The following is a 41,098-nucleotide window of genomic DNA, read 5'->3' as shown; positions in this document are numbered from 1 at the left end:
AGCGGGATTTGCCTTCCCGGCCGTTGCGGGCCGTTCCGACGAGTGAGACTTTAGCGGATTCCCGGCTCCCGAGCTAATCGGGGGGCCGCGTCCTTTCGAACGTGGATTCCTCATTCCGTAAATACGCATACCAATGACACGACGGCAGACAGGTCGACTGTCGTCGATTGTTGGTTGGTCTTGCGGAATGGCTGTCCGGGGACCGACCGGAGTCGGCGCTCACGTCGGACAACTCGGAGAACACTACGGATCGCGTCGAGGAGTGTCAACTCGGACCCCTGAGACCCCCTGGAGGCGTACGCTGGCCTGCATGACGACGCGTACGTGCACCCAGCTGTGGTGGGCCGCCTGACGGCGGCCGTTCCTACGTATGCACACAACGGCCGCCGCCTCGGCGGCCGTTCCTGTATCTCCCTCCGGAGGGTCGGCCGGCCGAGGACGGCGGTCTCGACCAGGAGGTGGAGAGATGACGCGGGTGTTCAGCGGGATCAAGCCGACGGGGCATCTGACGCTGGGGAACTACCTGGGGGCCATGCGGCGCTGGGTGCAGGTCGATCAGCACCGGGCCGACGCGCTGTTCTGCATCGTCGATCTGCACGCCCTCACCGTGGAGCACGATCCGGCGCGGGTGTGGCGGCTGAGCAGGCAGGCGGCGACCCTGTTGCTCGCGGCGGGGCTGGATCCGACGCTGTGCACGGTGTTCGTGCAGAGTCATGTGGACGAGCACGCGCGGCTGTCGTATCTGCTGGAGTGCGTGGCCACCGACGGTGAGATGCGGCGGATGATCCAGTACAAGGAGAAGGCGGCGCGGGAGCGGGAGCGCGGGGGGAGTGTGCGGCTGTCGCTCCTTACCTATCCGGTGCTGATGGCCGCGGACATCCTGGCGTACGGGACGGACGAGGTGCCGGTCGGGGACGACCAGACGCAGCACGTGGAGCTGACGCGGGATCTCGCGGTGCGGTTCAACCAGCGGTACGGGACCACGTTCGTGGTGCCTCGGGCGACTCATCCGGCGGTGGCGGCCCGGGTGATGAACCTTCAGGATCCGACGTCGAAGATGGGCAAGAGCGAGGACGTCGGGCCGGGGATCGTCTATCTGCTGGACGAGCCGGACGTGGTGCGCAAGAAGATCATGCGGGCTGTCACCGACAGCGGGCGGGACGTCGTGTACGACAGGGAGGGGCGGCCCGGCCTGGCGAATCTGCTGGAGATCCTCGCGGCGTGCACAGGTGGGAACCCCGAGGACCTGAGCGGTGTATACGAGTCGTACGGCTCCTTGAAGAAGGACACCGCGGACGCCGTGGTGGAGGTTCTACGGCCGGTGCAGGAGCGGCACCGGGAGCTGTGCGCGGATGCCGGTTATGTGGAGGGGGTGCTGCGGAATGGTGCGGAGCGGGCTCGGGCGATGGCGCGGCCGACCGTGGATGCGGCGTATCGGGCGATCGGGCTGCTGCCGGCGAGCGCTGATATCGGCGTGAGTGTGTAGTCCCGGAGGACCGGGTGTGGGCCGCCCCTGCGCCGGGCGGGGGCGGCCGGGTGTCAGTTGTTGTTGCCGGAGGCGAGTTCGCGGCTGCGGTCGCGGGCGGCTTCGAGGGCGGCGATGAGGGCGGCGCGTACGCCGTGGTTCTCCAGTTCGCGGATGGCGTTGATGGTGGTGCCGGCCGGCGAGGTGACGTTCTCGCGGAGCTTGACGGGGTGCTCGCCGCTGTCGCGGAGCATCGTGGCGGCGCCGATCGCGGACTGGACGATGAGGTCGTGGGCCTTGTCCCGGGGCAGGCCGAGCAGGATGCCGGCGTCGGTCATGGCTTCGACCAGGTAGAAGAAGTACGCCGGGCCCGAGCCGGAGAGGGCGGTGCAGGCGTCCTGCTGGGACTCGGGGACGCGGAGGGTCTTTCCGACACCGCCGAAGATTTCCTCGGTGTGGGCGAGGTGGTCCTCGGTGGCGTGGCTGCCGGCGGAGATGACGGACATGGCCTCGTCGACGAGGGCGGGGGTGTTCGTCATGACGCGCACGACGGGGGTGCCCGAGGTGAGGCGTTCCTCGACGAAGGAGGTGGGGATGCCCGCGGCGCCGCTGATGACCAGGCGGTCGGCGGGGACGTGCGGGGCGAGCTCGTCGAGGAGGGTGCCCATGTCCTGCGGCTTGACCGTGAGGATCAGGGTGTCGGCGGACTTGGCGGCTTCCGGGTTGCTGACCGGGGTGACTCCGTACCGCTGGCGGAGTTCCTCCGCCCGTTCCGGGCGGCGGGCGGTGACCAGGAGGTCGTTCGGGCCCCAGCCTGCTCGGATCATTCCGCTGAGCAGGGCTTCGCCGATCTTGCCGGTGCCGAGGACTGCGACTTTCTGAGTCATGGCTGGGGTGCCCTCCGGGTGTTCGTCGTCCGGTGTTCATCCTCCCATCGGGGGCTTGAGTGTGGGTGGGGTGTCCGGTGGGCGGGACGTGGTCAGGAGGTGCGGCGGCGGAGGGTGGCGGCGCCGAGGGCGAGGACGAGGAGGGCGCACCCGGCGACGACGAGGGCGTCGCGGACGAAGGTGGCCGTCATGTCGGTGTGCCTCAGGACTTCGTTCATGCCGTCGACGGCGTAGGACATGGGCAGGACGTTGGAGATGGCCTCCAGGACGGGGTGCATGTTGTCGCGCGGGGTGAACAGGCCGCAGAGGAGGAGCTGGGGGAAGATCACGGCCGGCATGAACTGGACGGCCTGGAATTCGGAGGCGGCGAAGGCGGAGACGAAGAGGCCGAGTGCGGTGCCGAGGAGTGCGTCGAGGAGGGCGACCAGGAGGAGGAGCCAGGGGCTGCCGACGACATCCAGGCCGAGGCCCCACAGGGCGAGGGCGGTGGCGAGCGCGGACTGGACGATCGCGATGGTGCCGAAGGCGAGGGCGTAGCCGGCGATCATGTCGCCCTTGCCGAGGGGCATGGCGAGGAGGCGTTCGAGGGTGCCGGAGGTGCGTTCGCGCAGGGTGGCGATGGAGGTGACCAGGAACATCGTGATCAGCGGGAAGATCCCGAGGAGTGAGGCCCCGATGTTGTCGAAGGTGCGCGGGTCGCCGTCGAAGACGTAGCGCAGCAGGAAGAGCATCACGCAGGGGACGAGGATCATCAGCGCGATGCTGCGCGGGTCGTGGCGGAGCTGGCGCAGGACCCTGGCGGCGGTGGCGAGGGTGCGGGAGAGGTTCAGGGCGCTGCTCGGCGCGGGGGTGAGCGCCGTGGGTGGGGCGGGGTGGGTGGTGGAGCTCATCGGGCGGTCTCTTTCTCGCGGGCGGCGGCTGCGACCGCCTCGTCGACCAGGTGCAGGAAGGCGGCTTCGACGGTGTCGGAGCCGGTGCGGGTGCGCAGGGCGTCGGGGGTGTCGTCGGCGAGGACCTGGCCCTCGCGCATGAGGAGGAGGCGGTGGCAGCGCTCGGCCTCGTCCATGACGTGGGAGGAGATGAGGAGGGTGGCGCCGCGGCGGGCGGCGATGTCGTGGAAGAGCTGCCACAGGTCGCGGCGCAGGACGGGGTCGAGGCCGACGGTGGGTTCGTCGAGGACGAGGAGTTCGGGGGTGCCGAGGAGGGCGACGGCGAGGGAGACGCGGCTGCGCTGGCCGCCGGAGAGGTTGCCGGCGAGGGCGTCGGTGTGGCCGGTGAGGTCGACGTCCTCGATGGCGCGGGTGACGTCGGCGTGGCGTTGGTCGGCGGCGTGGCGGCCGGGGGCGAGGATCGCGGCGAAGTAGTCGAGGTTCTGGCGGACGGTCAGGTCGTCGTAGACGGAGGGGGCCTGGGTGACGTAGCCGATGCGGGTGCGCAGTTCGGGGTGGCCTGCGGGGCGGCCGAGTACGTCGAGGGTGCCGGTGACCTTGGCCTGGGTGCCGACGATGGAGCGCATGAGGGTGGATTTGCCGCAGCCGGAGGGGCCGAGGAGGCCGGTGATCTGGCCGCGGGGGACGGTGAAGTCGATGCCGCGCAGGACGGTGCGGGGGCCGCGGACGACGGTGAGGCCTTCGGCGCGGATGGCGGGGGTGGTGTCGGTGGATCCGGGGGCCTGACCGGTTCCTTCGGGCGATTTGTTCATGTCTGGCGGTGTTTCGGGGGTGGATGACCGGCGTTTGATATTCATCATGTGCGGATTAACTCTCCGAACGAGGTGCGCCGTCAAGTGGTTGCGCCCGACCGGCGCAGGCGCGTGACGGGGTCATTGGAGGCTTGCGGTCCGCTTTGTGCGCCTCCGTCGCCTTCAGGTGATGGGCGCGCGCCGCTGCGCGAGGGGTGCCCGCTCCTGACAATGGGTTTCAGTGCGAGGTCATATGCCTGCACACACGTTCGCCGTGCCCTCCCCCGGTACGGCACCCACGCATCTCCCGTTGGCAACCGGAGGTGCCGCTGTGATGGTCCGTGGCGTGGGCAAGGCCGATCTGTTCGCTTCTCTTGTCGTGTTCCTGGTGGCCCTGCCGCTGTGCGTGGGTGTGGCCATGGCCTCCGGGGTGCCGGCCGAGCTGGGGCTGGTGACCGGGATCGTCGGCGGGCTGGTGGCCGGGCTGCTGCCGGGCAGCAGCCTCCAGGTCAGCGGGCCCGCGGCCGGGCTGACCGTGCTGGTGTACGAGGCGGTCCGGGCCCATGGGATCGAGGTGCTCGGGGTGCTGGTGCTCGGGGCCGGGCTGGTGCAGCTCGCGCTCGGGGCGCTGCGGTTCGGGCGGTGGTTCCGGGCGGTGTCCGTGGCGGTGGTGCAGGGGATGCTCGCCGGGATCGGGCTGGTGCTGGTGGCCGGTCAGGTCTACGCCCTCGGCGACGCCGAGGCGCCCGGCGGCGGTCTCGGCAAGCTCGCCGGGCTGGTGGAGCTGCCGGGGCGGGCGGATCCGGTGGCGTTGTCGGTGGGGGCCGCCACCATCGCCGTGGTGCTGCTGTGGCCGCGGTGGCGGCGGGGCGCCCGGCTGGTGCCCGCGCCGCTGGTGGCGGTGGCCGTGGCGGCGCTGGTGACCGGGGTGTTCGGCCTGGAGGTGCGGCGGGTCGAAGTGCGTGGGCTGTGGGATGCGGTGCGGGTGCCCGAGGCGGCGGATCTCGGGCGGCTTACGGAAGTGGGGGTGATCGGCAGCGTCGTGGCGTTCGCGCTGATCGCCTCGGCGGAGTCGCTGTTCAGCGCGGCGGCGGTGGACCGGCTGCACCAGGGGCCACGTACGGACTACGACCGCGAGCTGATGGCGCAGGGCGCCGGGAACGCGGTGTGCGGGCTGCTGGGGGCGCTGCCGATGACGGCGGTGATCGTGCGCAGCGCGGCGAATGTCCAGGCGGGGGCGCGCACCAAGGCCTCGCGGGTGCTGCACGGGGTGTGGCTGCTGCTGTTCACGGCGGTGGTGCCGGGCGTGCTCGGGTGGATCCCGGTGGCCGCGCTGGCCGGGCTGCTGGTGTGCGCGGGGCTCAAGCTCGTCCCGGTGCGGGAGGTGCGCGCGCTGTGGCGGGGGCACCGCGGGGAGCTGGTGGTGCTGGTGGTGACGGCCGGGGCGATCGTGCTGGGGAATCTCTTCGAGGGGGTGCTGCTGGGGCTGGCGCTCGCCGTGGCGAAGACGGCGTGGGACGTGAGCCATGTGCACGTGGAGACCGAGGACCTGGGGGACGCCGGGATCGTCGTACGGGTGGTGGGGCATGCGACGTTCCTGCGGCTGCCGAAGCTGCTGGACGCGTTGGAGGCACTGCCCCGGGACCGTGCGGTGCGGCTGGAGCTGGGCGGGCTGCGGCATTTGGACCACGCCTGTGCCGCGGCCCTGGAGGGGTGGGCCGCGGCGCGCGGCGAGGACGGGACCGACGAGGGTTACGGCCTGGTGGCGACCAGGAGGTCGACGTCGTAGGTCTCCTCGACGGTGCCGTCGGGGAAGGTGTGCAGCAGTCGGGCCCGTTCCTCGGTGAGGAAGGCGCTCGCCCGGTCGGCGTGGACCAGGAAGACCGAGTGGCTGCCCAGGTTGGCCAGGTGGGTGTCGACGGGGACGCTGCGGCTCCAGCGGACCAGGCGGCGGGTGAAGTCGACGCGGCCCTCGGGGTCGGCGACGCGGCTGCTGGTGCCGCTCTTCTCCTTGTCGGGCTCCAGGCCGAAGCAGTGCTGGATGCGTTCGGCCTGGGCGGCGATCCAGGGGATGTCCAGGGCGTACATGTTCCACCACAGGGCGAGCGCGCCGCCCGGCCGCAGCACGCGCAGTGCCTCGGGCAGTGCCCGCGCGGGGTCGGTCCAGTGCCAGGCCTGGGCGCAGGTGATCAGGTCGGCGCTGGCGTCGGCGAGGGGCAGGGCGTTGCCGTCGCCCCGTACCAGGGGGATGCCGGGGTGGGCGCGGCGCAGTTCGGCGGCCATGCCCGCGCCGGGTTCCACGGCGACGACATCGGCGCCGCGGTCCCGGAGCAGGGCGGTGGCGATGCCCGTACCGGCGCCTATGTCCACGACCCGGGCGCCGGCGAGGGGGCGGCCGCTGAGTTCCTCGACGGCGTCGAGGAGGGCGGGCGGGTAGGAGGGGCGGTTGGCGGCGTACTGGGCCGCGGCGGCGTTGAAGGAGTGGGCTCGGCCCGCGTGGGAGGAGGGTGCCGTCATGCGGACATGGTGGGCCGGGGACGGGGTCTCGGGCGACGGAGTTTCGGTAGGAGTGCCGCTCAGGAGCGGCGGCGCTTCTTCGCGGGGTTGCCGGAGCGGCGCTTGCTGCGCTTCTCGAACTGCTCGCGGGCCGTCTCGTACTCCTCGCGGTGCAGCTTCTCGCCCGGGGCCTCGACGAGGGCGCGCAGGAAGTAGGCGAGCAGGGAGCCGATGAAGCCGATCATCAGCAGGCCGCGCAGGGATGCCTGGCGGGCCGGGTCGTGGCGCTTGCTGAAGCCGCCCCAGGTGTTGCTGAAGGCCAGGGCGGAGCAGATCGCGAACATCACGACCATCAGGACCGTGACGAAACCGCCGACGGCGGCGATCTGGAGGCCTTCGTAGGCGAAGCGGAGCACCAGGCAGGAGACCGCGGCGGCGGCGAGCGCGCCGGCCGCCACGCCGATGCGGCGGGCGGTGTAGCCGTCGGTGTGGTCGACCCAGGTCGTGCCGAAGAAGCGCAGGGGCTCGGGGCGGGGGCCTGCGGTCGGTTCCGGGGTGCCGTTCTCGTCGCTCACGCGTCGATTATGGCCCGGTCCGGCCGCAGGCCCCGCTGTGGGTTCAGCCGCAGCGGGAGGCGACGTAGCCGTCGCTGCCCGTGTAGATGTAGGCGTCCGAGACGAACTCGCCGTTGCTGATGTTGTCCCAGATCCTGCTGGTGCCGTACGGGCCGGTCACGTTGGTGCCGGTGGTCTGGCAGTAGATCGGCACGCGGGAGCCGGCCGGCAGGACGCGGACGATGTTGTAGCCGGTGCCGGGGCCGCTGCGGACGTTCAGCTGGACCCCCGGGGCGACCGGGTACGTCTTGACGGACGCGGCAAGCGTCTCGGCCTGCGCGCTCTCGACTTCCTCGGTGCCTTCGACGCGGTCAACACTCATGGAAAAACCTCCCCCGTTGGACCCCCATGGCTGCCATGGGACCCCCATGATTCCCTCGGATCTCGCCACGAAACACGCGTACGTAATTCGCACACAGAGGCTAGCAAGTCGCCTCTGTCCCGTACGAGTCATCGACTAGGCTCCGTCCGTCGCGCGCGCGTACGAACAGCACGGGGGTGGTCCCATGGCGCCACAGCGGAACGCCGGAGCGGGCGCGGAAGCGGAACTTCCGGAGTACGTCGGGCACTACCGGCTGGAGTCCTGCCTGGGCTCCGGCGGCATGGGCGTGGTGCACCTGGCGCGCAGCACCTCCGGGATGAAGCTCGCGGTGAAGGTCATTCATGCCGAGTTCGCCAAGGACCGCGAGTTCAGGGGGCGTTTCCGGCAGGAGGTCGCGGCGGCGCGGAAGGTGAGCGGGGCCTTCACGGCCTCCGTCGTGGACGCCGACCCGGAGGCCGAACGGCCGTGGATGGCCACCCTGTTCATCCCCGGGCCGACGCTGTCCGAGCATGTGAAGCGGAATGGGCCGCTGACACCGGAGCAGTTGCGCCGGCTGATGGCCGGGCTGGCGGAGGCGCTGCGCGACATCCACCGGGTGGGGGTCGTGCACCGGGATCTGAAGCCGAGCAATGTGCTGCTCGCGGAGGACGGTCCGAAGGTCATCGACTTCGGCATTTCTCGGCCAAAGGACAGCGAACTGCGGACCGAGACCGGGAAGTTGATCGGGACGCCGCCGTTCATGGCGCCGGAGCAGTTCCGGCGGCCCCGGGAGGTGGGGCCCGCCGCGGACATCTTCGCGCTCGGGTCGGTGATGGTGCACGCGGCGACGGGGCGGGGGCCGTTCGACTCCGACAGCCCGTATGTCGTGGCCTACCAGGTCGTCCATGACGAGCCGGACCTGACGGGCGTACCGGAGGGTCTCGCGCCGCTGATCGGGCGCTGCCTGGCCAAGGAGCCGCAGGACCGGCCGACGCCGGACGAGCTGATGCGCGAACTGCGGTCGGAGGCGGCCAAGTACGACACGCAGGCGTTCATTCCGGCACAGCGGGCGGGTGACGACGACGGGCCCCTGCCGCCCGTGGTGCCGTCCGCCGAGGAGCAGGCTCCCCGGAGACTCGGGCGGTTCCGGCGGCGGTGGGCGGTCCTGGTGGCGGCCGGGGTGGTGCTCGCGGTGGGCGGGGCGCTGGCCGTGGTGCGGATGGCGGGGGCGGAGGCGGAGCCCGCGGGGAAGGCGGTACGGGACCCCTCGAAGGCGGCGTTCCGGTCCTGGGAGACGCCGTCGGTGACGGGGGGCAAGTCCGTGCCGCAGTGCTCCTACGGGGCGGCGGAACTGCTGTGCGCCCAGCCCGGGTCGGTGTTCGCGCTCAGGCCCTCCGACGGGAAGGTGCTGTGGCGGCACTCCGTCGCGAGGACTGACTTCCGTGATGAGCCGCCGGCCCTGGCGGGCGGGCTCGTGCAGCCGCTGACGGACCGCGACCCGCGGCTGGAGGGCCTCGACCCGGCTACGGGCAAGGTGCGGTGGGAGCGGAAGACACCCGGTCACAGCAGCATGCGCGCGGCGGGCGGGATGCTGCTGTTCACCGCTGAGGACGGCACGGTCACCGCCGTGAACGCCGGGACCGGCAGAACGGAGTGGCGGCAGCGGATCCCCGGCCTGTCCCAGCCGTACTTCTCCTCCTTCGCCGGGGACCCGCTGGCGTACGCGGTGCGTCCGGCGGACGACGGCACGGGCACGCTCGTCACCGCCGTGGACCCGTCCTCGGGCGAGGTGCGGTGGGAGGCGCGGCTGAAGGGGACGCTGAAACCGTTCGCCGTGCGGCGGGGCGTGGTCCACTTCCAGGCCGTCGAGACCGCCAGCGGGCGTACGACCGCGCTCGTCCGCTACGACCCGGACTCGGGCAAGTCGCTCCGGGTGCGGCTGCCGGTGCCCCGCCAGGACCCCCTGGCCGCGGTGCGCGGTGACCGTGTCTACCTGCTCGCCCCGGGCGGCTCGCTCGATGCCGTGGACCTGGAGCGGCGGACCCGGCTGTGGTCCCTGGAGACCTCCGTCAGCCGTGGCTCGGTCCCGGTCACGGACGGGCGCCATGTGTTCGTCAGCGCGGCCGACGGGCGGCTGCTCGCGGTGGACGCCGAGGACGGCGTCCTCGTGGGCCAGACCCGGGCCCGGCTGCCCGCGAAGGCGGACTGGGTGGCCACGGAACTCCCGGCCCCGGTCCTCGCGGAGGGCCACCTGTACGCGGGGGCGCCGGACGGTTCGGTGTTCGCGGTGGACGCCCGGGACCCGGCGGCTTGGTGACGACCGTACGGCGGGCATGACGAAGGGGCCGCCCCGACCGGAGGCGGCCCCTCGACACGTTCCGTGTCAGCCGAGCTTGCTGACGTCCCGCACCGCGCCCTTGTCGGCGCTGGTCGCCATGGCGGCGTAGGCCCTCAGCGCCGCCGAGACCTTGCGGTCGCGGTTCTTCGGGGCGTACACGCCGCCCAACGCCTGCTCGCGGCGGGCGAGTTCGGCGTCGTCGACCAGGAGCTCGATCGTGCGGTTCGGGATGTCGATGCGGATGCGGTCGCCGTCCTCGACGAGGGCGATGGTGCCGCCCGCCGCCGCCTCCGGGGAGGCGTGGCCGATGGACAGGCCCGAAGTGCCGCCGGAGAAGCGGCCGTCGGTGACCAGCGCGCACGCCTTGCCCAGGCCGCGGCCCTTCAGGTACGAGGTCGGGTAGAGCATCTCCTGCATACCGGGGCCGCCCTTGGGGCCCTCGTAGCGGATGACGACGACGTCGCCCTCCTTGACCTGCTGGGTGAGGATCTTCTGGACGGCCTCCTCCTGGGACTCGCAGACCACCGCGGGGCCCTCGAAGGTCCAGATGGACTCGTCGACGCCGGCCGTCTTCACCACGCAGCCGTCGACGGCCAGGTTGCCCTTGAGGACCGCGAGGCCGCCGTCCTTGGAGTAGGCGTGCTCGACGGAGCGGATGCAGCCGCCCTCCGCGTCGTCGTCCAGCGTCTCCCAGCGCTCGGACTGGGAGAACGCCTCGGCCGAGCGGACGCAGCCCGGCGCCGCGTGCCACAGGTCGACGGCCTCCGGGGAGGGCGAGCCGCCGCGCACGTCCCAGGTCTTCAGCCAGTCCGCCAGGGACGGGCTGTGCACGGAGTGGACGTCCTCGCGCAGCAGGCCCGCGCGGTGCAGCTCGCCCAGCAGGGCCGGGATGCCACCGGCGCGGTGCACGTCCTCCATGTAGTACGTGCGGTTCTTCGCGACGTTCGGTGCCACCTTCGCCAGGCACGGCACCCGGCGGGAGACCTCGTCGATCTCGGCGAGGCCGAAGGGGACGCCCGCCTCCTGGGCGGCGGCCAGCAGGTGCAGGATCGTGTTGGTGGAGCCGCCCATCGCGATGTCCAGCGCCATCGCGTTCTCGAACGCGGAGAAGGAGGCGATGGAGCGCGGCAGGACCGTCTCGTCGTCCTGCTCGTAGTAGCGGCGGGTGATGTCCATGACCGTGCGGGCGGCGTCCTCGTACAGGCGGCGGCGCGCGGTGTGGGTGGCGAGGGTGGAGCCGTTGCCCGGCAGGGACAGGCCGATGGCCTCGGTCAGGCAGTTCATCGAGTTGGCGGTGAACATGCCGGAACAGGACCCGCAGGTCGGACAGGCGTTCTCCTCGATACGGAGGATGTCCTCGTCGGAGATCTTGTCGTTCACGGCGTCGGAGATCGCGTCGACCAGGTCGAGCGTGCGGACGCTGCCGTCGACCAGCGTGGCACGGCCGGACTCCATCGGGCCGCCGGAGACGAACACGGTGGGGATGTTCAGCCGCAGCGCGGCGTTCAGCATGCCCGGCGTGATCTTGTCGCAGTTGGAGATGCAGATCAGGGCGTCGGCGCAGTGCGCCTCGACCATGTACTCCACGCTGTCCGCGATGAGGTCGCGGGAGGGCAGCGAGTAGAGCATGCCGCCGTGACCCATCGCGATGCCGTCGTCGACCGCGATGGTGTTGAACTCGCGCGGGATGCCGCCGGCCGCGACGATCGCCTCGCTGACGATCCGGCCCACCGGCTGCAGGTGGGTGTGGCCCGGCACGAACTCGGTGAAGGAGTTGGCGACGGCGATGATCGGCTTTCGGCCGATGTCCGCACCGGGTACACCGGAGGCGCGCATAAGGGCGCGGGCGCCCGCCATGTTGCGGCCGTGGGTGACTGTGCGGGACCTCAGCTCGGGCATCGTCGCTCGCTCCTTCGGACGGATGGGGCTGCTAACGAGCGTACGCCGGTCATCCAGGGTCCGGACACGATGTCCGGAATGCGGGACGCACGTCTCGGTCGCCGGGCCGGGGGCGGGGACCTGTCAGGACTTGATCGGTGCGCCCGCCAGGACCGGTCGGCGAACCCGTCAGGGCCCCGTCAGATGCCCCTGCACCACCGGCGCCACCCGCTCGATGATCCGTTCGGCGTCCGCCGAGGCGATCGGCTCGATCCGGATGACGTACCGCATCATCGCGACGCCCACGAGCTGGGCGGCCGCCAGTTCGGCGCGCAGGTCGGCGTCCGGGAGGTCGAGCTGCTCGCCGATGCGGCGCAGCAGCTGGGTCGCGACCAGCCGGCGGAAGACGGCGGCGGCGGTCTCGTTGTTGACGGCGGAGCGGACGATGGCGAGCAGCGGGGCCCTGGTGACCGGGTTCTCCCAGAGGCCGAAGATGGTCCGGGTGAGCCGTTCGCCGACGCCGTCGAGGGGGCCGTCCAGGATGTCGTCCCGGGCCCGGAAAGCAGGGGCGAAGGCGACCTCCACGGCCGCCCCGAAGATCTGTTCCTTGGTGCCGAAGTAGTGGTGCACCAGCGCGGAGTCCACCCCGGCCGCCTTGGCGATGCCGCGTACGGAGGTCTTCTCGTAGCCGCGTTCGGAGAACTCCTCGCGGGCCACGGCCAGGATCCGGGCCCGGGTGTCGGCGGCCTCGCTGCGGGTACGGCGGCCCCGGCCCCGGCGCGGGGTTGCGGTGCTGCCGGTCATGGCCGGGGCACCTTCACGGCGGAGGCCAGGTGGAGCCGGGTGAAGGCGAGCGCTTCGGCGAGGTCGGCCTCGCGCTCGGCGCTGGACATGGCCCGGCGGGTGTTGACCTCGATGACGACATGGCCGTCGAATCCGGTGCGGGCGAGACGTTCCAGCACCTCGGCGCAGGGCTGGGTGCCGCGACCGGGGACGAGGTGCTCGTCCTTGGCCGATCCCCGCCCGTCGGCGAGATGCACATGCCCCAGCCGGTCGCCCATGCGGTCGATCATATGAAGGGCGTCGGTGCGGGCGGTCGCGGCGTGGCTGAGATCGATCGTGAAGTGACGGTAGTCGTCCTTGGTGACGTCCCAGTCGGGGGCGTAGGCGAGCATCTCGCGGTCGCGGTAGCGCCAGGGGTACATGTTCTCGACGGCGAACCGCACATCCGTCTCGTCGGCCATGCGCCAGATCCCGGAGACGAAGTCGCGCGCGTACTGGCGCTGCCAGCGGAACGGCGGGTGCACCACGACCGTGCTCGCGCCGAGCTTCTCGGCGGCGGCGCGGGCCCGCTGGAGCTTGACCCAGGGGTCGGTGGACCACACGCGCTGGGTGATGAGCAGGCAGGGGGCGTGGACGGCGAGGATCGGCACACGGTGGAAGTCGCTGAGCCTGCGCAGGGCGTCGATGTCCTGGCTGACGGGGTCCGTCCAGACCATGACCTCGACGCCGTCGTACCCGAGGCGCGCGGCGATCTCGAAGGCCGTCGCTGTCGACTCCGGATAGACCGAGGCCGTCGACAGAGCGACCTTCGCATCCGGGATGCGCACTACAGGTTCTGCCACGAGGGACAGAGTACGGGGCCCGGCTGGGCGCCGGGACGCCGATGCCACCGCTCAGGCGGCGGGCGGCCGGAACCGGCCGTCCGACGAAGTGGTACAGGTCACGCGGGCGCCACGGTGACGGGCATGTGGTCGAGGTGCCGCAGGATCACGCCCTCGCGCAGGGCCCACGGGCAGATCTCCAGCGCCTCGACCCCGAACAGGTCCATCGCGCCCTCGGCGACCAGCGCGCCCGCCAGCAGTTGGCCCGCGCGCCCCTCCGAGACGCCGGGCAGTTCGGCACGCTGCGCGGTGGTCATCCCGGCGAGCTGCGGGACCCAGGCCTCCAGGGACTCGCGCTTGAGGTCGCGCTGGACGTACAGCCCCTCCGCGGAGCGGGCCGCCCCGGCTATCCGGGCGAGCTGCTTGAACGTCTTGGACGTGGCCACGACATGGTCGGGCGGCCCGAACCGGCTGAACTCGCCGACCGTACGGGCGATCTCGGCGCGGACATGACGACGCAGGGCGCGGATGTCCTCGGGGTCGGCGGGATCGCCCGGCAGCCATCCCGCGGTCAGCCGGCCCGCGCCCAGCGGCAGCGACACCGCGGCGTCCGGCTCCTCGTCGATGCCGAAGGCGATCTCCAGCGAACCGCCGCCGATGTCCAGCACCAGCAGCTTCCCGGCCGACCAGCCGAACCAGCGGCGTACCGCGAGGAAGGTCAGCCGGGCCTCCTCCGCGCCACTGAGCACCTGGAGCTGCACGCCGGTCTCCGCCTTCACCCGGGCGAGGACCTCGTCGGCGTTGCTGGCCTCGCGCACCGCGGAGGTGGCGAACGGGAGCAGGTCCTCCACGCCCTTGTCCTCGGCGGCCTGGAGCGCCTCCTGGACGACCGAGATCAGTCTGTCCACCCCGTCGGGCCCGATCGCTCCGCTGTCGTCGAGCAGTTGGGCGAGGCGCAGCTCCGCCTTGTGCGAGTGCGCGGACAGCGGTCGCGCGCCCGGGTGCGCATCCACGACCAGCAGATGCACCGTGTTAGATCCCACGTCGAGGACACCGAGTCTCATGTAGGGCACGCTACTGCCCGCCGGGCCCTGTGCGGCCCCCGGAGCGGTCCCGGGCCGGGGGCCGGGCGACTTACCCTGGACGCGTGCCAAAGACGAAAAAGGCGAAGGACCAGAAGACGGCCAAATCATCCGGAGGTTCTTCGCAGGTGAAGCCGTCGAAGAAGGCGAAGAAGAAGGACCTGGTCGCGGACGAGAAGGGCCTCGACTTCACACGCGCGTGGGTGGAGTTCCCCGATCCGGCGGACGACGAGCAGGTCTTCCGCTGCGATCTGACATGGCTGACCTCTCGTTGGACCTGCATCTTCGGCCAGGGCTGCCAGGGCATCCAGGCGGGCCGGGCGGACGACGGCTGCTGCACTCTGGGTGCCCACTTCTCGGACGAGGACGACGAGAAGCGGGTCGCGGAGCATGTGGCGCGGCTCACCCCGGAGATCTGGCAGCACCATGACGTGGGCACGGAGTCCGGCTGGGTCTCCCTGGACGAGGACGGCGAGCGGCAGACCCGCCCCTACCAGGGCTCCTGCATCTTCCAGAACCGTCCGGGCTTCCCCGGTGGCGCGGGCTGCTCGCTGCACATCCTGGCCCTCAAGGAGGGCCGCGAGCCGTTGGAGACCAAACCGGACGTCTGCTGGCAGCTCCCGGTCCGGCGCACGTACGACTGGATCGACCGCCCCGACGACACCCGTGTACTGCAGGTGTCGATCGGCGAGTACGACCGCCGCGGCTGGGGTCCCGGCGGCCACGACCTCCACTGGTGGTGCACCTCGGCGACCTCGGCGCACGGCGCCGGGGAACCGGTGTACGTCTCCTACCGGGCGGAGCTGACGGAACTGATGGGCAAGGCGGGCTACGACCGGCTGGTCGAGCTCTGCGAGGCACGTCTGGCGTCGCAGTTGCCCCTGGTGGCACCGCATCCGGCGGACCCGGTGGGCTGAGCCCTAGGAGGTGGAGGGACTCGGGTCGGCGCTGCCGCCGGGCGGTGTCGAACCTCCCGGGTCCCCCGGGCTCGCTGTGTCTCCCGGATCACTGGGCGGTGGGTCCGGGTCGGAGGTCGACGGAGGCGGGTCGCTCGGCGCGGGGTCCGTGGGCGGCGGGTCGGTCGGGGTCGGCGTGGTGTCCGTGGGGGTGGGGTCCGGGGTCGTGGGCGGCGGGTCGCTCGGCGTCGGCTGTGTGGGCGTCGGGGTGCCGGAGCCCGGCGCCGTGGGGCTGGGCGCGGTGCCGTAGCCGTCGATACGGACGACCGCTCCCGCGGGGGAGACGGCGACCCGGGCCGTCCAGTACCCGGAGGGCTCCCGGAGGGGGTCGACGTACACCTTGATCGTGAACGACTCGCCCGGCGCGAGGGTTCCCGCGGAACGGTTCAGGTAGAGCCAGGCGGCGCCGGTGCTCGCGGACCAGCGCACGGGGGCGTCGCCGGTGGCGGTGAGGGTGATGAGGGTGGTGTCGCCGCTGGAGTCGGCGGAGACGTCGAGCTGGGCCGCGCCCTTCTTCCCGGCTCCGGTGACGCTGATCACCTCTACGGTGACATCGGGCCTGCCGTCCCGTCCGGGCCGGCCGCCGGGGCGGCTGCTGGCGCTGCCCGCGTTCTCGTAGCCGCCGCCCGCGGCCTGGCCGTCGAGCGCGCCCGGCCCCTGCGCCTCGCTGGCGCTGGCCGAGCGGCCGTCGACGCCCTCGCCGGTGGGGGTCCCCCGGTAGGCGGCCCACAGGGCGAGGACGGGGGCGGCCACCACGGTGGCCACGACCGTCGTGGTGACGGCACGCGCGCGCAGCCGGTCCCGGCGGGCGGCGCGGTCCTTGGGGTCCATCGGGAAGCCGCGCCGGTCGAAGCGGGGCGCGGCGCCACGCGCGCGTGGGCCGTGCGTCATGGCGAGGTACAGGGCCGCGCGGGGTGCCTCCAGGACGGGCAGTTCGGCGGGGGTGACGCTGGAACCGGGCCAGTGGCCGGGGACCGCGCGTTCGGCGGTGCGGCGGCAGCGGGGGCAGTCGTCGACGTGCCGGACCAGTTCCCGGCGCAGCGCGGTGGACAGCACGAGCTGGTGGTCGCCGGTGAGCCCGGCGACGCTCGGACAGGTGCCGGTCTCCACCACGGCGAGGGCGGCACGCGTGCGTTCCACCTCGCAGGCGGCGGAGGCGAGCAGCTCGCGCGCGGCCGCGGGGTCCGTGCCGAGGACGGCGGCGACCTCGTGGGCGGCGAGGTGGTGGCGCACGGCGAGTTCGAGCGCCTCGCGCTGCTCGGGGGTGGTGCCGGCCGCCTCCGGCCAGGCGAGGAGGGCCAGTTGCCGTCGGCGCTCCTCCTGGACCTGCTCGGAGACGGGCGGTGCGGCGGGCGGCCGCGAAGGGCCGTGGCGGCCCGCGGCATGGGTGGTCTGACGTTTCTGCTTTGCCTCGGCCAGCTTGCGCAGACAGGACCAGCGGGCCAGCGCGTACAGCCAGGCGCGGCGGTCACCGGCGGACTCCGGGCCGCGCTGGCCGCGGCGCTCGGCGAGGACGAGGACGTCACCGAGGGCGGCGGTCGCGGTGTCGTGGTCGCACAGGACGGACAGGCAGTAGGTGAACAGGCCGTCCAGGTAGGGCTCGTAACGCGCGGGCGGACGCTGCGCCAGGGTGCGCGCCGCGCCTCGGTCACGCGCCTCCCGGTGCGCTCGGTGTGCGCCGGTGGTGCGGATGGGGGTCTCCGGTCGGCTGCTCGTCATCCGTGGACCGTAGGCGGGTAGGTGAGGCGGCTTCTCGCACCTTGAGCACATTTCCTTCGTACGGGTGAAACGATCCCTCAAACGGGTACAGGAACCCCCGATTCCGCGGTCCGGTCCCGGTCGCCGTGGCCGGTTCGCCCCGGGTGCGCGGGGGATGTCAGTGGGGGCGGTTACCGTTTCGGTCATGGCTGCCCGTACGAAGACCGCCAAGGAGCGCCCGTCCTACCGCTGCACCGAGTGCGGCTGGCAGACGGCGAAATGGCTCGGTCGCTGCCCCGAATGCCAGGCGTGGGGGACGATCGAGGAGTACGGCGCGCCCGCGGTCCGTACGACGGCGCCGGGGCGTGTCACCACGTCCGCGCTGCCCATCGGGCAGGTCGACGGACGGCAGGCCACCGCCCGCCCCACCGGCGTGCCGGAGCTGGACCGGGTCCTCGGCGGCGGTCTGGTGCCCGGCGCCGTGGTGCTGCTGGCGGGCGAGCCCGGCGTCGGCAAGTCGACGCTGCTGCTGGACGTCGCCGCCAAGTCGGCCAGTGACGAACACCGCACCCTCTACGTCACCGGCGAGGAGTCGGCGAGCCAGGTGCGGCTGCGCGCCGACCGCATCAACGCCATCGACGACCACCTGTATCTCGCGGCGGAGACGGATCTGGCGGCCGTGCTCGGCCATTTGGACGCGGTCAAGCCCTCCCTGCTGATCCTGGACTCCGTGCAGACGGTCGCCTCCCCGGAGATCGACGGCGCCCCCGGCGGCATGGCCCAGGTGCGGGAGGTCGCGGGCGCCCTCATCCGGGCCTCCAAGGAACGCGGCATGTCCACGCTGCTGGTGGGCCATGTCACCAAGGACGGCGCCATCGCGGGCCCGCGCCTGCTGGAGCACCTCGTCGACGTCGTCCTGCACTTCGAGGGCGACCGGCACGCGCGCCTGCGCCTGGTGCGCGGCGTCAAGAACCGCTACGGCGCCACCGACGAGGTCGGCTGCTTCGAACTGCACGACGAGGGCATCACGGGCCTTGCCGACCCGAGCGGACTTTTCCTGACACGGCGTGACGAACCGGTCCCCGGCACCTGTCTGACGGTCACCCTGGAGGGCCGCCGTCCGCTGGTCGCCGAAGTGCAGGCGCTCACCGTCGACTCGCAGATCCCCTCCCCGCGCCGCACCACCTCCGGCCTGGAGACCTCCCGGGTGTCGATGATGCTCGCCGTCCTGGAGCAGCGCGGCCGGATCAGCGCCCTGGGCAAACGGGACATCTACTCCGCGACGGTCGGCGGCGTGAAGCTCTCCGAGCCCGCCGCGGACCTCGCGATCGCCCTCGCGCTGGCCAGCGCGGCCAGCGACACCCCGCTGCCGAAGAACCTCGTCGCCATCGGCGAAGTGGGGCTCGCGGGCGAGGTCAGACGGGTCACGGGCGTGCAGCGAAGGCTCGCCGAGGCGCACCGGCTGGGCTTCACGCACGCGCTCGTACCGGGGGATCCCGGCAAGATCCCGCCGGGCATGAAGGTGCTGGAAGTCGCGGACATAGGGGACGCGCTCCGGGTCCTTCCCCGCTCGCGTCGCCGAGAGGCCCCACGGGAAGCGGAGGACCGCCGGTAGACTTTGCCCAGGTCTCGCCCGTCCGTACGAACCGAATGTGCGAAACGGGAGCGCCCCAGAACCTGCGACCGGAGGAGTGCAGTGGCAGCCAACGACCGGGCAGCAGCTCCCGGAAAGGCCGGTGGGAGCTCCGGTGCCGATGGCCTGATGCGCGCCTCACTGAGCGCCGTGGCACCGGGCACGGCGCTGCGCGACGGCCTTGAACGGATCCTCCGGGGCAACACCGGCGGGCTCATCGTGCTGGGCTCGGACAAGACCGTCGAGGCGATGTGCACGGGCGGTTTCGTCCTGGATGTCGAGTTCACGGCGACCCGGCTCCGGGAACTGTGCAAGCTCGACGGCGGCATCGTGCTCTCCTCGGACCTGTCGAAGATCCTGCGCGCGGGCGTGCAGCTGGTCCCGGACCCGACGATCCCCACCGAGGAGACGGGCACCCGGCACCGCACGGCGGACCGGGTCAGCAAGCAGGTCGGCTTCCCCGTCGTCTCCGTCTCCCAGTCGATGCGCCTGATCGCGCTCTACGTCGACGGGCAGCGGCGGGTGCTGGAGGACTCCGCGGCGATCCTGTCCCGCGCGAACCAGGCGCTGGCGACGCTGGAGCGGTACAAGCTGCGGCTGGACGAGGTGGCGGGCACGCTGTCCGCGCTGGAGATCGAGGACCTGGTGACGGTCCGGGACGTCTCCGCGGTGGCGCAGCGCCTGGAGATGGTCCGGCGGATCGCCACCGAGATCGCCGAGTACGTGGTGGAGCTGGGCACGGACGGACGGCTGCTCGCGCTCCAGCTCGACGAGCTGATCGCGGGCGTGGAGCCGGAGCGGGAACTGGTCGTACGGGACTATGTGCCCGAGCCGACGGCGAAGCGGTCCCGCACGGTCGACGAGGCGCTGTACGAGCTGGACGCGCTCAGCCACGCGGAGCTGCTGGAACTGCCCACGGTGGCGAAGGCCTTGGGGTACACCGGGTCTCCGGAGGCGCTGGACTCGGCGGTGTCGCCGCGCGGGTTCCGGCTGCTGGCGAAGGTGCCGCGACTGCCGGGCGCCATCATCGACCGGCTGGTGGAGCACTTCGGGGGCCTGCAGAAGCTGCTCGCCGCGAGCGTCGACGACCTCCAGACGGTGGACGGCGTCGGCGAGGCCCGCGCGCGCAGCGTGCGCGAGGGCCTGTCCCGGCTGGCGGAGTCCTCGATCCTGGAGCGCTACGTCTGAGGCCTCGGCCTCCGCTCAGTCCTTCTCCAGTACGAACGAGGTCTGCGCCTTGCCGAAGCCCGGCGTGGTCGCCTCCACCAGGTACGTCCCCGCGGGGGCGGAGCCGGACGGCGGGGTCGCGCACTCCGGGGCGCTGGGCTTGCGGTCCCACTTCACGGTGTAGGTGACGCTGCTGTCGGCGGCCACGCGGAAGACCAGGCTGCCGGCCGTCTTGGGGCAGTGCGCGGAGGACCAGTAGTCGTCGTCGCTGTCGGCCTGAGTGATCGTCACCACCGTGTTCTTCGGGCCGAGATCGACCTTGCAGTCGCCGCCGGAGGAGTTGGTCGCGGTGAGCTGGAGCCTGGGCGTCTCACCGGGGCCGTAGGTGTTGCGGACGCTGCGCACGGTCAACTTCACCGCGCCCGGCGTGCAGTTGGGCAGCGAGGAGCCCGCGGGAAGCGCGTCGCCGGCGCCGACACCCGTCCCGCCGCCCGTGGCCCCGCCACCGGCGGCACCGTCCGAGCCGGATCCTCCGGGCCCGTCACCGTTCCCGGAGTCGTCGTCCGCACCCGAACCCGAGCCCTCCGAGTCCCCGGAACCCTCGTCCTCCGACTCGTCCCGCCCGCCCGGAGCCTGGCTGATGGCGGGACCGGAGCCGGACGGGCCGGGCGTGATGGTGGACGGCGAGGGATTCTTGCCGTTGCTCCCGTTCGCGTTGTCCTTGCCGCCCCCACCGCCCGAGGCGAGCACCCACGCGATCAGCAACGCCAACAGGGCGACAACAGACAGCAGTACGGCCCTCCGTCGCCAGTAGATGGAGGAGGGAAGCGGCCCGACCGGATTGCGCAGAGATCCCACGGCGCAAACTGTACGAGAGATCGGCGCGTTCGCTTGCCCCACCCGCCGCCCCGAGCCACAACTTTTCCGGATCATCATTCCGGAAACGACCACAACAGCGGGCCGACCCCGCACTTTCCCCCATTCCTGACGGAACGGGGAACTCCACACCGCACAGCGGCCGTTGACCTGTCTTACCCCTTCGGCACGACCCACTCCACGGGCTCGTCCAGACCGGTGGGCGAGTACAGCACGCGCTGGGCGCGGGGGTAGTCCTCCGGCACTTCGAAGAGGATGTTCCCGCGCAGACAGTCACCGCCGCGGATCATGGCCTCCAGCGGATACATGGGCAGGGGCACGCCGCTCCCGCTCACATGGGTGGGCTCCATCCGCGATCCGTCGGCGTAGGCCAGGGACCACGCAAAGGGGGTCACCCCCAGGGCCTTGCCGCCCTTGTTGCACAGCTTGACCTCCGCGAGCACCCACTTCTGCCCGTCGGCCGGAAGACCGGGAGGGCTGGGGACGCCCCGGTCTTTGTGGGCGATCGCGGTGACGGAGAAATCGTGACCGCTCATCGCGATGTCGACGGTGTCACCGAGGGCGTAGCTCTCCCGTCCGGGCGATGGCGACGGGCCCGCCGAGCCGACCCCCGACGGGGCCTCGGGCGCCTTCGCCACGCGCGGCTGTCCGGAGCCGTCGGACGAGCAGCCTGCGATCGCGGTCAGGAGCAGGGTGGCGGCAAGGGCCGCCGTGGCGCGGGCGCGCATGGTCCCCCCAGGTCGTGCGGTCGAGGAGGGCATCATGTGCGGTCCGGGGACGCCGTGTCGGGCATGTGGGCCGGGCGTCCCGCTTACGGGTGAACAACGGCATGCCGGGAGGGCCGTGCCGGACATGGGCGACGACTGCGCCCCGACGGCGGACCCGGTGCGGCGGTCCCCCCGTCCCCCCTGTCCCGCATGGCAGGATCGGGAGGGTCATGACTGCGCCCACAGAGTTCGACGCCCGTCCTGAGTCCCTCGGCGGTGTGTCCAGCGAGCCGTTGCACGTTCCCGTTATCGAGTGGTTCGACGACCATGCGCGTGATCTGCCCTGGCGGCGGCCGGAGGCCGGGCCTTGGGGAGTGATGGTCAGCGAGTTCATGCTGCAGCAGACGCCGGTGAGCCGGGTGCTGCCGGTCTACGAGCAGTGGCTGGCCCGGTGGCCCAGGCCCGCCGATCTGGCCGAGGAGGCGCCCGGAGAGGCCGTACGGGCCTGGGGCCGGCTCGGGTATCCCCGGCGGGCCCTGCGGCTGCACGGGGCCGCGGTGGCGATAACGGAACGGCACGGCGGTGACGTACCGACCGATCACGCGCAGCTTCTCGCACTGCCCGGCATCGGGGAGTACACGGCCGCCGCCGTCGCCTCTTTCGCGTACGGGCAGCGGCACCCCGTGCTGGACACCAACGTCCGCCGGGTCTTCGCGCGAGCCGTGACCGGGGTGCAGTACCCGCCGAACGCCACGACCGCCGCCGAGCGCAAGCTGGCCCGTGAGCTGCTGCCGGAGGACGAGTCGACGGCCGCGCGCTGGGCCGCCGCCTCCATGGAGCTGGGCGCGCTGGTGTGCACGGCGAAGAACGAGTCGTGCCACCGCTGTCCGATCGCCGCGCGCTGCGCCTGGCGGCTCAAGGGCAAGCCGGAGCACGAGGGTCCGCCCCGCCGCGGCCAGACCTACGCCGGCACCGACCGCCAGGTCCGCGGCAAGCTGCTCGCCGTGCTGCGCGAGGCCCACGCGCCCGTGCCGCAGGCGGCCCTGGACCGCGTGTGGCACGAACCGGTGCAGCGGGCGCGGGCGTTGGACGGGCTCGTGGCGGACGGACTGGTCGAGCCGTTGCCCGGGGGTTTGTATCGGCTGCCGTTGACCTGACGACACCGCCAAATCCACCTGTACCGCGACAACTCGGTGTGCCGCTTTACCCGTTTCCTACTTCCGTTACACAACCGACGGACAGCCGATTGCTGGCCGCAGGCTGCTTCGGACAACGCCGTGACAACCCCTCCGTAGCTTCATTCCCGTGCTCGACAGAAGCACAGAGGTAGTCCAACGGGGATGTGGAGGCGGTCAACATGGCGCAGGGCGAGGTGCTCGAATTCGAGGAGTACGTCCGCACCCGGCAGGACGCGCTGCTGCGCAGCGCCCGTCGGCTGGTGCCGGACCCCGTCGACGCCCAGGACCTCCTCCAGACCGCGCTCGTGCGTACGTACGGCCGTTGGGAGACCATCGAGGACAAGCGGCTCGCGGACGCCTACCTGCGCCGCGTCATGATCAACACGCGGACCGAGTGGTGGCGGGCGCGCAAGCTGGAGGAGGTGCCGACCGAGCAGCTCCCGGACGCCTCGGTCGAGGACTCCACCGAACAGCACGCCGACCGCGCCCTGCTGATGGACATCATGAAGGTGCTCGCCCCCAAGCAGCGCAGTGTGGTCGTGCTGCGACACTGGGAGCAGATGTCCACGGAGGAGACGGCCGCCGCCCTCGGCATGTCGGCCGGAACGGTCAAGAGCACGCTGCACCGGGCGCTCGCCCGGCTCCGCGAGGAGCTGGAGAGCCGCGATCTGGACGCACGCGCGCTGGAGCGTGAGGAGCGGGAGCGGTGCGCGGCCTAGCCAACAAGGCACCCGACGCGGGGCCGGAACCGGCCCGGGGAACCCATCAGGCGGTGATCACGGCGCTGGCCGTGTTCGCCGCCCTCGCCCTTTTCATGTCCGGCTGCGGCACCGGCGGCACCGGCGCCCGCGACGAGGGCCCGGCCCGCGACGAGTCCGGAGCGGGCGCCGCCCTCGCCGCCTCCCCCATGGCGTCCCCGCTGCCCTCGGCCAGCGACCGCCCCGGGCAGGCGGAGGTGATCCGGCTGATCAAGGCGGACCCTCAGGTGTCGGCCGAGGTCAAGCGCGGCCTCCAGCCCTGCACCGCCGACGAGTACCCGATCGACACCTCCTTCGGCGATCTCACCGGCGGCACCGCGCAGGACGTCGTGGTGAATGTGCTGACCTGCGGGGACGGCGTCGGGATCGGCTCATATGTGTATCGCGAGCAGGACGGCTCGTACGAGAATGTGTTCCAGGCGGAGGAGCCGCCGGTCTACGCCCAGATCGACCGCGGCGATCTGGTGGTGAGCAAGCAGGTGTACGAGAAGGGCGACCCGGTGTCCAGCCCGTCCGGCGAGAACGTGATCACGTACCGCTGGAACGGGACCCGCTTCAACCAGGAGTACTTCTGGCACAACGACTACGGCGCCGTCGTCGGCGATCCGCCCTCGCCGGTGCCGGAGGCCTGAGCGCGGTGCCGGGGACACGGGGCCGGTTCGGCGCCGGCGGTGTGACCGACGCGGGCGGTGCGATGCGCAGCCGCCGGTGTGATTCGGTGCCGTCGGGGTGAACCGATCGGGCCCCTCCGACCGATCTCCTGTTGAAAGCCGATGACAGACGTTGATAGACGCTGACAGACGCTGAAAGCCCACCACTAGCCACGAGGACTGAGAGCACCGGGATGGCAGACCAGACCCACGTTCTGTTCGTCGAGGACGACGACGTCATCCGCGAGGCCACCCAGCTCGCCCTGGAGCGGGACGGTTTCGCGGTCACCGCGATGCCCGACGGCCTGTCCGGCCTGGAGGCGTTCCGTGCGAACCGGCCCGACATCGCCCTGCTGGACGTGATGGTGCCCGGCCTGGACGGCGTCAGCCTGTGCCGCCGGATCCGGGACGAGTCGACCGTGCCGGTGATCATGCTGTCGGCGCGGGCGGACTCCATCGACGTGGTGCTGGGTCTGGAGGCGGGCGCGGACGACTACGTCACCAAGCCGTTCGACGGCGCTGTGCTGGTCGCCCGTATCCGCGCGGTACTGCGCCGCTTCGGGCACGCCAACGGCGCTCAGGCGGAGGAGGCGGGGCAGGGGTCCAGCGGCGGGGTGCTGACCTTCGGCGAGCTGGAGATCGACACCGAGGGGATGGAGGTGCGCAGGGCCGGTCAGCCGGTGGCGCTCACGCCGACCGAAATGCGGCTGCTGCTGGAGTTCTCCGCCGCGCCGGGCACCGTGCTCTCCCGGGACAAGCTCCTGGAGCGGGTGTGGGACTACGGCTGGGGCGGGGACACCCGGGTCGTGGACGTCCATGTGCAGCGGCTGCGCACCAAGATCGGCCAGGACCGGATCGAGACGGTCCGCGGCTTCGGCTACAAGCTCAAGGGCTGAGCGGGACCGGGCATGCGGGGGTTCTCCTGGCGCCGCGCGGATCTGCGCGCGGCCGATATCCGTACCGGGCTGAAGTGGAAGCTCAGCGCGGCCATCGCGCTGGTCGGCGCGCTGGTGGCGGTGGCGCTGAGTCTGGTCGTGCACAACGCCGCGCGGGTGTCCATGCTGGACAACGCGCGTGACCTGGCCGCCGAGCGCATCCAGATCGCCCAGCGCAACTACGAGCTGTCCGGCCGCCCGAACTTCCCGAACGTCAAGGTCGACGACCCGAACCTGCCGGAACCCCTGCGCGAAAAAGTCAGACAGAAGCGGCGGGCGACCTACGTCACCGACTCCTCGCGCGGCGGGCCGGACATATGGGCGGCCGTGCCGGTACAGGACGGGCGGGTGCTGTCCTTGCACAGCGGGTTCACCGACCGCAGCACCGACATCCTCAACGACCTCGACCAGGCGCTGGTGATCGGCTCCATCGCGGTCGTCCTCGGCGGCAGCGCGATCGGCGTGCTGATCGGCGGTCAGATGTCGCGCAGGCTCCGCAAGGCGGCCGTCGCGGCGGGTCAGGTCGCCAAGGGCGAGACGGAGGTCCGGGTGCGGGACGCGATCGGCGGGGTCGTACGCGACGAGACCGACGATCTGGCGCGGGCGGTGGACGCCATGGCGGACGCCCTCCAGCAGCGCCTTGAGGCCGAGCGCCGGGTGACCGCCGACATCGCGCACGAGCTGCGCACCCCGGTGACCGGGCTGCTGACGGCGGCGGAGCTGCTGCCGCCGGGGCGGCCGACCGAGCTGGTGCTGGACCGGGCGAAGGCGATGCGCACGCTGGTGGAGGACGTCCTGGAGGTGGCCCGGCTCGACGGGGCCTCGGAGCGGGCAGAGCTGCAGGACATCATGCTGGGCGAGTTCATCACCCGGCGGGTCGCGGCGAAGGACCCGGATGTCGAGGTGCGGGTCGTGCACGAGTCGGAGGTCACCACCGATCCGCGGCGCCTGGAGCGGGTGCTGTTCAACCTGCTCGCCAACGCCGCCCGGCACGGCAAGCCGCCGATCGAGGTCACCGTGGAGGGCCGGGTCATCCGGGTCCGCGACCACGGCCCCGGGTTCCCGGAGGCGCTCCTCCTGGAGGGTCCGAGCCGCTTCCGCACCGGCAGCAGCGACCGGGCCGGGCGCGGGCACGGTCTCGGCCTGACCATCGCGGCGGGCCAGGCCCGGGTGCTCGGCGCCCGCCTGACCTTCCGCAACATCCGCCCGGCCGGCGCCCCGGAGGGCGTGCCGGCGGAGGGCGCGGTGGCGGTGCTGTGGCTGCCGGAGCACGCGCCGACGAACACGGGGAGCTATCCGATGCTGCCGTGACGGTGCGTCGGACGGCGCGTCTGACGGTGGCTTGGACGGTGCGTCGGGCTCAGAACGGCTTGGACATGTCGAGCTGTTCGCTGCGCTCGGTCAGCGAGTACCAGTTGCCGTTGTCGTCGCGGAAGATCGCCTCGATGCCGTACGGGCGTTCCTTGGGCTCCTGGATGAACTCGACGCCGCGTGCCTTGAACGTCTCGTAGTCGCCGCGGCAGTCGTCCGTACGGAAGGCGCCCGCGCCGATGACTCCCTTGCCGACCAGGGTCTTCAGCGCCTGGGAGGACTCGGGGTCGAGGCCCGGGCCGTCCAGGCTCATCAGGGCCAGCTCCACGTCCGGCTGGTCCTTGGCGCCGACGGTGACCCAGCGCATGTCGCCCATCGCGACCTCGCTGCGCACCTCGAAGTCGAGCTTGCCGGTGAAGAAGTCCTTCGTCCGCTGCTGGTCGAAGGACCATACGGTGGTGATGCCCAGGCCCTTGATCATGGTTCCGCGCTCCTGTCCTGCGGGCTGCTTTCCTCGTCACCGTAGGCAGGGGCGGGGCCGGGGCGCTTCTTCAAAGTTGCGGAGTCTCTTCCGGCGCCGGGGGTGCGGGGAAACCCGCCCGCCCAGAGCATCGCGTAGCACCCGGGGATCAGGGACGCGCCCCGGCCCACGTGCTCGGCCCGGTACGCGCTCGGGCTGAGGCCGGTGCGGGCCTTGAACCGCGCGGAGAAGGTGCCGAGGCTGCTGAAGCCGACCAGATGGCAGATCTCCGTGACGGACAGATCCGCGCCGCGGAGCATCTCCTCGGCCCGCTCGATCCGCCGGTGCGTGAGGTACTTGCCGGGGGTCTCGCCGTACGCCGCCCTGAAGGCCCGTACGAAGTGGTAGCGGGAGTACCCGGCGTGCGCGGCCACGGCGTCCAGATCGAGAGCGGGGTCTGCCCACTCCCGATCCATCGCGTCCTTGGCCAGGCGCAGCTGCCGGGTCCGGTCCATGTGCCGATGGTGGCACGCGGTACTGACAGCGACCGGGGGAGCGGTCTACGCCGCCGGTGCCGCTTCTTCCTTCGGACCGCTGCCCTTCAGCGCGACCTCCTTGACGAACACCGCGGCCACCAGCGAGGCCACCGCCACCACCGCGCCGAGCAGGAACGCCGAGTGGATGCCGGAGGAGACGGCGTGCTGGTAGGCCTCGCGCACCGCGTCGGGCAGCTTGGCCAGGCTCGCCGCGTCCAGTTGCGCGGACTGCTCGGTGACCTCGGCGCCGAGGGATCCGGCGCGTTCGGCCATGACGTCCTGGACCCGGTTGTTGAAGAGCGCTCCCATGATGGCGACGCCGAAGGAGGAGCCGAGGGTGCGGAAGAGGGTGGTGGTGGAGGAGGCGACGCCCATGTCCTTCATCTCCACGCTGTTCTGCGCGACCAGCATGGTGACCTGCATCAGACAGCCCATGCCGAGACCGACCACGGCCATGAAGACACCCGAGGTGAGGCGCGAGGTGCCGGTGTCCATGGTGGACAGCAGGTAGAGGCCGACGGCCATCAGGGCGCTGCCGAGGACGGGGAAGACGTAGTAGCGGCCGGTGCTGGTGGTGACCCGGCCCGCGACCATCGAGGTCACCAGCATCGCGCCGAGCATCGGCAGGAGCAGCAGCCCGGAGTTGGTGGCGGAGGCGCCCTGCACGGACTGCTGGTACAGCGGCAGGAAGAGGGTGGCGCCGAACATCACGAAGCCGACCAGGAAGCCGATGACCGACATCAGCGTGAAGTTGCGGCTGCGGAAGATGTGCAGCGGCACGACCGGCTCGGCGGCCTTGGTCTGCCAGAAGACGAACCCGACGAGGGCGGCGACCCCGATGCCGATCAGCTCCATGATCCGCGCGGAGGTCCAGGCGTACTCCGTGCCGCCCCAGGTGGTGACGAGCACGATCGCGGTGATGCCGATGGTCAGCAGCCCGGCGCCCAGGTAGTCGATCCGGGCCTGCGCCCGCTTCTTCGGCAGGTGCAGGACCGCGCTGATGGCGAGGAGGGCGACGATGCCGAGCGGGAGGTTGATGTAGAAGGCCCAGCGCCAGCCCCAGTGGTCGGTGATGGTGCCGCCGACCAGCGGACCGCCGATCATCGCCAGCGCCATGACGCCGGCCATCATGCCCTGGTACTTGCCGCGCTCACGGGGCGGGATCAGGTCGCCGATGATCGCCATCACACCGACCATGAGGCCGCCCGCGCCGAGGCCCTGCACCGCGCGGAAGCCGATGAGCTGGCCCATGTCCTGGGCCATGCCGCTGAGCGCGGAGCCGATCAGGAACAGCACGATCGAGCTCATGAAGACGCCCTTGCGGCCGTACATGTCGCCGAGCTTGCCCCACAGCGGGGTGGAGGCGGCGGTGGCGAGGGTGTAGGCGGTGACCACCCAGGAGAGGTGTGCGAGTCCGCCCAGCTCGCCCACGATCGTCGGCATCGCGGTACCGATGATCATGTTGTCGAGCATCGCCAGCATCATGGTGATCATGAGCGCGAGGAGCACCACCCGCACGCTCCTCGGCCGTTTCTCCGGTATCGCGTCGGCGATCTGCGCCTCTGCCTGGGCCTGCGCCATGACTCCCACTCCCCGTCTACTTACTTGCCGCCCGGCTAGTTACTACACTGCAGGAAGGTAGATGCGTAACTAGCCGGGCGTCAAGTAAGTTTTTGGCAAGCGCGAGGAGTACGAGGATGGGCGGCATGGGCGACACGGACGGCACCAGGCAGCGGCGCCGCGGCGACACCCGCCAGCGCATCCAGGACGTGGCCCTGGAACTCTTCGCCGAGCAGGGGTACGAGAAGACCTCGCTGCGGGAGATCGCCGAGCGCCTCGGTGTCACCAAGGCGGCGCTCTACTACCACTTCAAGACCAAGGAAGAGATCATCGTCAGCCTCTTCGAGGATCTGACGCGACCGATCGAGGAACTGGTCGAGTGGGGCCGGCAGCAGCCGCACACGCTGGAGACCAAGCGGGAGATCCTGCGGCGCTACGGCGACGTACTGCACGACGCCGCGCCGTTGTTCCGCTTCATGCAGGAGAACCAGGCCACCGTGCGGGACCTGAGCATCGGCGAGATGTTCAAGGAGCGCATGGCGGGCATGCGCGAGATCGTCATAGACCCGGACGCCGCCCTGGTGGACCAGGTCCGCTGCATCAGTGCCCTGTTCACCATGCACGCCGGGATGTTCGTGCACATGGAACTCGAAGGTGACCCCGAGGACAAGCGCAAGGCCGTCCTGGAGGTCGCCATCGGTCTGGTCACCCAGGCGCACGGGGGCGCCAAGGGTTCCGGGGATCAGACTCGTTAGAGCACCGGGGTCAAGCTCGTCAGAGCGAGAGGCCCTTGCCGCGCAGGAACGCGACCGGGTCGACCGCCGAGCCGAAGTTGGCGGTGGTGCGGATCTCGAAGTGCAGGTGCGGACCGCTGGAGTTGCCGGTGTTGCCGGACAGGGCGATCTTCTGGCCGGTCTTCACGACCTGACCGGTCTTCACCTGGATCTTCGACAGGTGGGCGTACTGCGAGTACGTGCCGTTGCCGTGCTTGATGACGACGGCGTTGCCGTAGGCGGGGCCGTCACCGGCGCCGTAGCCGCCGGCCTTGACGACTGTGCCGCCGTGGGCGGCGTAGACCTGGGTGCCGCTCGGGACGGCGAAGTCCTGGCCGCTGTGGGTGGACTGCCAGCGGGCGCCGCTCTGGGCGTAGCTCGCGGACTTCGTGTACTTCTTCACCGGCTTGACCCAGGAGGGGGCCTTCTTGGCCTTGGCGGCCTTGACGGCGGTCGCGGTCTTGGCGGTGGCGACGCTCTTCGCGGCGGCGGGCTCGGCGGCCGAGGCGACTCCGGCCCCCAGCACGACCGTCGCCCCCAGGGCGGCGGCCACGGCGGCGACGCGGTTGCGGAGCGTGGACGTACGGGAAGAACGGACGGAGACGCGCTGGGACATCGAGACCTCGTGGTGTCGGGGACAGGAGAACCACCCGGCGAGCGGGTGACTGCCTGGCGGCTGCCGGGCGGCTCGTCATTGGTAACCCCGGCGCCCATCTCGCCTCAAACGTGTGATCTACGACGGAAACTAGTAGTTCAGCACATCGCTGACGACTTCTTGACAGAGCACCCATGGCGGACGAAACCGCACATCACAGCCCTGCGAGCTCCAGAGGTCTGAACCAAAAGTCCGATTTGCCCCCACGGGCGCATCAACTATTCCGCCTAGTAAGGGACAAATCACCTGTGCGGCAAGTCACCGGTACCCAAGATCCAAGGACGTCGCAATGTGACCGGCGCTACGCTGACCTGCGTTGATATGACGACGGGGGAGGGCGGGTTGGACCCGGCATTCCGCTGCCGCGCAGTCAACGCCTTCGCGCTCCCGGTCCTCTCCGTCCTCGTCAGCAACCGCCCCAAGGAGTAGCCACCCGTGGAACCCGCAGCCATAGGCGTAAGGCTGGCGTCCTCCCTGGTGACGCCCCTGGTCAAGAAGCTGTTCGTGGTCGAGCGCTCCGGAGCCGTCCTGGTCGACCGCCCCGTGCGGATCTCCGGCTTCGTCTCCTTCCGCGGTGAGAAGCGCACCCTCGACCGCCCTGCGCTGCACAAGCTCTCCGCCGAGCTGGTGAGCCGGGCGCTGAAGAGCGGCGAGCGCCCAGTTCCCACCAGCGAGGAGGAGGCCGTCGTCCACGCCCTGACGGACACCCTGTACGCCCTCGGTGACCTGACCATGACCGACGTACAGGCCGTGGAGCTGGGACACGAGGCCCTCGCCGCGAGCCTGCGCAAATCCGCCGGCCACCCCGACCGCGAACTGTCCTACGACGCCGCGCAGCTCTACGACCGCCTGCTCACCACCGCCTGCCTGCACATCCTGAACTTCTTCACCCAGCGCTCCGCCTTCGCCGAACGCACCCTCGTCGAGCAGTCCCGCCGCCAGCGCGAACTCATCGCCAAGGTCGACGAGTTGATCGCCCGTACGCCACCCGTCGGCGGCACCGACACCCCCTTCGAACAGCGCTACCTGGCCTACATCACCACCAAGCACGGCCAGCTCACGATCTACGGCATCGACCTCGCCGACTCCCCCGACCGCTGGCCCCTGGACGCCGCCTACCTCAGCCTCCAGGCCCTGGGCCCCGGCGAGGACGAACGGGCCACCGGCGCGGGCGGCCCGCACATCACCTCCGCCGCCGGGGCGCAGCCCGCCGAGCGGGCGCTGTCCGCGCACGACCGGGTGCTGCTGCGCGGGGTCGCCGGTTCGGGCAAAACCACGCTGGTGCAGTGGCTCGCGGTGACCGCCGCCCGGGGTGAGCGCGGCGACACGATCCCGTTCGTGCTGCCCCTGCGCACCCTCGTCCGCCGCCCCGACGGGCTCCCGGCGCCCGACGCCTTCCTGTCCGCCGTACGCGTCCCCTTCCACGCGAGCCAGCCCGACGGCTGGGCCGACCGCGTGCTGACCGCCGGACGCGGGCTGCTGCTGGTGGACGGCATCGACGAGATCCCCGAGCGGGAGCGCGAACGCACCCGCCGCTGGCTGCGCGACCTCCTCGACGTCTACCCCGGCAACCAGTGGCTGGTCACCTCCCGCCCCTCCGCCGTACGCGAGGACTGGCTCGCCGCCGACGGCTTCACCGAGCTTGCCCTGCTGCCGATGAGCCAGGACGACGTGGCCGCCTTCATCGAGCGCTGGCACACCGCGGCCCGGACGGACGCCCCCGACCCGGAGCGTCTGGACGGCTACCGGCGCTCCCTCCTGGACGCCGTACGCACCAAGCCGGACCTCGGACGGCTCGCCACCAACCCGCTGATGTGCGGCCTGCTGTGCGCCCTGCACCGCGACCGGCGCGGCTACCTCCCGCACGGCCGCAAGGAGTTGTACGACGCCGCTCTGTCGATGCTGCTGGCCCGCCGGGACGAGGAGCGGGACATGTTCGGGCAGGGGCAGGTCTTCCTCACCGAGCAGCCCCAGATCCAGTTGCTCCAGCGGCTCGCGTACTGGCTGATCCGCAACAACCAGTCCGAGCTGGACCGCGACCGCGCCGAGCGGATCATCGGCGACGCCCTGCCGTCGCTGCCCGCAGTCGCCGAGCAGGGCGACGCCGGTCGGATCCTGCGCCATCTGCTGGTCCGCTCCGGTCTGCTGCGCGAACCGGCCGCGGGGACCGTGGAGTTCGTGCACCGCACCTTCCAGGACTACCTGGGCGCCAAGGCCGCCGTGGAGGAGGGCGACTTCGGACTGCTGGTGCGCGGGGCCGCCGACGAGCAGTGGGCGGACGTGGTCCGGATGGCGGTGGCGCACGCGCGTCCGCGCGAACGGGCCAAGCTGCTACGGGACTTGGGTGCGGCTGCCGAGTCGGCCGAGGGAGCGGTGAGCGCCCGGTTGCGGCTGCTCGCACTGGCCTCGCTGGAGCACGCGACGGAGCTGGACCCGGGGGTGCGGGCGGAGGTGGAGCGCGATGCAGCCTCGCTGATCCCGCCGCGGACCACGGAGGAGGCACGGGCACTCGCGGAGGTCGGCCCGCTGGCCCTGGAGCTGCTGCCGGGCCCCGAGGGGCTGGACGAGGAGGAGGCACGGGCGGTCGTCGTCACCGCGTCCCTCATCGGCACGGAGGCGGCGCTGCCGGTGCTGGCGCGGTTCCGGGAGCATCCGGCGGTGGCGGTACGGGCGCAGCTGTCGTGGGCCTGGGACCGGTTCCCGACGCAGCGGTACGGGGAGGAAGTCATCGCCCACCTCCAGCAGGAGGAGCTGTTCTTCAGCGCCCACTCGGCCGACCATCTCCGCTTTCTGTGCGGGCTCGGGGGCAGGCCCGCCGTTCACCTCGTCGGCGGTATCGCGCCGGAGGAGGTCCGAGCCGGGCTCGATGCCGGGAAGACGACCCGACTCAGCTTCGAGAACAACGACGAGCTGCGTGACCTGGAGTGCCTGTCCGGCCTGCACGGACTGTCCTCCCTCGACATCAGCCAGTGCTTCGCCCTGGAGAGCCTGGCCGGGGCAGCCCATCTCCCCCTCGCCTGGCTGTCGTTGGACCTCCTGCCGCGCGGACTTGACCTGTCCGTGCTCTCCGGCTCGCCCACCCTGGACCATCTCGACCTGGGGATCCTGCTGGAGGGCGAGTCCCTCGTCGAGGCGCTGCCCCGGGATCTGACTTTGCGCTATCTGCGGTTCACCAAGCACGCCTTGGAACTGACCGGACTGCGCGGACTGCGCCACTTCCGCTCGCTGCGCCTGCTCAGCCTGTCCAGGCTGACCTCGCCGCTCTCCCCCGCCGACTACGAAGAGATCACCTGCCTGCCGGAGCTGACCCATCTGCACATCGACTGGCAGCACCACGGCGGCTGGAACGGTCCCCCGCTGCCCGGCATCACGCACCTGAAGCTGAACAACTTCCAAGGCGCCGAGGACCTTTCCACGGTCCCCGCCCTGTTCCCGAACCTGCGCTCGGCCACCGTCGTCCCCGCCGCGAACATCACCCGGATCCCCGAGGAAACGCTCACCCCTCTCCCCCCCGACCGCACATTCGAACGCATCCGCCGCATTGTCTAATGCACGCCTCTAGCGCCCTACCCCCCAGTAACCCTACGGTTCCTCTCGCGCAACCCGGCACGACGAACATGCACACGACATGCTGGCCGTACGCGAAGGGAACCTCCCACAGATGACCACCCGACGCCCCTGGGCGCTCCGCATAGGCGCCACCGCAGCCTCCGCAGCCGCCCTCGTCGCTCTCGCAGGCCCCGCCGAGGCCGCCACCAGCACCGGCGCGCAGACCGTCGCCACCGCCGCCGCCACCGCGGACGTCGACTACAACACCTGGCAGAAGGACTGCCGGCTGGTGATGGAGCGCGCGCTGCCCGAGATCAAGCAGCGGATCGCGAACGCCAGGCCGGGCGAGAAGCAGGCCATCGTCTTCGACATCGACAACACCACCCTGGAGACCGACTTCGGCTTCAGCTACCCCCAGCCCGCCAACAAGCCGGTCCTGGAGGTCGCCAAGTACGCCCAGGAGCACGGGGTGGCCCTGTTCTTCGTGACCGCCCGCCCGGGCATCATCTACGCCTTCACGGACTACAACCTCAAGTACCGCGGCTACAAGGTCGCCGGACTCTACGTCCGCGGCTTCCTGGACCTGTTCAAGGACGTCGCCGACTACAAGACCGCCCAGCGCGTCGACATCGAGAACCGCGGCTACACGATCATCGCGAACATCGGCAACAGCGCTACCGACCTCTCGGGCGGCCACGCCGAGAAGACGTACAAGCTGCCGGACTACGACGGCCAGCTGTCGTAAGTAACAGAGCCCCCGGGCAGACGAGAGGGGCCGGTGCCATCGTGGCACCGGCCCCTCTCGCTCGCTCCGAGGAGCGGTGAGGCTTACGCCTCCTTGCTCAGGTTCGGACCGGCACCGCCGGCCGCCTGCTCGATCGGCGGGACGTCGGGCAGCGCCGACTTCTCCTCACCGCGGAAGGTGAAGGTCTGGGAGTCGCCCTCACCCTCGGTGTCCACGACCACGATGTGACCGGGGCGCAGCTCGCCGAAGAGGATCTTCTCCGAGAGCGTGTCCTCGATCTCGCGCTGGATGGTGCGGCGCAGCGGACGCGCACCCAGCACCGGGTCGTAGCCCTTCTTGGACAGCAGCTCCTTGGCGGACTGGGAGAGCTCGATGCCCATGTCCCGGTCCTTCAGGCGCTCGTCCACCTTGCTGATCATCAGGTCGACGATCGCGAGGATGTCCTCCTGCGTCAGCTGCGGGAAGACGACCACGTCGTCGACGCGGTTGAGGAACTCGGGCCGGAAGTGCTGCTTGAGCTCGTCCGAGACCTTGTTCTTCATGCGCTCGTAGTTGGTCTTCGTGTCACCCGCGGCGGCGAAGCCCAGGTTGAAGCCCTTGGAGATGTCCCGGGTGCCGAGGTTGGTCGTCATGATGATGACCGTGTTCTTGAAGTCCACGACCCGGCCCTGGGAGTCGGTCAGACGACCGTCCTCCAGGATCTGCAGCAGCGAGTTGAAGATGTCCGGGTGGGCCTTCTCGACCTCGTCGAAGAGGACGACCGAGAACGGCTTGCGGCGGACCTTCTCCGTCAGCTGGCCGCCCTCCTCGTAGCCCACGTAACCGGGGGGCGAACCGAAGAGACGCGAGACCGTGTGCTTCTCGCTGAACTCCGACATGTCGAGGGAGATCAGCGCGTCCTCGTCGCCGAAGAGGAACTCGGCGAGCGCCTTGGACAGCTCGGTCTTACCGACACCGGACGGACCGGCGAAGATGAACGAACCACCGGGGCGCTTCGGGTCCTTCAGACCGGCACGCGTACGGCGGATCGCCTTCGACAGCGCCTTGACGGCGTCGACCTGGCCGATGACCCGCTTGTGGAGCTCGTCCTCCATGCGCAGCAGACGCGAGGACTCCTCCTCGGTCAGCTTGAAGACCGGGATGCCGGTGGCGGTCGCGAGGACCTCGGCGATCAGCTCGCCGTCGACCTCTGCGACGACGTCCATGTCGCCGGCCTTCCACTCCTTCTCCCGCTTGGCCTTGGCGGCCAGGAGCTGCTTCTCCTTGTCGCGCAGGGAGGCGGCCTTCTCGAAGTCCTGCGAGTCGATCGCGGACTCCTTGTCCCGGCGGACGGAGGCGATCTTCTCGTCGAACTCGCGCAGGTCCGGCGGCGCGGTCATCCGGCGGATCCGCATCCGGGAACCGGCCTCGTCGATCAGGTCGATCGCCTTGTCCGGCAGGAAGCGGTCGGAGATGTACCGGTCGGCCAGGGTGGCGGCCTGGACCAGCGCCTCGTCGGTGATGGAGACCCGGTGGTGGGCCTCGTACCGGTCGCGCAGACCCTTGAGGATCTCGATGGTGTGCGGCAGGGACGGCTCGGCGACCTGGATGGGCTGGAAGCGGCGCTCCAGGGCCGCGTCCTTCTCCAGGTGCTTGCGGTACTCGTCCAGCGTGGTGGCACCGATGGTCTGCAGCTCACCGCGGGCCAGCATCGGCTTGAGGATGCTGGCGGCGTCGATCGCGCCCTCGGCGGCGCCCGCACCCACCAGGGTGTGGAGCTCGTCGATGAACAGGATGATGTCGCCGCGGGTGCGGATCTCCTTGAGCACCTTCTTCAGGCGCTCCTCGAAGTCACCGCGGTAGCGGGAGCCGGCGACCAGCGCGCCGAGGTCGAGGGTGTAGAGGTGCTTGTCCTTGAGGGTCTCGGGCACCTCGCCCTTGACGATGGCCTGGGCGAGGCCCTCGACGACGGCGGTCTTGCCGACACCGGGCTCACCGATCAGGACCGGGTTGTTCTTGGTACGGCGGGACAGCACCTGCATGACCCGCTCGATCTCCTTCTCGCGCCCGATGACCGGGTCGAGCTTGGACTCACGAGCGGCCTGGGTGAGGTTCCGGCCGAACTGGTCGAGGACCAGGGACGTCGAGGGGGTGCCCTCGGCAGGCCCGCCGGCGGTGGCGGTCTCCTTGCCCTGGTAACCGGAGAGCAGCTGGATCACCTGCTGCCGCACCCGGTTGAGATCAGCGCCCAGCTTGACCAGGACCTGGGCGGCGACGCCCTCGCCCTCACGGATCAGGCCGAGCAGGATGTGCTCCGTGCCGATGTAGTTGTGGCCCAGCTGAAGGGCCTCGCGGAGCGACAGCTCCAGGACCTTCTTGGCACGGGGGGTGAAGGGAATGTGGCCCGAGGGCGCCTGCTGGCCCTGGCCGATGATCTCCTCCACCTGCTGGCGGACCGCCTCGAGCGAAATCCCGAGGCTCTCAAGGGCCTTGGCGGCGACACCCTCACCCTCGTGGATCAGGCCCAGGAGGATGTGCTCGGTGCCGATGTAGTTGTGGTTGAGCATCCGGGCTTCTTCCTGAGCCAGGACGACAACCCGCCGCGCGCGGTCGGTGAACCTCTCGAACATCGTTAATCGCTCCTCAGAGCGGTCAGGCAGTGGGGGGAACTTCCCCTCCCTGTCCTTCCGCAGCTTAGTCCCGCAAGCGGGGACCGCTCATTCCAACTGCCGACACCGTCGATGGCCTCCTGACCCCGAACGCCGACATCTGCTCCAACCTGATGGTGCGAGACGATGTTCCCGCAGGCCAGGCAGTTACCCGCTTCGCCAGTACGCCGATGGCGAACGTGAGACGTCCTGTACTGCGTGTCGCCCCCTCCCACTAGGGATGTCTTACCCGCCGTCACTGACAGTCCATGCCGCGCGCACCGGTTCCCTCCGCTACGGGCGAACAACCTCACGCTTCCCCGCACCCCCGTACGCCCCCTCGGTCGACACTCTGCGCACCCATGAGGACACCCAGCGTAACTCGCGGGGCTTTCCGGCGGTTGCACTTGTCATGGTTGGCAGCCTCCCTCCGGGCACCCCTCAGGTCACGGCGGTCCCGCCCCCTCGCCGGCCGCTCGATACGAGCGATCAGGTCCGCCGGTGGTACGAGAACGAACTGGGGTGGCCGACGGTGCCCGGAAGTCCTCCGGGACTCCGGCTGGGCCTGCGCTTCGACGTCCTGGACGTGCCGGCCGAGGCGGGCCGGGCGGCGCTGCGCCATCTGGCGCCGGGCTCCCCGGTGGCCGTCAGGGGTGACCGGATGCGCCTGCTGGTGGCCGCGGGCAGCGCGGAGGAGCTGCCGGGGGTGCTCAGCTGGCTGGAGTGGGACTCGCTGCCGCTGGACCTCACGGTGACGGGTGAGGGGGGCGTCATGAAGGCGCCCGCGCCACCCGGCTCCGGCGCGACCGGCGGACCCGGCTCCCGGGAGTGGGCCGGGGGCCGCCCGGACACGCCGCAGGGGGTCGCCGTATGGCTGCGACCCCCCGAGCCGGGGTGCGAGGTCGAGGCCTCGCTGCCGACGCTGTCGGCCTTGGGGGGCGGTGGGGACGCCCCCGATCTCGTACGGCTCCTGAACACGGTGGCGACACACTGCCACCGATTGCGGCTGCGCCGCGTATGCCGTCAGCCGTTGGCCTTCTCGTAAGCCTCGCGAATGGACGCGGGAACACGGCCGCGGTCATTGACCTCGTAACCGTTCTCCTTCGCCCATGCACGGATCTGGGCGGTGTCCTGGCTGCCGCCGGAAGCGGCGCGCGCCTTTCCACGCCCACCCGAAGCACGGCCTCCGGTACGACGACCACCCTTCACGTAAGGCTCAAGAAGGCTGCGGAGCTTGTCCGCATTGGCGGTCGTGAGATCGATCTCGTACGTCTTGCCGTCCAGCGCGAACGTCACGGTCTCGTCCGCCTCGCCGCCGTCGAGGTCGTCGACAAGAAGGACCTGAACCTTCTGTGCCACCGGATTTCCTTTCATCGATAACTTGCGGGCCGGGGTCTGCGGCGTCCCGCCGTTTCGCCGCCCCCTGTTATATGCAGTACTGCAGTACGTCGGAAAGCAAACCGCTTTTGCTGGAAAAACACAAACCCCTGGGAGAGACTCTCGGCCTCCTCCCCGCCCGGAAACATGAAGTTTCGGACATAGGCGACCGCTACCGCGGCTTCGGCTTACCGGCGATCACAGATGCAGAAGCATCCGGCTGTTGCCCAGGGTGTTCGGTTTCACTCGTTCGAGACCGAGGAACTCCGCGACACCCTCGTCATAGGAACGCAACAGCTCGGCGTACACATCGGTGTCGACCGGCGTCTCACCGATCTCGACGAAGCCGTGCTTGGCGAAGAAGTCCACTTCGAAGGTCAGGCAGAATACCCGGCGAACACCGAGCCATCGCGCGGTCTGCAGCAACTTCTCCAGCAACTGGTGACCGACACCCGCGCCCTTGAGTCCGGGCTTCACCGCGAGAGTGCGGACTTCCGCGAGGTCTTCCCACATGACGTGCAGGGCGCCGCATCCGACGACCTCGGCGTTGTCGTCCCGTTCCGCGACCCAGAACTCCTGGATGTCCTCGTAAAGCGTCACCGTGGCTTTGTCGAGCAGGATGCGACCGCGGACGTAGGCGTCAAGCAGGCGGCGCACCGCCGGGACATCGCTGGTGCGGGCCCGTCGGACGGTGATGGCTTTTGCGGTGGCTTCCGGTCTCTCTGCCGGTGAGCTCTGTGCGGACATGACCGGACGCTATCGCCCGTCACCCTCCGGTGCCGAGCCGGGGTTCTCCGCGGGAGTAGCGGGAGTATCCGAGCCGCTATCGGCTTGCCCCGCTTCTTCCGGTCCTTGGGCGATGCGGATGGCGTCCCGAAGGGCTTGTCGCTGTTCCTCGCTCATCATGCCGAAGAAGGCGACGAGGGCGGCGGCGGGGTTGTCGCTCTGCGCCCATGCGTCGTTCATCAGGGCGGCGGCGTATGCGGCACGAGTGGAGACCGCCTCATACCTATAGGCCCGGCCTTCCGCTTCACGGCGCACCCAGCCCTTCTGATGGAGATTGTCCAAAACGGTCATCACCGTGGTGTACGCGATGGTCCGTTCCTGTTGAAGATCTTCGAGGACTTCTCGAACGGTCACCGGGCGGTTCCACTTCCACACCCGCGTCATGACCGCGTCTTCGAGTTCTCCCAATGGGCGAGGCACAGCTCAGCACAATAGCGCTTTACCGGGCAAACAGACACAAAAAGGGCGTACGACTCGAAGTGGGAGTCGTACGCCCTTACGCCGTTGCCGACGCCTGTGAACGCTGTCGAAGCCGCCTCAGCCGTCGACGCGCCCCGCGCCCTGCTGGGCCCTCTCGGCCCGGGCGAGCGCCGCGTCGACGGCGGCGTCCTCCTTGGTCTTGTTGGCGCCGCCCTGGGTCTTCACGATCACCCGGATGACCGCACCGAAGAAGACAGCCATGACGACGGGGGGCAGAAGCGCGGAGACGTAGTCCATGCCTCCAGAGTAGCGAGGGGGGCGGTGGGCTCAGCCGGCGGCCAACTGCTGCGGCGGCTGGGCGGGGGGCGGGGTGGGCTTGCGCCGGGGGAAGACCTCGCCGGGCGTGGGGATGGGCCGCCGGGGCTGCTGGGGCTCCGCGGGGCTCGCGGGCTCGGGGCCGGTGCCCGGCTTCTCGGCGGGCGGGGTGGCGGGCTTCTTGGCGGGTTCCTGCTCGGGGTCGCCCTCAGCGCCCCTGGCGGACCCCTCGGAGAGCCCTCCAGGAAGGGCGTGGAGGCGGGTACGGCAGGCCGGGACGACGGGGGTGACCGTGGCGGCCCCCAGTCCCGTACGGCGCGCGAGACGGGCCCGTACGTCCTGCTCGGCCATCACCTGGCAGCGCTCCAGCAGCGCCGCGGCGACGGGATTGCCCCGCAGGGCGCGCAGTCCGGCGAGATCGTCGGGCTCCGGCCGGTATCCGGCACCGAGCGCTTCTTCCAGCAGGGCGAGATAACCGGCGGCGGTCCCGGGCAGGGCGGCGCGATACCGTCCGAGATCGGAGACCAGGAAGGCACGCAGCCGAGCGCCCTCGCGCATCGCTTCGTCCAGTGACTCGGCGAGACGGAGACAATCCTGGACGTCCTCGGCCGAGGCGGGGTCGGGGTTCAGGGCAAGGGCGAGCGCGCGTCGGAGCACACGCAGCTCCTCGACGCCGAACGCCATGCCACCGCGAGATCCGTATGGCGTGGGCATGAACCGACGGTACGCGCTAATCAGACAAACTCGACATAACCCCACCCCACGACGCGCCAAGATCCACCCGGTTGCCCAGGCAACGGCTCCGCGAGCACTCCGCCCGGCCACTTCCAGCCCGTCCGACGCCTGAGGACGAGGCCCGGCCACCCCCCAGCCATTCCGGCGCGCTTGAGGACGAGGCCCGCCCCTCCAGCCCGTCCGACGTTCGAGGACAAGGCAGACGGCCACAGAGCCCGGCCACCCCAGCCCGTCCGGCGCTTGAGGACAAGGCCGCTTCAGCCGACCCCCACCCACCCAAACCCCCACCCACCCGCAGACGGCCACAGAGCCCGGCCACCCCAGCCGGTCCGGCGTTCGAGGACA

38 protein-coding genes are annotated in these 41,098 nt (G+C 70.9%); 15 read left to right on the top strand and 23 right to left on the bottom strand.

What is annotated here, in order from left to right; translation table 11 throughout:
• The first annotated feature begins 466 nt into the window (after positions 1-466).
• On the top strand, positions 467-1,486 hold the full coding sequence (gene trpS, locus GA0115233_RS30325; protein ID WP_093723513.1) for a tryptophan--tRNA ligase: 1,020 nt from the start codon (positions 467-469) through the stop codon (positions 1,484-1,486).
• Positions 1,487-1,539: 53 nt separating this feature from the next.
• Here the strand turns inward: trpS and proC are convergent, their stop codons facing one another.
• The 3 genes from proC to GA0115233_RS30310 form a co-directional block, all read right to left on the bottom strand.
• Positions 1,540-2,352, bottom strand: coding sequence for a pyrroline-5-carboxylate reductase (proC, locus tag GA0115233_RS30320; protein WP_093723512.1), 813 nt, complete (start codon positions 2,350-2,352; stop codon positions 1,540-1,542).
• 92 nt (positions 2,353-2,444) lie between these two features.
• Positions 2,445-3,242, bottom strand: a complete 798-nt coding sequence (locus tag GA0115233_RS30315; protein ID WP_093723511.1) for an ABC transporter permease — start codon at positions 3,240-3,242, stop codon at positions 2,445-2,447.
• On the bottom strand, positions 3,239-4,054 hold the full coding sequence (locus GA0115233_RS30310; RefSeq protein ID WP_093723510.1) for an ABC transporter ATP-binding protein: 816 nt from the start codon (positions 4,052-4,054) through the stop codon (positions 3,239-3,241). Before GA0115233_RS30310 ends, GA0115233_RS30315 begins: the two co-directional genes overlap by 4 nt.
• 313 nt (positions 4,055-4,367) lie before the next feature.
• Between GA0115233_RS30310 and GA0115233_RS30305 the strand changes: the two genes are divergently transcribed.
• Entirely contained in the window at positions 4,368-5,822 is a 1,455-nt protein-coding gene (locus GA0115233_RS30305) for a SulP family inorganic anion transporter (protein WP_093723509.1), read from the top strand.
• On the opposite strand, the gene GA0115233_RS30300 is transcribed toward GA0115233_RS30305, so the two are convergent.
• Genes GA0115233_RS30300 through GA0115233_RS30290 form a run of 3 tightly spaced genes read right to left on the bottom strand, consistent with a single transcriptional unit; the run spans position 5,786 to position 7,465 of the window.
• Positions 5,786-6,550, bottom strand: a complete 765-nt coding sequence (locus GA0115233_RS30300; protein ID WP_093723508.1) for a class I SAM-dependent methyltransferase — start codon at positions 6,548-6,550, stop codon at positions 5,786-5,788. The genes GA0115233_RS30305 and GA0115233_RS30300 overlap by 37 nt on opposite strands.
• 59 nt (positions 6,551-6,609) lie before the next feature.
• Positions 6,610-7,104, bottom strand: a complete 495-nt coding sequence (locus GA0115233_RS30295; RefSeq protein ID WP_093723507.1) for a hypothetical protein — start codon at positions 7,102-7,104, stop codon at positions 6,610-6,612.
• A gap of 43 nt (positions 7,105-7,147) precedes the next feature.
• Complete coding sequence (locus GA0115233_RS30290) at positions 7,148-7,465, bottom strand: SH3 domain-containing protein (protein ID WP_093723506.1); 318 nt, start codon at positions 7,463-7,465, stop codon at positions 7,148-7,150.
• 184 nt (positions 7,466-7,649) lie between these two features.
• On the opposite strand from GA0115233_RS30290, the gene GA0115233_RS30285 reads away from it, so the two are divergent.
• Positions 7,650-9,761, top strand: coding sequence for a serine/threonine-protein kinase (locus GA0115233_RS30285; protein WP_093723505.1), 2,112 nt, complete (start codon positions 7,650-7,652; stop codon positions 9,759-9,761).
• Between the two features lie 66 nt (positions 9,762-9,827).
• On the opposite strand, the gene ilvD is transcribed toward GA0115233_RS30285, so the two are convergent.
• From ilvD to GA0115233_RS30265, 4 genes are all read right to left on the bottom strand, one after another.
• The gene (ilvD, locus tag GA0115233_RS30280; RefSeq protein WP_093723504.1) at positions 9,828-11,681 is read right to left on the bottom strand and encodes a dihydroxy-acid dehydratase; all 1,854 of its coding nucleotides are present in this window, start codon (positions 11,679-11,681) and stop codon (positions 9,828-9,830) included.
• Positions 11,682-11,849: 168 nt separating this feature from the next.
• Positions 11,850-12,464, bottom strand: coding sequence for a TetR/AcrR family transcriptional regulator (locus GA0115233_RS30275; RefSeq protein ID WP_093723503.1), 615 nt, complete (start codon positions 12,462-12,464; stop codon positions 11,850-11,852).
• On the bottom strand, positions 12,461-13,285 hold the full coding sequence (locus GA0115233_RS30270; protein WP_093723502.1) for a sugar phosphate isomerase/epimerase family protein: 825 nt from the start codon (positions 13,283-13,285) through the stop codon (positions 12,461-12,463). The genes GA0115233_RS30275 and GA0115233_RS30270 overlap by 4 nt, the downstream gene beginning before the upstream one ends.
• Before the next feature lie 98 nt (positions 13,286-13,383).
• A complete protein-coding gene (locus GA0115233_RS30265; protein WP_093723501.1) occupies positions 13,384-14,328 on the bottom strand; it encodes a Ppx/GppA phosphatase family protein in 945 nt (314 codons plus the stop codon).
• An 83-nt stretch (positions 14,329-14,411) separates the two neighbouring features.
• Between GA0115233_RS30265 and GA0115233_RS30260 the strand changes: the two genes are divergently transcribed.
• Positions 14,412-15,263, top strand: a complete 852-nt coding sequence (locus tag GA0115233_RS30260; RefSeq protein ID WP_093723500.1) for a hypothetical protein — start codon at positions 14,412-14,414, stop codon at positions 15,261-15,263.
• A gap of 3 nt (positions 15,264-15,266) precedes the next feature.
• Here the strand turns inward: GA0115233_RS30260 and GA0115233_RS30255 are convergent, their stop codons facing one another.
• Entirely contained in the window at positions 15,267-17,021 is a 1,755-nt protein-coding gene (locus GA0115233_RS30255; protein ID WP_093723499.1) for a BACON domain-containing protein, read from the bottom strand.
• Between the two features lie 184 nt (positions 17,022-17,205).
• Between GA0115233_RS30255 and radA the strand changes: the two genes are divergently transcribed.
• Complete coding sequence (gene radA, locus GA0115233_RS30250) at positions 17,206-18,615, top strand: DNA repair protein RadA (protein ID WP_093723498.1); 1,410 nt, start codon at positions 17,206-17,208, stop codon at positions 18,613-18,615.
• Between the two features lie 81 nt (positions 18,616-18,696).
• The gene (gene disA, locus GA0115233_RS30245; RefSeq protein WP_093723497.1) at positions 18,697-19,821 is read left to right on the top strand and encodes a DNA integrity scanning diadenylate cyclase DisA; all 1,125 of its coding nucleotides are present in this window, start codon (positions 18,697-18,699) and stop codon (positions 19,819-19,821) included.
• 15 nt (positions 19,822-19,836) lie between these two features.
• On the opposite strand, the gene GA0115233_RS30240 is transcribed toward disA, so the two are convergent.
• Both GA0115233_RS30240 and GA0115233_RS30235 read right to left on the bottom strand, forming a co-directional pair.
• Positions 19,837-20,658, bottom strand: coding sequence for a hypothetical protein (locus GA0115233_RS30240; RefSeq protein WP_093723496.1), 822 nt, complete (start codon positions 20,656-20,658; stop codon positions 19,837-19,839).
• Positions 20,659-20,831: 173 nt separating this feature from the next.
• Positions 20,832-21,404: a hypothetical protein gene (locus GA0115233_RS30235; RefSeq protein ID WP_093723495.1), complete on the bottom strand. Its 573-nt coding sequence runs from the start codon at positions 21,402-21,404 to the stop codon at positions 20,832-20,834.
• 209 nt (positions 21,405-21,613) lie between these two features.
• Here GA0115233_RS30235 and GA0115233_RS30230 point away from each other — a divergent pair, with 209 nt between their 5' ends.
• The 5 genes from GA0115233_RS30230 to cseC all read left to right on the top strand — a co-directional run bounded on the left by GA0115233_RS30230 (position 21,614) and on the right by cseC (position 26,215).
• Positions 21,614-22,540, top strand: a complete 927-nt coding sequence (locus tag GA0115233_RS30230; protein ID WP_093723494.1) for an A/G-specific adenine glycosylase — start codon at positions 21,614-21,616, stop codon at positions 22,538-22,540.
• Positions 22,541-22,740: 200 nt separating this feature from the next.
• Positions 22,741-23,280 carry a SigE family RNA polymerase sigma factor gene (locus GA0115233_RS30225; RefSeq protein WP_093723516.1) on the top strand — a complete coding sequence of 180 codons (540 nt, stop codon included), beginning with the start codon at positions 22,741-22,743 and terminating at the stop codon, positions 23,278-23,280.
• Positions 23,268-23,951 carry a hypothetical protein gene (locus tag GA0115233_RS30220; RefSeq protein ID WP_093723493.1) on the top strand — a complete coding sequence of 228 codons (684 nt, stop codon included), beginning with the start codon at positions 23,268-23,270 and terminating at the stop codon, positions 23,949-23,951. The genes GA0115233_RS30225 and GA0115233_RS30220 overlap by 13 nt, the downstream gene beginning before the upstream one ends.
• A 212-nt stretch (positions 23,952-24,163) precedes the next feature.
• Entirely contained in the window at positions 24,164-24,865 is a 702-nt protein-coding gene (cseB, locus tag GA0115233_RS30215; protein ID WP_093723492.1) for a two-component system response regulator CseB, read from the top strand.
• Positions 24,866-24,877: 12 nt separating this feature from the next.
• Positions 24,878-26,215 carry a two-component system sensor histidine kinase CseC gene (gene cseC / locus GA0115233_RS30210; RefSeq protein WP_093723491.1) on the top strand — a complete coding sequence of 446 codons (1,338 nt, stop codon included), beginning with the start codon at positions 24,878-24,880 and terminating at the stop codon, positions 26,213-26,215.
• 49 nt (positions 26,216-26,264) lie between these two features.
• On the opposite strand, the gene GA0115233_RS30205 is transcribed toward cseC, so the two are convergent.
• Genes GA0115233_RS30205 through GA0115233_RS30195 form a run of 3 tightly spaced genes read right to left on the bottom strand, consistent with a single transcriptional unit; the run spans position 26,265 to position 28,792 of the window.
• Positions 26,265-26,696, bottom strand: a complete 432-nt coding sequence (locus tag GA0115233_RS30205) for a VOC family protein (protein ID WP_093723490.1) — start codon at positions 26,694-26,696, stop codon at positions 26,265-26,267.
• The gene (locus GA0115233_RS30200) at positions 26,693-27,190 is read right to left on the bottom strand and encodes a helix-turn-helix transcriptional regulator (RefSeq protein ID WP_093723489.1); all 498 of its coding nucleotides are present in this window, start codon (positions 27,188-27,190) and stop codon (positions 26,693-26,695) included. The genes GA0115233_RS30205 and GA0115233_RS30200 overlap by 4 nt, the downstream gene beginning before the upstream one ends.
• A gap of 45 nt (positions 27,191-27,235) precedes the next feature.
• Positions 27,236-28,792 (bottom strand): MDR family MFS transporter, encoded by a 1,557-nt coding sequence (locus tag GA0115233_RS30195; protein WP_093723488.1) that lies wholly within the window; start codon positions 28,790-28,792, stop codon positions 27,236-27,238.
• A 125-nt stretch (positions 28,793-28,917) separates the two neighbouring features.
• Between GA0115233_RS30195 and GA0115233_RS30190 the strand changes: the two genes are divergently transcribed.
• Positions 28,918-29,526: a TetR/AcrR family transcriptional regulator gene (locus GA0115233_RS30190; protein ID WP_093723515.1), complete on the top strand. Its 609-nt coding sequence runs from the start codon at positions 28,918-28,920 to the stop codon at positions 29,524-29,526.
• A gap of 19 nt (positions 29,527-29,545) precedes the next feature.
• On the opposite strand, the gene GA0115233_RS30185 is transcribed toward GA0115233_RS30190, so the two are convergent.
• A complete protein-coding gene (locus tag GA0115233_RS30185; RefSeq protein ID WP_093723487.1) occupies positions 29,546-30,160 on the bottom strand; it encodes a M23 family metallopeptidase in 615 nt (204 codons plus the stop codon).
• A gap of 474 nt (positions 30,161-30,634) precedes the next feature.
• Between GA0115233_RS30185 and GA0115233_RS30180 the strand changes: the two genes are divergently transcribed.
• Both GA0115233_RS30180 and GA0115233_RS30175 read left to right on the top strand, forming a co-directional pair.
• Positions 30,635-33,748, top strand: a complete 3,114-nt coding sequence (locus GA0115233_RS30180; RefSeq protein WP_093723486.1) for an NACHT domain-containing protein — start codon at positions 30,635-30,637, stop codon at positions 33,746-33,748.
• 112 nt (positions 33,749-33,860) lie between these two features.
• Complete coding sequence (locus tag GA0115233_RS30175) at positions 33,861-34,493, top strand: HAD family acid phosphatase (RefSeq protein ID WP_093723514.1); 633 nt, start codon at positions 33,861-33,863, stop codon at positions 34,491-34,493.
• An 83-nt stretch (positions 34,494-34,576) separates the two neighbouring features.
• Here GA0115233_RS30175 and GA0115233_RS30170 read toward each other — a convergent pair whose 3' ends face one another.
• Complete coding sequence (locus tag GA0115233_RS30170) at positions 34,577-37,102, bottom strand: ATP-dependent Clp protease ATP-binding subunit (RefSeq protein WP_093723485.1); 2,526 nt, start codon at positions 37,100-37,102, stop codon at positions 34,577-34,579.
• Between the two features lie 430 nt (positions 37,103-37,532).
• Here GA0115233_RS30170 and GA0115233_RS30160 point away from each other — a divergent pair, with 430 nt between their 5' ends.
• Positions 37,533-38,165, top strand: coding sequence for an SCO3374 family protein (locus GA0115233_RS30160; RefSeq protein WP_093723483.1), 633 nt, complete (start codon positions 37,533-37,535; stop codon positions 38,163-38,165).
• On the opposite strand, the gene GA0115233_RS30155 is transcribed toward GA0115233_RS30160, so the two are convergent.
• From GA0115233_RS30155 to GA0115233_RS30135, 5 genes are all read right to left on the bottom strand, one after another.
• The gene (locus GA0115233_RS30155) at positions 38,144-38,479 is read right to left on the bottom strand and encodes a histone-like nucleoid-structuring protein Lsr2 (RefSeq protein WP_093723482.1); all 336 of its coding nucleotides are present in this window, start codon (positions 38,477-38,479) and stop codon (positions 38,144-38,146) included. The genes GA0115233_RS30160 and GA0115233_RS30155 overlap by 22 nt on opposite strands.
• A gap of 216 nt (positions 38,480-38,695) precedes the next feature.
• On the bottom strand, positions 38,696-39,244 hold the full coding sequence (locus GA0115233_RS30150; protein ID WP_093723481.1) for an amino-acid N-acetyltransferase: 549 nt from the start codon (positions 39,242-39,244) through the stop codon (positions 38,696-38,698).
• Positions 39,245-39,253: 9 nt separating this feature from the next.
• Positions 39,254-39,703, bottom strand: coding sequence for a BlaI/MecI/CopY family transcriptional regulator (locus GA0115233_RS30145; RefSeq protein WP_255310407.1), 450 nt, complete (start codon positions 39,701-39,703; stop codon positions 39,254-39,256).
• Between the two features lie 117 nt (positions 39,704-39,820).
• Complete coding sequence (locus GA0115233_RS30140; protein ID WP_093723479.1) at positions 39,821-40,000, bottom strand: hypothetical protein; 180 nt, start codon at positions 39,998-40,000, stop codon at positions 39,821-39,823.
• 30 nt (positions 40,001-40,030) lie between these two features.
• On the bottom strand, positions 40,031-40,702 hold the full coding sequence (locus GA0115233_RS30135; RefSeq protein ID WP_093723478.1) for a hypothetical protein: 672 nt from the start codon (positions 40,700-40,702) through the stop codon (positions 40,031-40,033).
• Between the last annotated feature and the right edge of the window lie 396 nt (positions 40,703-41,098).

It is taken from the genome of Streptomyces sp. DI166 (assembly GCF_900091315.1).
Taxonomy (GTDB): Bacteria; Actinomycetota; Actinomycetes; order Streptomycetales; family Streptomycetaceae; genus Streptomyces; species Streptomyces fuscus.
The sequence above is the reverse complement of the archived record's forward strand: the minus strand, read 5'-3'. Positions and strand labels throughout refer to the sequence as shown.

Coding starts and splice junctions, on each gene's coding strand:
- trpS (WP_093723513.1), top strand. CDS start 467: ATGACGCGGGTGTTCAGCGGGATCAAGCCGACGGGGCATCTGACGCTG.
- proC (WP_093723512.1), bottom strand. CDS start 2,352: ATGACTCAGAAAGTCGCAGTCCTCGGCACCGGCAAGATCGGCGAAGCC.
- GA0115233_RS30315 (WP_093723511.1), bottom strand. CDS start 3,242: ATGAGCTCCACCACCCACCCCGCCCCACCCACGGCGCTCACCCCCGCG.
- GA0115233_RS30310 (WP_093723510.1), bottom strand. CDS start 4,054: ATGAACAAATCGCCCGAAGGAACCGGTCAGGCCCCCGGATCCACCGAC.
- GA0115233_RS30305 (WP_093723509.1), top strand. CDS start 4,368: ATGGTCCGTGGCGTGGGCAAGGCCGATCTGTTCGCTTCTCTTGTCGTG.
- GA0115233_RS30300 (WP_093723508.1), bottom strand. CDS start 6,550: ATGACGGCACCCTCCTCCCACGCGGGCCGAGCCCACTCCTTCAACGCC.
- GA0115233_RS30290 (WP_093723506.1), bottom strand. CDS start 7,465: ATGAGTGTTGACCGCGTCGAAGGCACCGAGGAAGTCGAGAGCGCGCAG.
- GA0115233_RS30285 (WP_093723505.1), top strand. CDS start 7,650: ATGGCGCCACAGCGGAACGCCGGAGCGGGCGCGGAAGCGGAACTTCCG.
- ilvD (WP_093723504.1), bottom strand. CDS start 11,681: ATGCCCGAGCTGAGGTCCCGCACAGTCACCCACGGCCGCAACATGGCG.
- GA0115233_RS30275 (WP_093723503.1), bottom strand. CDS start 12,464: ATGACCGGCAGCACCGCAACCCCGCGCCGGGGCCGGGGCCGCCGTACC.
- GA0115233_RS30265 (WP_093723501.1), bottom strand. CDS start 14,328: ATGAGACTCGGTGTCCTCGACGTGGGATCTAACACGGTGCATCTGCTG.
- GA0115233_RS30255 (WP_093723499.1), bottom strand. CDS start 17,021: ATGACGAGCAGCCGACCGGAGACCCCCATCCGCACCACCGGCGCACAC.
- radA (WP_093723498.1), top strand. CDS start 17,206: ATGGCTGCCCGTACGAAGACCGCCAAGGAGCGCCCGTCCTACCGCTGC.
- GA0115233_RS30235 (WP_093723495.1), bottom strand. CDS start 21,404: ATGCGCGCCCGCGCCACGGCGGCCCTTGCCGCCACCCTGCTCCTGACC.
- GA0115233_RS30230 (WP_093723494.1), top strand. CDS start 21,614: ATGACTGCGCCCACAGAGTTCGACGCCCGTCCTGAGTCCCTCGGCGGT.
- GA0115233_RS30225 (WP_093723516.1), top strand. CDS start 22,741: ATGGCGCAGGGCGAGGTGCTCGAATTCGAGGAGTACGTCCGCACCCGG.
- cseB (WP_093723492.1), top strand. CDS start 24,164: ATGGCAGACCAGACCCACGTTCTGTTCGTCGAGGACGACGACGTCATC.
- cseC (WP_093723491.1), top strand. CDS start 24,878: ATGCGGGGGTTCTCCTGGCGCCGCGCGGATCTGCGCGCGGCCGATATC.
- GA0115233_RS30205 (WP_093723490.1), bottom strand. CDS start 26,696: ATGATCAAGGGCCTGGGCATCACCACCGTATGGTCCTTCGACCAGCAG.
- GA0115233_RS30200 (WP_093723489.1), bottom strand. CDS start 27,190: ATGGACCGGACCCGGCAGCTGCGCCTGGCCAAGGACGCGATGGATCGG.
- GA0115233_RS30195 (WP_093723488.1), bottom strand. CDS start 28,792: ATGGCGCAGGCCCAGGCAGAGGCGCAGATCGCCGACGCGATACCGGAG.
- GA0115233_RS30190 (WP_093723515.1), top strand. CDS start 28,918: ATGGGCGACACGGACGGCACCAGGCAGCGGCGCCGCGGCGACACCCGC.
- GA0115233_RS30185 (WP_093723487.1), bottom strand. CDS start 30,160: ATGTCCCAGCGCGTCTCCGTCCGTTCTTCCCGTACGTCCACGCTCCGC.
- GA0115233_RS30175 (WP_093723514.1), top strand. CDS start 33,861: ATGACCACCCGACGCCCCTGGGCGCTCCGCATAGGCGCCACCGCAGCC.
- GA0115233_RS30170 (WP_093723485.1), bottom strand. CDS start 37,102: ATGTTCGAGAGGTTCACCGACCGCGCGCGGCGGGTTGTCGTCCTGGCT.
- GA0115233_RS30160 (WP_093723483.1), top strand. CDS start 37,533: ATGGTTGGCAGCCTCCCTCCGGGCACCCCTCAGGTCACGGCGGTCCCG.
- GA0115233_RS30150 (WP_093723481.1), bottom strand. CDS start 39,244: ATGTCCGCACAGAGCTCACCGGCAGAGAGACCGGAAGCCACCGCAAAA.
- GA0115233_RS30140 (WP_093723479.1), bottom strand. CDS start 40,000: ATGGACTACGTCTCCGCGCTTCTGCCCCCCGTCGTCATGGCTGTCTTC.
- GA0115233_RS30135 (WP_093723478.1), bottom strand. CDS start 40,702: ATGGCGTTCGGCGTCGAGGAGCTGCGTGTGCTCCGACGCGCGCTCGCC.